The following is a 53,849-nucleotide window of genomic DNA, read 5'->3' as shown; positions in this document are numbered from 1 at the left end:
GGCGCCTGTGTGGCGCCCTCCCGGCATGAATCAGGAAGGGCTTTGTGGCATCCAATCGCGCCAACAACCTGCTCAAGTACTACGTCAGCGGCCGTCGCGCGAAGGGCTTCCACGGCCTGACCGACCTGGCTGGCGCGGTGCTGAATCGCTATGACCTGTCGGTGCAGCGGGCGTTCATTGGGCTGCAGCGGCGCGCTGGGCCGGCCACCACGCAGGAAGTCCGGGCTTCGTACAACATCCGCGCCTCGGCGCTACGCGGGAAGTACCGCGTGGAGACCGGCGAACGCGGCTACAGCACCGGCAAGCGCGGCAGGGACGATTTCCTTTCCATCTGGGCGAGCACGCGCCAGATCTCGCTGATCGAGTTCGGCGGCCGCTGGACGGGCCGGAAGTCAAAAGGCGCGACGGCCAGCATCGGCCTGGGCGAGTCTAAGACCTACGAGGGTGCCTTCATCGCCACGATCAAGGGGCGCAAGGCCATTCGGGTGCGCAGTTGGGACCGTGCGCAGCAGAAACGTCACGGCCGCGGCCCGGTGCGCATCCTGCGCGGTCCCAGCCCGTTCGAGATGCTCTCCGGCGCCGATGGCAACAGCCGCGCTCTCACCGCACGTCGTCGGCTGATGGATCGCCTGCATACCACCTACGTGACTGAACTGCGCCGCCAGTGGCGCATCAATGGAAGTTCCAATGGCTGATCGGCTTGAAGAAGCAATTCGCGTTGTCATCGAGACGCAGGGCCGCGAGGGCGTGGACGAACTGCGCGCGGCGTTCGGAGACCTGGGCGATGTATCAGTCGAGACCGCCAGCAAGGCATCCAAGCTGCTGGACTCGCTGACCGGGCTGAATGAGGCCGCATCCAAGGCGGACGCCTACGACGGCATGCTGACCGACCTTGCCGAACTGGAAAAGCAGTTCGGAGCCAACCAGCAGGCTGCGCTGGCCCTCAGCCTCAGCATCGGCGAGATGGAGAAGCCGTCGCGCGAGGTGCTGGCTGCCCAGCGCGAGCTGCGCAAAGAGGGGGAGCGCCTGCAGAAGGCGCTTACCGAGCAGTGGGACGCGGTTGCCAAGGCAGATACCGAACTGTCCTCGCTCGGCGTCAACACGGCCAACCTGGCCGACCACCAGCAGCGGCTGCGTATCGAGGCCACCCGCAGTGCGGCCGCGCTGACCGAGCAGGCCCGTGCCGCCGCCGCCGAGGCCGAGGCCGGCCGCCGCCGCAAGCAGCAGATCGAGGAAGGCGAGGCCGCCTTCCGCAAGCAGGCCACCACCAGCAAGGCCGCCGCGAAGTCGCTGGCCGAGTACCGCGAGCGCGCTGCTGATGCTGCCGCCGGCAGCGGCGATCTTGCCTCGGCCACCGAGAGCACTGTTAGCTGGTTCGGCAGACTCAAGGCAGTCGCCGCTGGTGCGATCGCGTTCGTCGGCCTGAACCGAGTGGTTGAGGGCATCAAGGCGATCGTGAAGGAGGGCAGCGACGCTGAGCAGGAACTGGCTCAGTTGGAAGCGGCCTTGCACGCCACGGGTCGCACCAGTGAGTTCACGGCGCAGAGCCTGGCCGCCATGCGCCAGCAGCTGCAGAGTGGGCTGTTCGATGATGGGCAGATCAGCGCCGCCCAGGTCCGCCTGCTGTCGTACACCAACATCGTGGGCGAGCAGTTCCCGGCGGCGATGCAGATCACCATCGACCAGGCCCAGCGGCTGGGCATGTCGCTGGAGCAGTCTGCCGAGGTCGTAGGCAAGGCGCTGCAGACGCCGTCGAAGGCAATGGAGAGTCTGAGCAAGCAGGGCTTCACGCTGGATGACAGCCAGAAGTCGCTGATTAAGAGCCTGGAAGCTACCGGGCAGGTGGCAAAGGCGCAGGCCATCATCCTCGACCTGCTGGCCGAATCCTATGGCGGTGCTGCCGCCGCCGCGAAGGTGGGCACCATCGCCGGCCTGTGGAAGACGGCCACCGATCGCTTCAAGGACTGGAAACAGGAAGTCGCCGACCAAGGCGTGCTGACCTACTTCAAGGAACAGCTCACCACCCTGCTGACCACGCTGGATCGACTGGCCGCCGATGGCAGCCTGTCCCGCTGGGCCAAGCGGACCGCCCAGGCCATCATCACCACGGCAGAGGCGGTGAAGGGCGCGACGCAGTGGGTTGTAGACCATGCTCGTGTGATTGGCCTGATGGCTGCTGCGTATGCGCAGTTCAAGATCGTGGGGGCCTTGCTCCAGCTGAACGCATGGCGCGCAGCGTTGATCGCGACCACGAACGCGCAGATTGCCAACAATGCAGCGGTCGCAAGCGGCAGTCGGGGTATCGGTCGGTTCGGCGCGTTGCTGCGGGGCATGCCGAAGGTAGTACCCATCACGGTGGCCGTGCTGGGATTGGAAGCGGCGATAGGTGGTCTGGATGTCCTCAAGACCGTGGCGCAGGATATCTGGAAGCAGCACGACCCGGCGCTGAAGCGCGCCGGTGAAGCGCAGCGGGTCTTTATCAGCCAGGTGCGCGACTCCGCGCTGCAACTTCGTCAGCAGGCGGTGTCCTTCGTTGCATACCGTGACGTGGTCATCAAGTCGGCCGAGGAAGTTGCCAAGCTCGGTGAGGCCGAGCGGCAGGCCTACGAGAAGCGGCTGTCGGGCCTGGAGCAGTACCTCACTGCGCAGGAAGGATTCCTGCTGATGCAGCAGAAGGCCGGCGTCGCAACGGCAGAGCAACTGCAGCAGCTGGGTCAGGTCACGCAGCGGCTGCTGGATGTCTCCACGGGCTTCGCCTCCCTGCGGACTGGTGTGAAGACCGCTGCTGATGCGCTCGCAAATGGAATTGGCGGTGCGGCCCAGCAGGTTGTGGCGCAGCTCAACGGAATTGATGGCAACGCCAAGCTGGCAGCGGAGTCGATCCGCAAGATGTTCTCAGGACTCAACTTCGCCGATACGGCCAGCCTCGGCTCGGTAGGCGAAGCGCTGGGCTTCATTGCCACTCAAGGTGCTGCGGCCGAACGAAACGTGCGTGATGGCCTCCTCGCGACGCTGCAGCAGCTGTCGGGTGAAGAGCTCGCCCGGTTCCAAGGTGCGACGCAAGCGGCATTCAACTCGCTGCCGCAGGCGGCAGTGAACGTAGCGGCGGTGCTGCAAACCACCCTGCTTGCCGCGATGACCAAGCTGGGCGTGGCCTCGGGCCAGCTTGGGGTCAGCTTCACCCAGGCTGGCCGTGACGCGATCGCCGCTTTCGGAGCCATCACCGAGAATGCAGCGGCGACCAGCGCCCAGATCGAGACTGCCTTCAAGGCAGCGCTGGGCAACGTAGCCACGCTGGACGAGGCGCGCACTCTCGGCAATCTACTGCAGGCGGCTGGCGAGCAGGGCCGGGTCGGCTTCGATTCGGCGGCTCGTTCCGCCGCCGCATTGCGTGCCCGGCTTCGAGAGATCGAGGCCGGGCTGAACCCACTCACCGATGAATTCCAACGTCTTGGCATCCAGTCGCAGCAGTCGTTGAACGCGGCGCGTGACTCGGCTTGGGAGGCGTTCGAGACCATCCGCAAGGGCGCTGCCAGTGGCAAAGCGTCTGTCGAGGACGTGCGCCGTGCGTTCCGAGCGTATGCCGATACCGCCAAGGCTGCTGTGGCCGACAGTGATGCATGGCGCCGGAATCAGGTGCAGTCGCAACTGGATGTGCAGGGCGCCATCTACGAGACGGGTGACGCGTTGGGCGAACTCGGCACAAAGGGCGAGTCGGCTATGGGGCGCGTGGAGCAGGGCGCGCAGAAGGTCACGGGTGCCCTGAAAGAGGTCAAGCAGGCGTCTGATGAGGCGGGTAGTGGTGTGGAGCGGGTGGCTGCCGGCGCCGCTGCGGCTGGCGACAACCTCGGCAACGCATCCACAGCCGCCCGTGGGTTCTCCCTCAACATGGGAGAAATCTCCGAAAAAACCCGAGAACTGCTGGGTCAAATGAGCGGGCCTAACAGCCTGCAGCAGTTCGCGAACATCTGGAATTCTCTCTACCGACAGCGTCAGGACTTGGCGAAATACACGGAGGAACAGAAGAAGCTGCTGGACGGCATGGACGAGATCTCCGGAAAGCGGAGGGAGCTTGCCGAGCGCTTCGACCTGGTTGGCGCTGGGGAGCTTGACGCCATCGTTCAGCTCGAAAACCAGATCGAGGCCAAACGATTGGAGAAGGAGCGTGCGGCAAAACAGGCAGCCGAAGAGCGCCGCAAGGCAGCCTTGGCCGAGGCTGAGGCGCAAGCCAGGGCCGACGCGTCGCGGATACAGGCTGGCGATACGAAAGAGCAGGTTCTCACGATTGACTGGAAGGCCCCCAGCAAAGAAGTGGTGGCTGGTGCAACTGCTGCAGAAATCCAACAGGCCGAGCGCATCGCCGGGCTGGTCGCCCCCATCGTGCTGCGGAAGATTGAGCGAAGCCGCGCGGTATCGATCCGGGGGCCGCGATGAGCCGGGTCGTCCTCGCCGGGGTCGAGCTTCCGGCAGATTTGCAATGGACGGACGAATTCACTGCTTGGCGTGTCGGGCAGCAGGTTCGCCACAGCTTGAGCGGGGCGCTGATCGTCCAGGAGTCTGCGCGACAGGCTGGCCGCCCGATCACGCTACAGACCACCCGCGATGGACAGGCATACGTCGCCCCCATCCAGCTGGACGTGCTGCGCCAGCTGCAGTCCCTGACCGAGCAGCTCCAGGTAGCGCCGATGCACCTGATCCTGCCGGCCCACAACGGCGGCGAGCGCACGTTCCAGGTGCGGTGGCTGCGCACGGATGGGTCTGCGCTGGATGCCCAACCGCTGCGCTTCGCCACTCCTGCCATTGATGCCGACTACTTCTCCATCACCCTTCGCCTTATGACGGTCTGACCAATGACGATTCTTGCAACCGATATCAAGATGCGCCAATCGCAGCGCCTTACCGATAACCCTGATGGCGGTGGACGCATGGTCCAGGCCGAGATTGTCGACGGAGCGATGAACAACCTCTTCCCCGACATCGGTGATGAAGAGCGGACCACCGGCCGCTCCACGCTCCGCAAGATGTTCGTGCATGTGGACACCCCGGGCCCTGATGTTCTAAAAGATGCGATCGCGGTGCTAATCGACCCACCGTCCGATCCGCGAGTGACGGTGACCATGTTCGCTACCGGCTCCTACAGCGACGTGCGCCTGGACGCCAAGAATCGCGTGGAGAGCTACATCACACGTGGTACCGAATCGCGGTTCATCCTGCTGGGTGACCACTTCAGCGGACAGATGACCATTCAGGTCTACACCACCAAGGACGCGCCGAGCCCGGACATCAATGACAATCTGAGCCTGCTGACGCTGGCGGCCTCGGGCCGCGAGCCGGGGGAGCAGTACGTGAGGGTGAAGACCGTGCTTTCCCGTACGACCCGGACGTTCACCGATGACCAGGGCGCGTTCGAGCGCGATGTGCTGGTGATCGAGCTGGTCAATGCGTTGCTGCTCAACTTCTACGGGCAGGAGGTAATCCGGTATACCGCAACGAAGCCGGGCACCCGCATCTACGAGACCAATGTAGTGGATGCGACGAGCTACCACAGCGTGAAGCGGCTTACGGCGGCGGGGAAGCCCGGCGACCTGTCTGTGCAGATCGATTCGCCTTACGTCCCGATTGTTCCTACCTCCACCGCAGAGACCGCCGTGAGCGATGTTCTCGCTGGCATGGGAACGCTGAGTCACGTTCCTTCGGGGCCGGCCAACAGCCTGGCGCTGAGCTTCAGTAGCACTTTCGCGGCGGGAGTTGCGGTCACTCGCTTCCTCGGGACGGGCATGGCCGTCGGCAGTGTGAAGGTGCTGGTGGGCAGTATCGAGCTGACGGATGACGGCACCGGCGGCCTGGCCTCTGCGGCGCTGACACCCTGGTCGGGCACCGTCGACTATCAGGCTGGCGCCGTATCAATTGTTCACGCCACCGGCGTTGGCAGCACCAGCGTTATTATCACCGCAACTCCTGCCGGCACCATCCCAATGCAGGGCTTTACCGATGAGATTGCGGTGACCCAGAACAACCAGGGTATGGTCTGGTTGGCCCAGTTGGAGCCGCTGCCGGCGCCGGGCACTGTCGTGGTGGATTACCGTGCGCTCGGACGGTGGTATCGCCTGACCGACAATGGCCGCGGCCAGCTCGTCGGCAAGCCTGGGCAGGGCAGTGGAACCATCAATTACATGTCCGGGTCGTTGGTGCTGACGGCCGGCGCTTTGCCCGACCTGGACAGCAGCATCATCACTGCCTGGGGCACGCCGATCATTGCCGAGGCCCGTGCCGGTGACACTAACATCAAGCCGCCTGCACTGCGGTTCCTGCTGGAGCACGCAGGTGCGATCCCCGGCACTGTACGCCTCACGGTCCGCGTAGGGGGCGCCAGTGTAAGCGTGGTCGACAACGGCGTCGGTGGCCTGCTCGTCGGGTCGGAGCTTCGCGGTTCGATCACCTACGCAACTGGCGAGTGCCTCCTGCAGCTGGAGACGCTGCCAGACGCCAACAGCGTGGTGGCGGTGAGTTACGACTGGGGTGAGCCGCTTCATGCCGCGCCGCAGCCGGTTCCTGATGGAAACGGATTGGTTTCGTTCAGCCTGCCGCAGGGTCCTGTCAAGCCAGGCTCGGTAATGCTTGACTGGGTTGTTACCGTGATGCGGGATGCCCATGACCTGGCTTCCGCGCCGCAGCCAATGCGCGTCATCGCGAAAGATGACGGTAACGGCAACTTGGTGGCTGTCTCGGTAGGTGACACGGCTGCTACCACCGCGCTAGGGGCCATCAATTACAGCACCGGCGCGGTTACGCTCCAGGCCGGCAAGTTCATGATTCGCCAGGTGTCCTACCCGCAGTACGAACTTCGCTCGGGGCGTTTGAAGGTGGTGGGTTATGGCCGCGTGGACGTGCTTGCACAGTTCTCTGCTGGCACGTTGATCTCGGTCGGATGGACGCTGGCGGGCGCCGGCTCGGAAGCGGCTGAAGAATCTCTGCAGCTTCCGCCGGTTTCCCTGCAGCTGACGCCGACCATCAGCGACAGCATCGTGCCTGGCAGCGTGAGGTTCAGCTTCCGTGGCCGCACCTACGTGGACCGCAGCGGCGGCTTGTACCACAGCGTCGACCCCATGACCGGGGCGGGTGTTTATGCCGGGACGATCGACTACACAGCTGGAGTGGTGAGCCTGACCCAGTGGTTGGCCGGCGGAACCAACAACGTGCAGATCCAGTCCTTGCTGACGCGGATTGGTGACCCCGGCGTCGCCAACAGCTTTTTCCGCGCACCGGGCTCGCCACTGCGGCCGGGCATGTTCACGCTGCGAGCCAACCGCCTGGATGGTGAGATGCTCACGGCAACGGCCGACATCAATGGGGCCATCTCCGGCGCGCAGATCCGTGGGTCTGTGGATTGGGAGAGTGGCGTAGCAAAAGTGCAGTTCGGCGAGCTGGTACCGGTAGCCGGGAATGAGGGTCAGCCCTGGTTTGATCCGGATCTTGTCGAGGGTGACCGGATCTGGCGGCCGACGCTGGTGCAAGCGGGGTCCATCCACATGGGAGCGGTGGTGTATCGCTCGATCCCGCTCTCCGAGGTCGTGATCGGCCTATCCTCCGTGCGCCTGCCGAGCGATGGGCGCGCACCGGCTTTTAAGCCAGGACAGACGGTGCTCGTTCATCACACCGCAAAGCATGTGGTGGCCTCGCCGCAGGCGAATCAGACAGTTTCCTTTGGCCGGGGGCGGGTGGCTGCAATTGAGGTGCGCGACGCGCTTGGTGCACCGGTGGATGCGGCATGGTTTGAGGCTGATCTGGATGTGGGAACGCTCAAGTTCAGTGATCCGCTGAACCTCTCCGCCTACACCCTGCCGATCACGATCAGCGAGCGTGTTGAGGATCGGCGGCTGGTGGTGCAACCGCAGATCACTGGTGAGATCGAGATCAACACTGGCCTGAGCCACGACTTCCCGGCAGGCGAGGCGATGATCAGCACCGCGCTGCGATTGGGCGAAGCCAATGGCTCGCTGGATCTACAGGCGAGGGTAGTGAACCTCTTTGATCAGGCGGCCTGGTCCAATGTCTGGGCAGATCTCCCCTCTGGGAGCGTCGCGCCTGGCACTTACAACGACACCGACTACCCGCTGGTGGTGACCAACGCCGATGCAATTACCGAGCGCTGGGCTGTAAGGTTCACTTCCGCGACACAGTTTGAACTGATTGGTGAGACAGTTGGCGTTATCGGCACGGGTAACACGACTTCGGATCTTGCGCCGCTGAACCCGCGCACGGGGCAGCCGTACTTCCGAATGCGGAAGGAGGGGTGGGGCGGTGGCTGGTCCACCAACAATGTGGTGCGCTTCAACACGGTCGGCGGCCTTGCACCCGTGTGGATGATCCGCACGACCCTTCAAGGAACGCCAGAAGGGGCCAGAGATTCCACCCGATTCCTTGTCATTGGCAACGTGGCGGGGGTGGCCCAATGACTTCTGTCGCCAGGGTTTATCGTCACAGCGATCCAGGCGCTCCTCAGCTTACCGGTCAGTCTGGGAGCATGGTGGCGCTGCTCGACGCGGTCTTGGTCAACGGATACGGCGTAGGTGCTGCAGCGAAAGCAGGGGCCGGCTGGGCAGTACAGTTCTCGGGCACCAATAAGCGCGCCTACCGTGGCAGCGTTGAGACAGGCTCCGGCGTATTTCTGCGGATTGATGATTCAGGCGCCGACCCCCGCGTGGCGAGGGTCCGGGCCTACGAGACGATGACCAGTATCGATGTGGGGACAGGCCTCGCGCCCACTGCCGCGCAATCGAATGGCGGAAGAGTCTGGGTAAAGTCAGACAGCGCATCCAGCGCGATTCGGCCTTGGGAAATTATCGCCACGGACACCGCGTTCTACTTCTTCGCTTCGCCTATTCCTGTTGCAAGCGCTGGATACGATGGGGTCGCGATCACTCCCTGCTTTGCGGGCGATATCAATTCCCATCGCGACGGGGACGCCAGTCGCTTCATGATTATGGACAACAGCTTCAATGCTTATGCGTCTGCGGCCATTGCAGGGTTTACCGCGCCTGCAGGTCGATGGAACGACTCGGGTGTCATGCCGTCGAAGGCCGTTGGCACACTGGTGCGCTCGTATACCCAGGAGGGCTCGGCGGTACCTGCCGCATTGGCGCTCTCAAGCTCGGCAGCAAGTAGTGCACGCAGTTCGCTCGGCGGGGCCGGAGTTGCGTTTCCTGATCCTGTGTCCGGTGGACTGATGTTCGAACGGGCACTCGTAGTGGAAGGGGCGGGGGTCATTCGCGGTTCACTGCCGGGCGTCTTCGTACCGTTGCACGAGAGGCCGTTCTCCGATGGTCAGATTGTTGAGGATCTGGCTGGTCTACCGGGTACGGTGCTTCGCGCAAAGGTGGCGTACGCGGCGGTCGGCGCCAACCCGGCTGTTAATCCAATAGACCTTGGTCAACTTCTTTTCGATATGAGCAACCCATGGTGATGAGAGCGCTGCGAATTGGTGTCCAGCTCAGCCCCCGCTTCGTCTATCGGGGAAAGTACTATCTCGGCGGCGATCTGCCTGTTGACCCGGCGGATCCCTTAAGCCCCGATGGTCGAACGAAGATTCTCAACCAGCCAAGGAGCGTGCGAGTTCGAATCCTGGAGCGTAGGTCGATGCGGGTCGTTGCCGATGTGCGTTCGGCGAGCGATGGAACATGGCGGGTAGATCACTTGGCAGACATTGAGTACCTGGTCATTGGTCTGGATGAGCGTGGCTTGGTGAACGCGGCTATTCAGGATCGAGTGCGCCCAGCGCCGATGACCGGACCATGACAGACGGGAGTTTTGTATCGCTGAATCTTGGGCCGCTGCCGTCAGGAGGCGGCGCCCATGTTTCGCTTAACCTTGGAGTGGACTGGTTTGTAGAACCCGAACAGCCAGTAATTCGTGGCCTGAGCCGCGCCGTTACCGTGCGTTGGCAGGCTGCCAGGTCGTTGCGCCTCCACCGAACATCTTCTTGGGGATCGTCTCCACGCGCAGCTGTGGGAGCTTCATCAAGCTGGGGAGGAACTCTTGCGAGCCACTCTTCTGTGGTTTCGGGATGGGGGGCGTCGCCGACGGTCGCTGCCTCCACGTTCAGTTCGTGGTGCGGTCTGATGAGAGACGCGCGCCGAATGATGCCGTTCACATGGGGCGCAATGGGGCGGTCTCGCCGGTCCCTCGAAGCGGCATGGAACTCCTCTCTCGGGCGGTTGGGCATCGGATTGGCACTGGGCTGGCGGCAGTTGTTCTCGGTATGGGGCGGCGTGTTGCTTCCTTGGGATACCAGCTCTTCAAGAATCGCACCTTCATTCCGTGGGGCCTGGTCACATCCGGGCCTCGCGCGCCTGCACCGCCGGCTGCCTTGGGGTAGCGCCGGGCGAGTGCAATGGGGAGTGCGCCCGGTTGTCCCGCCTGGCCCGGACCCTGAGACGCCGTTCGCACCAGGCGACCGGATTCCGCTGAACCTGGGGTGCGACTTGGTGCGGGAACCTGGCCGCGCGCCCCTCAATCTGGGCGTCACTGCTTGCTATGTGGTGCGCCCTCACCGTAGGACCTACGTCGTGATCAACACAGTCTCTCTTGTCCGCCTTCCAGATCGCACTCCGATTGAGGTGACGCGGATCTCGCTCAGTTCCAGTCGCGGCACATGGGGCTGGACATTCGATATTGAGTTAGCCGATCCGCAGCAGCTCGCGCTGCTGAAGCCCACCGCAGCGGGGCCCAGGCAGTTTGAGATCAATCTCAACGGCTACGTCTGGACAGGCATCATCGAGAGCTTCCAGAAGCAACGAGAATTCAGCGGGGGTGGCGTTCGCCTGAGCGGCCGCTCCCGGACCGCGCTGCTTGCTGCGCCTTACGCCCCAGCTCGGGTCAAGGCGACCACCGAGGAACGCAGCATGGCCCAGCTGGTAGCCGAGGAACTGGCCGACACCGGCTTCACCAGCCACTACGACACTGTCGATTGGACCGTGCCGGCTGGGGCTTGGTTCTACGACGCCAGTACGCCCCTGGATGCCATCAGCGCGCTCGCAGAGGCGAGTGGCGGCGTTGTCCAATCCGACCCCTCCGCTCTCGCCATGCGCGTGCGTGCGGCCTATCCAGCGAGCCCCTGGGATTGGCGCACAACCCCGCCAGACCATGTGCTGCAGGAGGACATCGTGCTGACGGAGAGCCTGCAGATGCGCAGCGCGCCCCTGTACGACGCTGTGGTGGTGACGGGTGAGCTGGCCGGCAAGGGCGTCACATGCAAGGTGCGCCGGTCGGGCGAGGAAGGCCGCCTCTATGCCCAGCAGGTCAGCAGCCCGCTGATCACCGTGCCGGCGGCAGGAGCGGAGCGAGGCAGGAACATCCTGTGCGATCGCGGAGAACAGGCGGCAGTCGACCTGACGGTGCCGCTGTTCGCCCAGCCCCTGAATGCTGGCGAGATCGGACTGATTTTGCCCTTAGACCTAGTTGAGGTCGTCGGTGCTGACGGGACGTGGCACGGCCAGTGCGAGTCGCTGCGCATCGAGGTCTCGGCGGACGATCGGGCCGTGGTGATCGAGCAAACGGCAACCCTGGAGAGGCACTACACCGATGCGGACTGAACTTTGGGACCAGTTTGGTGACCTGGTTGCTGGTAGCCCGAGGCTTATCGCAACCGTCACGGCGCACAACAGCGATGGCACCAGCAGCCTGACCACCTACGACGGCGTGCAGATGCGCGCGTTCGGGCAGTTGCCACTGACGCCTCCCTACAACGTATGGGTGCGTGGTGGCCGGTTGGTCGAGGCCGCGCCGAACCTTCCCCTCTACGAACTGACCGTCTGACAAAACAGGGCACTGCCCGGACGCCGGCAAGCATCCGGGCAGTGCCGCAACACAGGTGATCTCAGCACCTGGCATTGGCCGTGGCCCCGTCGCCCTCGCGAGAGCGGCGGGATTGTCGGCTTCCCCTATCGCAAATCCTGAGAAACCATGCCAAAGCCAATCATTTCCTGGCCGGGCGGCAAGCGCCGCCTCCTGAAGCACCTCTATCCGCACTTCCCGACCCACGACTGCTACGTCGAGGCATTCGCCGGCGGTGCCGCGTCATTGCTTATGCGGCCGTACCCAGCACAGATGGAGGTGCTCAACGACATCAACGGCGAGCTGGTGTCCCTGTACCGCTGCGTCCGCCACCACCTGGATGAGTTCGTGCGCATGTTCCGCTGGTCCCTGGTCTCGCGACAGATGTTCGAGTGGGCACAGATGGAGCGTCCGGAGACGCTGACCGACATCCAGCGCGCAGCGCGGTTCTACTATCTGCAGAAGCTTGCATTCGGCGGCAAGGTGCAGGGGCAATCGTTCGGTGTGGTGACGGCTGGTGGGCCGCGATTGAACCTTCTGCGCATTGAAGAGGAACTGAGCGCGGTCCATCTTCGTCTGGCGAACACCGTAATCGAGTGCCTGCCATGGCAGGAGTGCGTGCGGCGCTACGATCGCCCGGGAACACTGTTCTACCTGGACCCGCCGTACTGGGAGACTGAGGGTTATGGCGTTGAATTTCCGTTTGCTGAGTACGAGGCGATGGCCGAGCTGATGCGCACCTCGGCCGGCCGGTTCGTGGTCTCGATCAACGACCATCCTGAGATCCGCGAGGTCTTCGCCGGCTTCGACCTGGTGCCGCTGCAGCTCGACTACACCATTGGCGGCGGGCAGGGGAGAGGGAAGAAGTTCGGGGAGCTGATCATCAAGAGTTGGAATGACAGGCAGGCGTCGCTCCTTTAAGTGGGACTACGGGATCGGGTGCGAGTTGACCCATATGTCTCCATACGCAGCGATCTTCTCGACTGCAAGAGCTGGTTCAACTCGCTGAACAATTGCCGGCGACCGGGCAGCGATGTCCTTTAGTGACTGGGAAACGGTGAATGCAGAGGTGTGGTCAATGAAGATCGCTCGATCATGGAGGCTTCGCGCCGGAGCGGACCGGATCTCCATGTGGCGGTCGCCGTACTGCGCGTTCCACGCTGCCATTGCAGCTACCAGCCCGGCTGTCAGTGCTTGTTGCCTTCCTTCGCCGTCTCGTAGGAGGCGAATGCTCACTCCTTGAGGTGCGGCGACTATGAATCGGGTGATCGCTTCGTGACTAAGATATGGGTCTACCACTAGGAGATCGTTTCTTGCTTCGCCAATAACCGAGGCGAGAGTCGAGAAAGCTGAGAAGTCGTTGCCGACTGAAATGAACGCGCCGCGTTGTTCAGCAGGAAGGCGCAGTTCCAGCCGTGCGAGAAGATTGGCGAGAGCTTGTCTTAGCCGGAGAGCCGAGGTGCTCCGGAATCCGCGTCGAGCCTGGTCGACGTAGCGGCGGAAATCTGCGGCATCACGGATCGAGGCGATCGCGTCGTCGCATTCCAACGCGGCCAAGGCTTTCGCTTGCCACACCTGGTGTTCCTCCCCCTCTGGCTGACGGTCGATGTACGCAGGCATACCTTCGAGCAGCTGACCTACATGGTGGTAGAGTTCAAACGGGGTCATGACCGCTGCCTGTTCAGGATTTGGCAAATTGTTAGCTCATGGAGAGGTGCAGTTCAATGTGCTACTCAGCGCAGATCACCGCCGCCTACCAGAAGCTGGTCAGGATGACCGGCGCCACACTGTCTCTGCAGGAGTTCGCGGCACTCTACGCTCACGACCCCGGCAAGAAGCGGCCTAAGACGCCGAAGGCCATGGACGACGCCTTCCGAGCTGGGGCGAGCCAGGCAGAGCTGGCGGTGTGGGCCGAGGTCGAGCAATGGAACAGGGCCGAGGCCGCCATCCTGGAGCAGGAACTGTTCGCCAACCGCAAACGGCTTGCTGACGCTGAGCGCTCACTGCAGGTGAAGGAGACGAAGAAGGCCCGGGAGGACGTGCGGATTGCCGGCAACAAGATCGAGCGGGCCAAGGGGCGGCTGGCGGACCTGCAGCGTGTTGAGCCGAAGGACCGCGACAGCCGCATTTTCCCCGGCGTCTATGCCCCGGTGATCGTATCGGAGGGCCGGAAGCTGGTCGTTAAGCCGATGCGCTACCAGTGCCGCCTAGCCGGGAAGCCTGCCAACTACGACCAGCGCTTCCCGGGCACCTACAACGCCCGCCGTGACAGCCTGGAGAAGTTCTGGGCGCCGGCCTTCGGCCACACCCACGGCCTAATGGTGGTGGACACGTTCTACGAGAACGTGGAGGGGCCGGACGGCAAGAATCAGGTGGTGCAGTTCACCCCGCGCACCGGTGAGCCGATGCTGGTGGCCTGCCTGTGGTCGCACTGGAAGGATCCGGCCGGCAAGGAGCCGGATCTGCTGTCGTTCGCGGCCATCACCGATGACCCGGAGCCCGAGGTGGCCGCCGCCGGCCACGACCGGACCATCATCAACATCAAGCCCGAGCATGTGGACGCCTGGCTTAACCCGGACCCAGCCAACCTGGACGCCCTGTACCGGATCTTTGACGACAAGCGGCACCCGTTCTACGAGCACCGGCTGGCGGCGTAGGGAACCCCCGATCCTGCGGCGCGCGGTTGCCCGATGGCGCATGGCCGGCGCAGAGGGCATGTTGGGCCTGCCGGACCCGGGGCCGATGGCTGCTCAACCCGGGAGCGCGTGAGCGGCGCCGCGCCGGCACTCAGTCCGAACGATTCAGGCAGGTCGCTGCCGCTTCGCAGGATCTGCGACGGCCAGCCGTATCCTTCCGGCCATGCTTCCCCTACACGACTACCAAGGCTTCCGCACCGCCCAGATTCCCTCAGGCTGGGTCCAGACGGGTGAGCGCTGGGCGCTCTGGTACAACGGCCGCGAGACGGCAAGCGTCACGCCCGACGGCGGTCCCGGGGTCCAGCTATGGATGGAAGGCCAGAAGATGTGGCAGGTGAAGGAAGTGCGCGCCGCCAACGTCCGGCAGGCGAAGCGCTACGCCGAGCGCTGGTGTGCGGCCAGGCTGTACCCGGACCTGCCGCTGCGTCAGGCGGTGGCCCGGCTGACCGACAGCACCCCGATCCAGCCGGAGCCACCGCTGCCTGGCCTTCCACCAACCCGTGAGCAGCAGCAACAGGCCCGGCGCCTGGCTGAGGCAGGAGCGAAGGAGGTCGAGCGGATCAAGGCAGCACTCCAGCCGCGCAAGCCGCCGACCGAGACGAAGCCCCGACCAAGGGACGCCCGTAAGGCGTGGGTGAGGGCGGGGCTCCGGGATCTGCGCAGTTGGTAGAAGGTTCCCGAATACAAGGCTACTGCCCCTTGCAGTAGTAGGGGCTTGGCGCCACGCCTCCTGAATTGAACTCAATCTAACTCATTGACTACAATGCACAGTCGGCCAGCCTTCTAAGCCGGCGGTTACAGGTTCGATTCCTGTCGGGCGCGCCATCGGCGAGTAACGGGATCGCATCGGCCGATGTGAAGAAGTGCTTGCAAAAGCGTAAAGACTCCACCAGAATATCGGACTCGCTTCGGCGGACCGGAACTTCGGTGACAGTCTCCAGGCAAAGGTTTCAGTTCCGTCGCCAGCCGCATCGGCAGGAACAAGCGTTTCAGTGGTGGCTGTAGCTCAGTTGGTTAGAGTACCGGATTGTGATTCCGGTGGTCGGGGGTTCGAATCCCCTCAGCCACCCCACTGTTTCAACCGTGCCGGCGCAGCCGAAACGGTATTGCAATAAGAAGAATGCACGCTACAATGTGCGTCTGAGTTTCACGGGCCGTTAGCTCAGTTGGTAGAGCAGTTGACTCTTAATCAATAGGTCCAAGGTTCGAATCCTTGACGGCCCACCAAGACAGAAGCCACCTGGTACGCCAGGTGGCTTTTTTCTTATAAGTGTGACTCCTTCATTTGGATGGATCACGCGTTGCAGGCCCCGCTCGGCGCGGATCTGCAACGGCAGCGGGATCGCAGTGCTGGTTTCAACGGCGTTGAAAAAAGTGCTTGCACCCACCGAGCGGATCGGGTCATAATTCGCGCCCCGATTTCGGGCTGTTAGCTCAGTTGGTAGAGCAGTTGACTCTTAATCAATAGGTCCAAGGTTCGAATCCTTGACAGCCCACCAGACGAAAGCCACTTGGTTCGCCAAGTGGCTTTTTTCTTGTCTGCGCGCCGGGTTGAGCGTGTGGATGCCTGCACGCCCGGTCGCACGTCATCCATGAATGGCGTGGATCTACTGAAGCGATGCTGAAATCAGGGGCATACGCGTCATCAGTGTTTTCAATGCTGTGCGCTGCTTCTCACCGCGTCGCGTCCTGTATCGCACCCAATGGATCTTCCGCGCCAGTGGCGCATGCACGAAGGAAGATGTTGATGGCTGATATCAATCGATTGCACCGCACGCTGTGGGTTCCCTTCGCGTTGCTGGCACTGGCGGCCTGCACGCCGGCCAACGATCCCGCGCAGACCGTCGAACGCGATGCTGGCACCGAGAGCGCTCCGGCGCGCCCGGTGGGTGAGGCCATGCAGATGCAGCCGGCTCAGCCCGCGGAAGGGGAGGCCCTGCCCGACGCGGTGGACGTGCAGCGCAATGCGGATGGTTCGGTGGACGTGCGCAAGGCCACGCCGGAGTCGGCGGCACTGCGGCGCACCGAAGACGGGGGCGTGGAGATCCGCAAGGTGGATCCTGCGGCCGAGTCGGGGGCCGATACGGCGCCGGCCAAGGCCAGGCCGCAGCAGTGAACCCTGCCACCCCGGATCAGCTTGCGCTCCCCGGGGTGGTCCAACGCGCGCGCCGCGCGATCGCCATGTTCAGTTTTGTGCAGGCCTTCCGATTCCTGCCATCGCCTGCGACAATGAACGCCTGAGCCGGCCACGCGAAAGTGGCGGAATTGGTAGACGCCCTGGATTTAGGTTCCAGTGAGGGTGACCTCGTGCGGGTTCGAGTCCCGCCTTTCGCACCATCTGGCCGAGCACAGATTGCCTAAGTGATTGAAAAATAAGCTGGCGACGGTCAGTTGTGCTATTGGATTCCCGATTTGGCAATTGATCCCTGTCTCGGAACGTCACCTGTTCCGTTCGAGGCGGCGGGGAGGCGGAACTGCTCCAGCGCAGACATGCCCTGGAGCGATTGCTCGGCCAGTACCTTTGCGTAGACCGCTGAGGTGGTCTGGATGTCGCGGTGGCCGAGCCACTCCTGCACGAGCTTGATGTTGCCGGTCGCCAGCAGCAGCCGGGTGGCGCAGGTATGGCGGAGCGCATGTGGCACGCACTCCTTCTCGGAAGCGAGATGTGTCCCCTTGATGGCCCATTGCCACAGCCGGTCGGCGCGCGTGCGATTGAGCATGGTGAAGGGGCCGTCCGAGGTGGCCGCCAGGGCGTCCTTGCGCCGCTGTAGAACCTCGGCGACGCGGGCGGTGCAGGGTAGGGTGCGGGGACGCCCCTTCTTGAGCGTAGCGTGCCGCCAGAAGCGGACGTGGAGCCTTCCGCCCTGCTCGACTACTTCGGACCACCGGATGCCGATGGCCTGACTCATGCGGCAGCCCAGGTCAGCGAGGCACACGAACAGGTCGCGGTAGTCCGCCCCGTCGCGCACCCGTGGGTGCCCTCCGGCAGGGCCGTTCGGCAGCGTGTCCCACTCCAGCAGCCGCGCCAGGATCATTTCCTCGTCCTCGACGTTCAGGACGAACGTGCGTGCGTTGTCCCGCTCGTCTGCCAAGCTGTACTCGGGCAGCTCTCCCAAGAATCGGCCGGCCTTCCTCTCGCGTTTCAACAGGGCGAGGAGGCACTGCATCTTGCGGTTCACCGTGGCGGGAGCCGCCTTGTCGGCGAGCATGCGCTGGGCCATGTCGTTGACCCCGGCCTGCGTGATGTCGTTGATGGGCGTTTCCTCGCCCAGGTAGCTCTGGACCACCTTGCAGTTGGTACGCACGGTGTCGATGGATCGGAGCTTGCCCCAAAAGTTGCGGTCGTCCAGCGCTTCGTCCATCGCGTCCTTGAGGGTGCGCTGGCGGACCTTGGCCTTTGCCACGGCCATCTGCACCGACCGGGACTTGCCCCTAATCAGCTCCCGCAGCGCGTCCTCTGCAATCTCGGGGTCGTCGCGCAGGGCGTCGAGGACCGCCTGCTCCTTGCGCTCGGCTGCCACGCGGTCGCGGGTGCCGGTGGACAGGCGCACGCGCCGGTATCCCTCCTGCACGTCGAGCATGTAGTAGCGCTTATCGGGCGCACCCGGCTTGGGCGCGGTCCCTTTGAGGCGAAGGGCCATGTGTATCTCCAGAAAAAGAAAAGGCCCGCACTAGGCGGGCCTCGGGCAATACGGCTGCTGTTGGTCTTACGCGGCGAACTTGGCCGCCATCTTCCTGCTCACCCTCTCCGCGAGAGTGGTCAGCCAATGAAGTGCCTTGGTCGTTGGGAAGATGAGGTTGCGCTTGCGATAAGCGGGGTCAGGGCGCTGCTCCAAGAAGTCAGGGCCAGGCTCACGGTTCCGCTTGATCTGCGACAGGTCGAGCACGTTCCGGCTCACAGCCGATGGAGAGAGTCCGCCGAGCACTCGCTCCAGGTCCACCTGTTGAATCCCTGGCTCATCCACGACGGCGAGCAGGGTCAGGATACGGGTGGCCGTAATGTCCTCGTCGATCTCCTCTCGAAATGCTGACAATGCGGTGGTCAGGATGACCGTCAGTTCTTTCTGCGAGAGATTCATGGCTTCTCAATTTCCAAAGGGGGATGGTTCCCACTAGGGAGCCATCAAGTTCTATCTTGACAACGCAGCGTAAGGATTACAACCCCGAGGCCGATGTTGATGGCGTTTTTGCCGATTTTGTCGATCCAGAAACCCCTCTGCCAAGGGGCCGGGCACAGGTCGAGGTCGATTTCATATCCGAATGCGTTCACGTACAGGTCCAGGCACTTCTTCCGCCCTCGAGGGCTGTCCTGTCCCCCGGCAACGGCTCCGCTATGACGCCGCCAAGTCTCCGGCTGCGCTCCACAAAATATTCCATTAATCAACTACTTAAGGCGGGCAGGACAAGCATTACCCCAATCGTCACGAGTGCCCCAATCACCGCGACATAGAACATCGCTTGCCCGGCTCGCACCGCGGCGGATGTCATTCTCTTTCTCCAGTCTCTCATAGGCTGAGACTGCTCCTGTCGTTAGGTGGCGTGGGTGGCGGACAGCGACCACCCACCGTCTAGCGTGGTGCGGCCGATGACCAGCGGTTGGCCGTAGAAATCACGTACCAGCACTGAGATTGATCCCACATCCGACAGTGAATTGTTCATGATTCCGCGCCCTTGTCGGGCAGCTCGCGGGCGTGCGCGGCCAAGACTTCGACTTCCCCACTGATGACGAAGAACGGGCCGATCTGGTGTGCGCGGAAGGCCAGGTTGACGATGATGATTTCCATGATGGATTTCTTGTGGGTTGAAGGCACCCCGGACAGCTAAGATCAGGTGACCTCATCCGGAGCGAGAAGATGGAACTGAAGGACTTCATTGCGGGGACGCTGGTGCAGATCGTGGAAGGCGTGCACGCCGCGCAGAAGCAGGTCGTGGAGCTTGGGGGCAACGTGAACCCCTACTACCGAAAAGAAACTCCAGGCTTTGGAACCAACTACAAACCTTCTGAGGTCCAGAATGTCTCGTTCGACGTGGCGATCACGGCACAGGAAAACAGCGCGAGTAAGGAGGGGGTGGGGGTGGTTGTCGTGGGTATTGCGCTGGGCAAACGGAACGAGTCATCCGACAGCTCGACGAGCGTAAGTCGGGTTGCCTTTACTGTTCCGCTGGGACTACCGACAGGTCTGAACTCAGCGGATGCGAAACAGCGATAGTTCTCGACGCTTCTTCACCTAATGCGGACGCCGTACGGTCGTAGCCGAAGGCTTCTGTCTTTTCTCATCTATCGGCGTAGTCCCTTGGCTGCTCTCTCGCTTCTGCGGCCGCACCGCGCGATAATCGGGGGCTGCCACAGTCATTAGATAAACACAGGGGACAGCGATGCAAACTGACGCGCGGATTCAAGAACTAGACGAGTTCAAGGGCATACTTAAGTCCTATTTGCAGAGCGGTGAGGACACACATCGGTCAGCGCTCAATCGCAAAATTCCACGCATTAAGAAACTGCTTGCGGAGGCGAATTGCTATTTCTACATGACAATCACTCCACCCCCAGCAGTCGGAGGGCTGATCGCAAGGAACCAAGATCCCTTCGATCTGCTCTTCAATCCGCCCTATGGCCGTTCGCCAGCCCCGCTCATCGTCGATGCACTCGATAAGGCAATTGGCGTGTTTGAAGCGGAGCCTGATACGACCGCTGCGACCGCATCCGCAGACAAAGCGGCTGCGGCCTCAAGTTCCGTAGAACCTGTGAAACAGGGTCAGCTCTTTATCGCCATGCCGATTAATCCGAGCGACCACACCCTAGTCGACGTATTGGAGAGTATTCAGCAAGCTGCCAGCGCATGCAGGCTGACTGCCTATAGGATCGACGAACAGCAATCCAATGAGCGCATCACTGACAGAATCTTAGAGGGGATTCGAGAATCAGAATACATAGTGGCCGATCTGACCAACGCACGGCCAAACGTGTTCTACGAGGCTGGATACGCTCTCGGAAAAGGAAAGCTGCCTATCTACATTGCGCGCGACGGTACTCATCTTGAGTTTGATTTGAAGGACTACCCCGTGATCTTTTTCAAGAACCAGCGTGAATTGCGGGAAGGCTTGATTGCCAGGCTCACTGGGCTCATGCAACGAAAGAACTAGCGGAACCAGCGCTGCGCAACACCGCGGCCCAGCTCGCGGCGCGCGGTTGCGCGGATGTGGTTGCCCCAGCTCCCGTCCTGCCGCTCGCGCAGCTCGGTCGGTGCGTTCTCGCGCCAGTAATCCCAGAGCAGTTGCGAGAGCACGCAGCAGACGCCAGCGCGGAACTCGGTCGGCCAATACTGGCCGGTGCAGTAGTCCAGGTGGCCGTCCTCGCGTAGTTGCAGCCGCCCCGAGCCTTGCAGCGCCTTGCGGATGTCGTGTGCAGTGATCGACTCGCGCCAGCCAATCGCGGACAGCATTTCCAGTGCGTCGCTGCGCTGCCTCTGGGCTGTGCGCTGGTCGCTGCGGTAGCTCGATGCGTCGCCGTAGTTGCACGGGTCGAAGCCGGGTCGCTGATTGACGAACGCGGCCAGCATCGCCATCAGTTCTTCGCGGGTCAGCAGTGCAGCAGGTTTGCGTGCCATGTGAGTCTCCGGGGATTAAATAGCCGCACGAGGCAGGTTTGCTAGAAAGTTTCTAAAAGCAATCTGTCGTATGGTTTCTCGGAAATAATCAATGAATTTAACAGTTCAAATTTCTGGGTGGGTAATATGCGCGTGCCGACCAACCGGCGGCGTAACTAATTAGATAATTATGAGTAACTTTACAGACGCACTTGGCGTCATAGAGCGGGTCTTGGTATCAGAGCCTCGTAATGAGTTCGTATCTGCGCATACGGGCTTCGGGTCTATTAATGAATTGCTTGTCTCGGCTGGTGTCGAGCCTAAGTGCGACGCCGATCTGCACCGATTTATTTGCAGTGACGCAGATTCATTTATTCGGAAAGTATCACCGTTCGCATCGTGGCAAGAGTTTCTTCATGCTGCCGCATCTGATGTGATCGAGAACCAAGGCTGACGTAGGTCCGAGCGGCCCGATTGGGGGGGCTGACTTTCTAGTGCGCCCAATCGGGCTTGACGTTCAGCAGGTATGCGGCGGCCACTGCGCGGGCGGTGTCCTCGTCGGCCACGTCGGCAATCCACCACCAGCGGTCTCTACCGGCCCAGCGGTAGACGCCCCAAAACTGCGCGGCCATCGGTGCGCAAGGCTCGACGCTCCCGTCGAACTCTTGGCGGGGACCGTAGGAGACCGATCGGTCGCCCAGGGTGACCAGCTTGTCACCGGCAGGTACAGCCAGCTCGTTGTAGTTGCTCATGCGGCCACCTCCAGCCACCGCGGCTCCTTGCGGACCTTCTCCAGCGCGCCCAGCAGCTCCCGCCGCGTCCGATGCGGTCGCGTCCAGTGACAGCCGCGGCCGAAGACCACATACCACCTACCACGCCCAGGGAGGCGCACGATTGAGAATTCAGAATCCACGGGAGTTTCTCCGGGCAACAAAAAAGCCGCCTTGCGGCGGCTGATGGGTTCGGGTTAAGCGCGGAGCGCGTCGCTACACAGGGCTTCCGGGTATGACGAGTCGCGCATTGGCATGACGATCAAAGACGCGCACCTGATGCTCGGATCGGTGATGCCGCCAATACCGAACATGGCCGCCACGTCGCCGCCAGTCACCGGAATCAGTGAAGTGGCCTTGCCGCCGAATGCCTTGCGAATTACACCGGCCGCCTTCACTACGCCTTCGAGGACGGCAGGCGCAAATCCGGACAGCTTGAGTTCGTTCGGCTTGGACACCACAGCACGCCAGTCCGGGTAGGTTCCATCAACGGCAGCAAACTCAATGGCCTGGCCTCCGCGCTCCGCCTTGAACCGGCTGGCATCGCCCACGGCGCTGAAATAGACATCGCCCTTCATCTTGGCGACCAGCTCGCACGCATTGCGCGGCACGATGATCTTGCCAATGTCCCACGGCAGGCTGGTACGCACCACAAGCATGCGGTGGCCGTCTGTAGCAACGATGATCGCACCATCGGCGTGCGACTCAATCAGCACGCCATTCAAGTAGAAGCGAACGTCATTCTTGGGGGCCACATGCAGAGCGGCGGCGATCAGGGCGGAAGGAATTTTGTTCATAGCTTTCTCCGGGCAACAAAAAAGCCGCCTTGCGGCGGCTTCGAGGGATTGGGGTAGGGCGCTGTTAGAGGAACAACTTGGTCAGCGTGACGATGCCAGCCACAAAGGCCGTGGCGACCACCAGTGGATACCACCGGGTCTCCATCATCAGCTTGTCGCTCTCGCGGTTGATCTTGCGAATCTCAGCGGTGAGCTTGCGCACTTGCAAGTCCTCCAGTGGTCCATTGGTGCTCATGGTAGCTCCAAAAAAGACCCGCCGTCACACGTCGGCGGGGTGTGGAAAACCGTGTTGACGTAAGGGGATCAGATGACAACGGGGGATGGACAAGGCGCAACTTGGGTGCGGTTCTTGTTCGCCTGGCGCTCCCGCTCGTTGAGTCGGGCGCGGTGCTCGCGGATGCCGCGGCGGATGCAACCGGCCACGTAGTAGTCGCGGGCGGTCATATCAAACGGGATCATCGTCATGGGTTGCTCTCCAGTGAATCGGACCACCAAAACGCCCCATCACAACGGTAGGGACGCTTTGGCGGTCAGACTCATGCTTGTAAGGCATGGAATCTGACCGTCGCCAGCTTCCGGGAGCGCCTCCAGCTCGCCTAGGAATCCCGTACAGATGGCCCCGCTCTTTCTGGCGGTGACCCGGTATCCGTGGCGGCCTTCATCGGCCCTTACACTTCCCGGCGCGGCTAGTGTTCCCAGCTCCCCGCGTTCTGCCGTGGGCGGCGCTCCTGCCTGCCCCTTTCCTACTGTCCCGACCGCACCCTGCGACCGTTGTTCGATGGTGGGCATTATGCCCGTTTGTTCCCGGTTTGTCAATCACTCCCGGTAGTGGGATGGTTGAGCCGGACGTTACCTGCGGTGCGCTTAGGGGCCTTTGGGGCTAGTCCTCAGTGCTGGCGGGATAAGCTCTAGGTGCTGTCGATCCATCGGTCGCACGTCTGTCGCCGCCTTTTCCGCTGCCGCCGTGTTGCTGGCGACGGGTATAGATTAGATCAATCCCTGCATGGCGGTCAATACCCCGATGGCAACGATTTTTGGATGGTCGCAGGGAGCGCCTAGCGCGCGCGTGGGGAGCTTCTATAGGCGGGGCGGTAGGGATGCCCGTGGCGGGCCTTGCGTGGGCCGTGGCGGCGCATTGGCTGGCCGTGGTGGGCGGCAGGTGGGCATAGGCTGGGGCAGGGTGCGCCGAGGTGGTAGGCAGGTGTGCCGAGGTGGTGCCGAGGTGGACGCGTGGCGGTCAGGGCAAAAAGACAGATAGGGACAGACAGAGGCGCGAACGTTTGAGCGCGGATGTCCGCAGGTTGCCCAGGTATCGCATGGGAATGCCTAGGCACTGGATACCTAATCCGGTGGTTCACCTTTGGAATCAGCAGGTTAGCCGAGGTGGTGACGCCGCAGGTGACGCGAAGGGGGGGCGCATCGTGCCTTTGCGCTACAGGGGGCGACCCCCTACGGGGGGTGATCGCGCGGTTCCAAGTAGTTGGATACCCCTTCGGAAATTTGCCGCAAACGTTTCGACCCCCTCAGTCGCGCGAGGAGGGAGCCTCAGTCACACCGGAGCGCTTCCGCGTTGCCACGACAGCGAACCAGGCGAGCGACCCAAGTCCCCATAGGACGCACACAGGCACAGCCCAGGTCATCCCTCGGTTGTACGCGAGGATCGCCAGGAGCGGGTTGATGGGCGTGACGCCCGCGATGAGCAGGATCAGGAGAAGTCGGTGCATGGGAGTTCCGCCGCAGTGGCACCCAAGGAGGACAGAGGAACACCCCAAGAGTGCATAGGAGGACTGTAGTTCTACTTGGTGGTGAATACCAATGAATAGAACTCTACAGTCCCACTATAGTAATACTTAGGTCTATCTAATGATAACAGCTCTGTCAAGCCCCCTAGGAGATGACGGTCTGTGTGGTCCGGTAGACTTGGCGTTTGCCCTAGACAGCTCATCAAGACCACATGGCATCGCTCAATAGCATCCTCACCCGGTTCGCGGCTTCGATCACGCTGGCTTGTGTAATCCTTGTGGGAGTACCGGCTCTGTATCAACATGTAAAGATGCGAGATGCGGACGCCGTGGCGGAAAGAAGCCGCGGACTTATTAACGACGATAACACCGCCCCAAGCGTTGTGGAGCAGCAGGTGCGTATCCTTGATTCCGCGCTTACTGAGTCGGCGGGATGCGAGTACATGAGAGACCTGTTACTCCAGTTCCTTGTCGGAATACCCTTGATCGTATGGTTCGTCGCCTTGGCTGTAATGTGGTGGTTCAAGGAAGACGACTTGACTCTCTAGCTGAACAGTTCAGGACGCTGCAAATCATCAGCGCGATATTCCCCTTCAATAGTTATAGGGTACGGGCCGCTACGCATGGGAGGTGTCAGATGGCTTCGCGGGTAAACGGTAAGGGTTGCTTGGGGTCGCTACTGGTCTTAGAAGATGACCCCGACCTGTCAGAGATGTTGCAGGAAATCCTGGTGAATTTCGGCTATGAGGTCGAGGTTGTTGCTTCCTCCGCGCAAGCTTTAGACCAACTGGCGGCAAAAGTGTTCCACGCGGCAATCTTAGATATTCATATCGAGGATGGTGGCTCCATGTCGGTCGCTGACTGTCTCTTGTCGAATCGAATACCCTACATGTTTGCCACGGGGCTTCCCAATCCTCAACTGCCCACCATTCACCAATGGGCTACCTTTCTTCAAAAGCCGTATCGCATAAACGATCTCATGGGGGCCTTGGAACGGACGCGTCAGATGGGGATTCCAGTTTAGGCGCATCCTTGCGCCGTTAAGTCATGTCCGTTTTCTAAGGAAGCGCTTGTTGAAAGTGTCGTAGGTCTGCACCGGTGGACCGCTGTAGAGGTCCGTCGAGCAGGCCATGAGGACTGCTTCGGTCGCGTTGTGGCCTGCCTTCATGGCGGCCAGGGCAATCGCACCACCACTACCGGCGACGAGGAAGTCGCGCCGGAGGTCGAGAGGGAGACCGTCGTGGTAGAAGGCCACCGGGTTGTCCCGCAGGCCGACCACGAGGATCGTGTACTCGCCCTTGGTCAGTTCGTCGAATCCCTCCGACAGCTCGCGCACGGCTCGCTGGATGTGGGAAGTGGTGCCCGCGCCGAACACCACCAGGTCGCGCCCGGTGGTGTCGGTTGTGCGGTAGAACTTCTCCTCCTCGTACCGCAGATCACCAGCGGTGACCTGCGAGTCGATAGCAACGAGCCGGCCGTCAAAGGCCAGCGTGGTCACTGCTTGATGTGCTCCCGCCAGTAGCTCGGGGTGAACGCAGCCCACTCGATGTCGCTCACGTCATCCCACAGGCGCTCCGCGGCATTCCGCAAGTGCTCCCACAGGCCGCCGAGGACGACGTAGGGCAGCGCCAGGAACACGGCGACGAACAGCCAGCCGGTGTAGGTGCGACGGGAGGTCTCGCGCAGGCGCTCCGGGAGCCACTGCGAGGCGAGGGCAATGCGCAGCGCTACGTACCCCTTGGCGCGCTCGTAGGCGCGCACCAGGCGCTCGCTGGCGCGGTTGTAGATGGTCTTGATGGTCACTTGGAGTTCCAGAGTTTGACTTCCGCCTCGCGGCGGTCGATGAGGCCGGGCAGGTCCGTCAGCACGCCCTTGACGCGACCCTTGGTCCATCGGCGGAGCTGTGCGGGCACCGCCGCGTAGTCGCCCGCGTTGAGCACGCGGAGCAGGGTGGAGCTGGCGAAGTTGCCCTCGCCGAGGTTGAACACGAAGTCGATCAGAGCGGCTTCCTGCGGCGCGCTGAGGGGCACGCGCACGTATCGACGGACGACCGTAGCGGCCTTGGAGAGGTCAGCCTCCAGCAGCTCCACAGCGCGTTCCTCGGTGATGCGGAGGCCGGGCTTCACGTCACTGCCGGTGTGGCCGTAGCCGATGGTCCACTTGTCTGCGGGGCACAGGTAGGCCACCAGGCGCAGACCCTCCGACTTCATCGTCAGAGGGCGCGCGAGCTGGACAGCCTGGCTCACACCGGGGCGTAAGGGTTCGACTGGCCGCCCTGGGTGTGGCAGCAGGGAGCGTGGTTGCAGTCGCACGGCGTTACCGGCGCGGGTGCGCTCGGGCCGTCGTTGTCGTCGTCGTTCTTGCGGCGCAGGAACAGGTACAGCAGGGCAGCGGCGGCGAGCGCCATCAGCCACGCAGCGAGCGTGTTGGACATTGGGTCTCCTACAGGATGTCGAGGTAGTTGTCGGGTGACGGCACGCGGCCGGTCACGGACTGGATGAAGGAGGCGTACTCGCGGTCGAGCAGCTCCTCCAGGTAGCGCTGCTCCTCCTTGGACACGTCTCGGGAGAGCTGGTCGGCCCAATACTTCACGGCCATCGCCAGCGCTTCGAGGCGGTCGTCGTGGCGCAGTGCGCCGCGGTCGCGCGTGATGCGCGTCAGCTGGTAGAACAGCTGGTACTTCTGCTCGGACTTCTGATCGGCGCGGATGATCGAGGCATCGACCACCAGGCGATGCTGGTTCAGTACCGGCTCCAGCACGTCGATGATTCGGTTCTCCTTCGAGGTGCCATAGTGCTTCACCTCCTCGATGGAGCACGGGTACACGCGCGCCAGGACGCCGGAGAGCATCTTGGCGAACATGCCGTCGCCGAAGTTGGCCTCAATGAGGACTGCGGAGACCTTCTCGGCGCGCGCGATGTGCGCCAGGGTCTCCAGCGTGTCGTCGTCGTAGCCGCCCTTGGTCGCACCAGCACGGCGCGCGTAGAGCATGCCGCGAAGCATGCCGACGACCGCGTAGCCGGTTTCGTCGCCGCCTCGGCCCGAGGGGTCGATGGCGAGCACCTTGCCGGTGAACTCCTCCATTTCCGAGGCGAGGTACATGGGCCGGTACAGGCGGTCGCCGGTGAAGCCCACGGACGGGATGTCGCTGACGATGTACTCCGGGCCGCTGCTGTAGACCACGCGGATCGGAGCGACCTCGCGGTCCACGTCCATCACGATCAGGTCGGACAGCTTGAGCGGGTACTTCTCGGCGTCGGACAGCGACGCATCGAGCATGAACTGGAGCATGAAGCCGGAGCGTCCGTAGGACGCCTCGCGCTCCATCAAGTCCTCATCGGAGAAGCGGACGCTCTCGCAGTTCTTCCAGGCGAGCTTGGGGTTCGCGTCGAACGCATCGGCGATCATCGGCGCGAGGCGGTCGCCGTACACCTGGCGGTGCTTGGTGTCCTTCGGGTAGCGCGCAGGCCAGATGCGGATGACGTAGCCGCGCTCGGGCAGCTTGTTGTAGAGCGACTCCTCGGTCTGCGGAGTGCCGAGGTAGATGATCTCGCCGCCCGGCTTGAGCACCGCATCGAACTCCTTGACCAGCTCGGCGAGCTTCTCGCGCTGCACGACGGTCATGGAGTTCTTCGGGACTTCGATGTCGTCCGCGATGATGGTGTCGGCGCGGGAGCCGGTGAGCTGGCCGTTGATACCGACCGACTTCACCGAGGGCGACTGATCGGGCTGCGCGGGGCCGACATCGAACGCCAGGTTCGAGTTGCGCTGGTCGGGACGCGGGCGCAGGTGTTGCAGCTCAGGCAGGGTTTCGATCAGGCGCTTGACGAACACCGAGAACGCATCGGCGCGTTCCTTCGATGCCGATACCACCATGATCTTGTGCTGGGGGTCTTTCCAGAGGAGCCAGCAGACGTAGGCGGCCGTCACCCAGGACTTGCCGACGCCGCGGTACGCCATGATGACGCGACGGCGCGGGCCGGTTTTCAGGAACTCGCAGATGTCGTACTGGATCGGAGTGGGGCTTGGTAGCCCCAGCTCCTTCCAGACGTACCAGGCGAAGTTGCGGAAGTCCTCGAAAGGGTGACGAACGTGGAGGCTCGTCATGCCCTCCATCAGTTCAGCCGCCCATCGTCAGCGGGATCGAACGGGAACTCGGACACCTTGTCGGCCAGCTTGCCCAGCGGTGAGCCGGGCGGCGTGGCCGCAACGTCGATGCCGTTGTCCTTGAGAAACTGCCGGGCCACGTTGAGGATCGAGGCCAGGCCCTTCGCGTCCGACTCCATCGAGTCGATGGTGTCGGCGAGCTTGTCCGCGACTGCGGCGTGCAGTCGCTCCAAGGCATCCTTGGGGGCGGTCACTTGTTGACGACGCGGTTCAGTACGGTCTCCAGCGCGGACGTGCCGAGCGACGCCAGGATGCACGCGAGCGCGACCTGGGCGACGAAGGAGACGCCGGGGATGAAAATGACGATGGCACCAGCGGCAAGGCCGGTAGCGCCAGAGAGGATTGCGCGGCCGAGCGCCTGCTTCCAGGTGATCGGATCGTTCGACGTGAGCATCTTTGCGATGCCCACGATGAGGCCGACGCCCGCGAGAGCGCCGACCAGCTTCACTTCATCGTGCATTAGGTCTCTTGTAGGTGGTGGATGCGTTAGAGCGGACGACCGAAGCTGTACTCGTAGTTGCCGGTCAGGGTGATCTGCGTGACGCCATCGGTGACGACGACAGTGAACTGCCCCATGCGGGAGGTGTTCCGCCCCGAGGCGGTCACAGTGCCGCCGAGGCCGCTGCCGGAGATCGACGCGCCGCCTGTGACGGAGCGAGAGATCACCGAGTAGTTGCCGGTGCCGCCCGAACAGCTAACGGTGAACGATCTGCTGATCGTGCCGCTGGTGTTCTGCGGCCAGCTCCCCATCAGCCAGCTCGGCGACAACGACGCTTGGAACGGCGTCGCCTTGACCGCGTTGTAGAACTGCGAGGCGTAGAGCGGGCCGCTCGTGGGTACGCCGTAGTTGGCAGGAACGTCGGGCACCAATCCAGCGCCCCGGTAATACTGGTGCGCGTAGATCGGATACCCGCCGCCGAACTCGGCACGGATCATTTCCCAGGAGATCGCACCGGAGCCAGGGAGGGCCATCAGGCACCTCCCCCAAGGTCCGCGACGCGCTTACGCAGCGCCTGCACCTCAGCGATCAGGAAGGGAACAGCCTTCTCCCACTGGATCGTCTTGATGCCGTTTGCGTGCGTGGCGACCATCAACGAGTAGACCTCCTCGGCCTCCTGCGCGATGCCGCCGACCTCATGCTCCGCACTCGGGTGGAACGTGGGATTCAACTCGGCGATAGCTTCGGCGTCCCAATCGAACTCGCGCACACGGAATCGGTCGAAGAAGTCGCCCACCTTGGAGGCCGAGGCGTCCACGATGTTCTTCTTGAGACGCGCATCGGACGCATAGGCGACGATGTTGCCCGTGGCGATCCAATTGTTGCTTGCGTCGCGGTAGGCGCACCACGCGAAGGCATTGTTGGCGAGGAAGCCGTGCTGGTTGTCGTTACAGTGTATCCAGTGCGTCGTGCCGGCGTCCGTGTCGTAGCAGGCGATGGTCGGCGAGTAGCTCTCCAGTCGGAGATCGCCGCCGCTTCCGCCCGGCCCCGAAAGGCACAGACCCTTGCCGTTGTAGTTGCGAATCCAGGTGTTATCGGCCATGTACCAGCCGCCACCGTGGACCTGGTGATACCAGCCCGTACCGGACGTGTTCGAGCGCATCCAGTTGTTGCAGTAGACCTCACCGACAGCGGTGATGTTCTGTGCGCTCACATGACTGGCGAAGTTCGCACTGTTATCCCCGTTGATACGGAACAGCCACACGTTGTTCGTCGCGTCCCAAATGCCGGTGTTCGGCGTAGCCGTCGCAGCGAAGCGGATGGACCGCCCGCCAGTCGGGTTGAGCTGCACCGACAGGTCACTCGCCCCGCCAATGTTGATGAGGTTGGTGAACTGAGCGCTCGTCGAGTTCGCCTTGGCGTCCAGTGCGCCTTGGAGGCCGCTGACGTTGGCGATGGTGTGCGTGTGGCCCGCGTCGGCCTTCCCTGCCGGGTTGAAGTTCGCCGAGGTCCAGACGGTGCCGCCAGCGTTGAGGGACGCGACGCCACCCGTACCGTCCGCAAACCGGAACTCAATCGAGTTGGCTGTCGGGGGGACGTAGACGTAGCGATCCAGCGAGCCGAGATAGACCACACCAGCCGCCGCATTGCCGCCGAAGCCCTGCGCACGAATCTGACCGGCCGCGAACGTCTTGATGCCGCCGATGCTCTGATCGTCGGTGACGTTGACGACGTTGGCGATGTCGGTGGAGTTGTGCGTGTGGCCGACAGCGGACTTGCCATCCAGGGCCGATTGTAGCCCCGTGACGTTGGCGATGGTGTGCGTGTGCGAGGACGCTGCCTTGCCGTCGAGCGCGGTCTGGAGACCGGTCACGTTGGCGATGGTGTGCGTATGCGACGCCGCAGCCTTGCCGTCGAGCGCAGCCTGCACCGCAGTGCTTACCGGCTTGTCCAGATCGGCGGTGTTGTCCACCTTGTCCAGACCCACCTGAGCCTTCGTGTGCGAGTGCGTGCTGGGCGGATAGGTCGTCGGCTTGCCGGTGACTTGGGTGTTGAAGTCCACGTCGCTGCGGGTTGCCAGCGCGCCCAGGCCGCCGATGTCACCAGCAACGAGCGACACGTCGCCCTGCTTTCCGGCGACGCTGGTTACCTGATCGGTGTTGTCGATCTTCTCCCAGGTAGCGCCGTAGAGCGCCTGGTCGCCGACTCGCCAGTGGATGTCACCGACAGTGCCTTCGCCGATCACCTTGTAGAAATGCCCCTTCACCGGGTTGGTCGGGAACGCACCCGTGCTGGCATCCCACGATCCCATGTAGACCAGCGAGCCGGTGACGGCAGCCTGCGCCTGGGCGGCCCAATGCTTCGCCGAGAACTCGCCCGGCGACACCTCGGTGCCCTGCGGGGCGTTCGCGTACAGGTTCGCCTTGTCGCGGGCAGCCTCGGCAGCGGTCTTGGCCGACGATGCGGTCTGCGCCGAGGTCGAGGCAGCCGACGCCGAGCCGGACGCAGCGGAGGCATGACCGGCCGCGGTGGTCGCCAAGCCAGCAGCCTCGCCAGCCTTGGTCGACGCAGCGGACGCCTGGGCTTCCGCCCGGTTGGCCTGGGTGGTTGCCTGGGTGACCGAGGTCGCTGCGGCGGTCGCGCTGTCGGCGGCTGCGGCAGCCGATGCGGCGGCAGCGGTGGCGTCAGCTTCCGCGCGGTCGGCCGCGTCGGTCGCATAGCCCAGGATAGTCTGCGCCTGATCCCGTGACGTGGCGGCAGCAGTCGCCGCTGCCTGCGCGTCCGAACGCGCCTGACCCGCTGCGGTGGCCGACGTGCCCGCCTGGCTTGCAGAGCCAGCCGAAGCCAGCGCCGAGGTGGCCGAGGCCGTCGCCGAAGCGGCGGCGTCCACTGCGGAGCTTGCCGCCTCGGTGGCGCTGTCGGCAGCCTCGGCCGCCTTGGCAGCAGCGAAGGTCGCCGCGTCGGCGGTGGCCTGCACGTCGTCGTCGATGCTCGCAGCGGATTCCGCAGCGCGCACGGCGGATGCTTCGGCAGCGTCGGCGAAGCCGGAGGCGTCATCTGCGGACGCCTGTGCGGCGTTCGCCATGCCGGTTGCCACGGACACCAGGTCGCGCACCTGCACGACCGAGCCGGTCAGCTCGTCGGTCAGCCCGGCCACGTCCTTCTGGAGCTGCGGGAACGAGGGGAGGGTGTGGTTGTTGCCCAGGCCGTCCGTCACGACGACGGTGCCTTCCTCCTGAGTCAGCAGCGCGATCATCTGATTCTCGCGCCGGTTCCAGCGGTCTACCAGCGTCGAGAGGCGCGAGGCCAGCTCGGCGTTGGAGACGTAGCCGGGGGTAGTGCTCATGCGGTGCTTGGATTCTCTCTGAGGGTTATCGGATGCCGAAGGCGAAGCCGCCAATCGACGTGATGAGGTAGTTCGGGTAGGCCGGGGCGTCGTAGCCGTGGACCTGCGGAGGCGGACTGGATGCGCGGCAACGCACGCGGAACGCGCGGGCACCGCCTGTCCATGCCCCGGACGCCGAGAGCGTCACCGACTGCTCGTAGGTGTAGAAATTGGACGCGGTGAAGGTGTTGCCGTCGCCGCCCATCTGCTGAATCAACGCGCGGTACATCGGCGGTTCGTGTGAGGCGATGACGACCCATACGGAGTCGCGCAGCTCCTCCAAGATGACGTGCAGCCCGTAGACGCGCGTGTTCGCGGTCACGGTCACCGACACGGAAGGCGTATGACCCTCGCCAGCCAGCACCGGAGCGCCGAGCCAGAACTCGTGGATCGCCACCCAATCGCCGAGCGGGATGAAGTTGTTGCCCGCCTGGTAGCAGAGGCTCGTTGCCCCGGTCCACCACACGCCGGTCGCCGACTGGAACTGCCCCACGATGTTGGGGGCATTGACGCGGCCTCGGAAGAACGCGCCGCCGTTGCGGTCCACGTAGAACACCGCGTTGTTGGCGTTCTTCGCGCCGGAGCCGACCCACAGGGGCCAGTCGCCGAGGTTGGAGATTTCCACGCGGAACTCGGCAGCGTTGACGATGTTGCCGTTGCCGTCGAGAGTGTGGGTCTTGAACGTGCCGCCGTTGATCGTGCCCGCGTTCGCCGTGAGTGCGGCTAGGGAGTTCACCCTGATCTTGTCCGCAGTGATCGTCCCGTCCACCACCAGCGCACCTTGGATACCCACGGTGGACTGGCCGCCGACTGTACCGATCACGAACGGATACTTGATGCTCGCCAGGGTGCCGCCCGAGGTGTACTGCGGGTGGACGAAGGCGAAGCGATCCGCGGTGACGATGAAGTCGCTGCCGGTCTGCGGGTTGGCGGAGAGGGCGATACCGGCGACCACGGGGACGCCGTTGATGGTGCCCGCGTTGATCTTGACCGAGTAGTTGGCCTGCCACTGACCGTACATGCCGGAGTGCTGCCCGGCGACCACATTGAACTCCTGCCGGATGGTGGCGAAGTCGCCGTCCTTGAACGCCTGGACCTGCGTGGCCGCGATGGCCTGTGCCTGCTCGGCGGTGATCTTGGTGGTGTTGAGCTGCTGCACCAGCGCGCCGGTCGGAGAGGTGACATCCAGGTCGGCCTTGCGCCAGCCGGTGCCATCCCAAATCTGCGTCAGGTACGCGCCGGTCTGCCCGGTCTTGACCCAAAAGGTCGGAACCTTGAAGCCGCCAGCGGGCGGGGAGGGCTGTGCGTCCGAGAAGATCGTCGGCGCGGTGCTGGTCTCAAGCGTGGACACCTGGGACGCCAGGGCTTCGCGTGCGGACGCTTCGGTGTCGATGCGCTGCTCGAAGGCAGCCGAAACAGCCGACACCTGGCCGTCGATCTCGTTGGCGATCCCCTGCGGCACGTTCGCGCCGTAGCTCGCCGCCATCTGCTGCCGGAATGCCGTGTTGGCACCCTCGGCATCCGTCAGGGCTTCCGTGGTCTCGGCCAGGCCAGCGATGTTCTCGCCGTGGCGAACCACTGCCGTCTCAACGTCGGACACGCGGGCCTTGGTCGCGTCAACCTCGGCCATGACTGCGGTGCGGACCTGCGCCGCGCTGTCCTCGATCTCTGCGCCGAGGCGTTGCTCGGTGGCCGCGCGCGCCGCTTCGGTGGTGCTCTCCACCTCGTCGATGCGCTGGTTGAGCGCTGCGGAGATTGTCTTGCCGTTCTCGACCACCTGGCCTTGCAGCTCGGTGATCGCCTCGACGCGCGCAGAGTGCTCGTCGGCGATGGCGCGATTGACCTCCAGGAACCGTGCTTGGTTACTCTGCTCGCCGTAGTCCACCCGCGCGAACAGGTCGATGATCTGCTGCGCGATGACCTTGTTGCCTTCGGTCAGCAGCCCGATCTCATGGGTGGCCGTGCTGATCTTGTCGCCGTAGTCGCGCTGCACGTCGAAGAACTCGTGCGAGCGCATGATCTCCTCCAGGATCGCCTCGGCGTTCACGTCGATGAGGTCGATGCGGGTCAGCAGGTCTTGCAGTGCTGGCGAGCGGAGGAGCTGCTCGATGATTGCATTGAGGTCCGGGTTGCCACCGGGGTTACCGGGGCCGCCACCGGGGAGGCCGCTGCCGCTACCGAACTCGGCGAGTTCCTGGTGTGCGTACAGTAGTTGGCGGAACGACTTGGACAAGTCGCGCGCCGGGAGGTTTGCGCCTTCCTTGTAGTTGACCAGGAGGGCGTCAATCGGCGTGAATCGCCGGATGGTCACAGTGTAGGGTGCGTCGAGCACGCCATCCTGCGACGGAATCTCGATGGTGCTGGCGTCCACCCACGACACGGAGACAGCGCGGGCCGCGTCCGGTTCACCGACAAACGCCCGGATGTGCTCGCGGGCGATGTACGGGAACGGCACGGTGAACCGCGTAGGGCCTCCCTCGTAGGTGTAGAGCACGAAGGAAAGGCCGCGCGATAGTTCGATCATGCGTCCTCAAAAAGGTGGAGGCCCCGAAGGGCCTCCTGGTTACGGTCGATCAGTCCCGTCCTTGCGGTCGGGGAACTGCTGTAGGGCTTGATCCGCGATGTTGCGGACGCCCGTCATGTTGTTGAACCACCAAATCTTCCAGAAGTCCCGCATCTGCTTCTCGGTGATCTCCTCGTCGTCGCGGATGGCCGAGCCGATCATCCGCGTGCTGCCGTAGACCTTGTTGAACAGGTCGATGGACGGGATGCCCATCACGCCGTTCTCCAGGCCGGTCGAGCGGTTGTTGGCGAACACCGGGTCGTTGCCCAGGGCGTCCGCCCACACTGCGTCGGTGACGGCGGGGATGACGTTCGACCAGCTCGATTGCGCGACAGCGTTCTTGTAGAAGTTCGCCTGCGTCAGCTGCTTCTTCCGCTGCTCGGGATTGCCAGCGGTGTTGATGTACGTGCGAGCCGCCCAGCCCATCCCTGCTGCCGAGGTGGACAGCACGACCATCGCGTAGGTGCGCCAGTCGTCGTAGTGGTGGACCGAGTTCAGGAAGTGGCGGGTGTAGCTGTTGACCATGAAGCTGCGGAACTGCGTGACGATGCGGCCGGTGGTGGAGTGCATCAGCTCGATGCTGTCCGAGGCGTCACCTTCGAGAACCTGGTGTCGCGTCACGCGGAACAGGAAGGCCGCCATGCGCTCGCGCGTCTGGAACGGCAGCTTGTCGGGGTCGATCTGCTCGATCTGCCGCTTGCCTTTCAGGTAGCCGAACACGTCGGCCTGGGCCTTCTCGTCGAGACCCCAAGTGCGCAGACGGGCCACTTCGGCGTCCGACAGCTTCTTGGCGTTCGCCATGTCCAGCAGCCGGAGCAGCGTGGCGCGACCGGCGATGCGTTGGAGCATCGTGTTGATCGGGGCCATGCCGGATGCGACCGAGGTGACGTGCGTCGCCATGTTCATCGCGTTGTCGATCTTCTCGCCGTGCTTGACGTTGAACGTCTGCGGCACGAGCGCATCCTCGTCCAGGCGCAGGAACGGCGGGTTGCGCAGCCAGTCGGTGCCGGGTGCGAACAGCCGCTCCATCACGCGCGCCTCCTGCGAGGACAGCTTGCCGTCAGCGCCGCGCACCAGGAAGTCGCGGGCGGCACCCACGGAGTTCCAGAAGTTGCGGAGACCAGCATGCGCGATGGTCGGGCCAAGCTCGGCGAACAGCGAGAAGCCCACCTGGTTCATCACGCGAGCGAAGTTCCAGTTGCGCAGGAACCGCGCGTAGCGTGCGCCTCGGCTGGCGGGATCGAGTTCGGTGCTGCGGCCGAAGGTGGACTTGAGGCCGATGTCGATCAGGCGCTCGATGTCCTTCACGTCGTCGCCGGACTTACGGGCGTCGCTCTTGAGCTTCGACACGAAGCGGTCCAGCTGTGCTCGGTTCTTGATGCCAGCCTTAGACGACAGCGCCGACCAGCCGGTGATCTCGCGCATGTAGCGGGTCATCACCGAGTCCACGTCGTTGTCGAACAGGTCGGCCATCGAGACCTGCACGTCCTCGCCAGCTTCGTTGCGGATGGTGGTGGAGTAGGTCTCGTCGAGGTCGATGCGCTTCTTCGCGCGGTCGAGCTTGCCCGACTCGTAGGTCTTGCGCTCCAGCTTCGACAGCAGCTCTTGCGACCGCACTGGCGAGACGCCCGCCTCGGTCAGCATGTTGCCGATCTCCTCGACCGAATCGCTGTCCAGCGGACGGACCAGCAGGTCCATCCCGTCGCCCTCGAAGTTCGCCTGAGCGCGCTTGAGGTAGGAGCGTGCAACCGCACCGAGCAGCTCGTCGTCGATCTCGTCGCCTTCGTCGGCGGCGGCCTCCCATGCGCGACGCATGGCGGGCTTGATGAGCTGGTCGATCACGTCGTCCTGGTGGAGCTGCATTTCGCCGAACAGGCGCTTGAAGCCCTTGCCGCTCCAGTAGCGCGGCAGGTAGTTGCCGTTCTGCGCCACGTTGGCGAAGCCGTCGAGGTTGCTGTCCTGCGCCAGCTTGAGCGCGTCCCGCATCGCCTTGGCGACGCTTCCGGCAGCCTTGGCGGCTTCCGGTGACACGTCCGGCGCACCGCGCACGGCACGGCCGACCTCCTCGTTGAACTTGGCGCGCTCGGAGAAGTTCCACCAATGCGTGCCCGTCCGTTGCTTGTAGGCGTCCCACGCGGCGTTCACTCCGCTCCGCCATTCCGTCTCCATGACGGCCAGGTGGCGCTTGGCGAACTCGCTGGTGGACTCCTGGACCGCGACGGAGCGATCGGTGTACCCGACACCATCGCGGAACAGCAGACGGCCCGCCTCGCGCACCAGCGGCGACTTGGCGCTACCCATGCGGGCAGCAAGGTCGCGGCGGACGGTGGCGAAGTGGGGCGTGATGTGCGCGTTGACCAGCGCCTTGTCGGTGAACTCCTGCTCGAATGCGGTCTCGTTGCGCAGCGGGAGGACGCCGGGCGTCGGGTCGGTGGTGGCGGTGCCAGCAACGCGGGCGGCCGACAGCGAGTCGTCACCAGCCAGCCGCTTCACCACGTCAGGCTTGACCTCGCCATCGAACAGGGCACCCCGGCGAGCGCCGAGGGCACCACCGAACGCGAACGACAGGGCGGCGCTCTGCACGCCATCCGCGAGCGTCTGCTCGGGGTCGTAGGTGGAGGTTGCGGCCGACATCAGCGCGGAGGTGCCCGCAGCCTGTAGACCGGATCGCACCGCGTTGGCGAGTCGTCCGGCCTTGGCTGCGTACCCCAGGCCGCCCGTGGCGAGATCGAGGCCGGTTGCCACCGGGTCGGTGAAGCCGAGGGCGATCTGTCCGCCCAGGCCAAACTGCGCCAGGTCGTCGTCCGCCATCTGATTCATAAAGGCCACGGATTCCAGATAGGAGAGGTGCTCGTCGGACGTGGCCCGGCCGAACAGCTCCCACTGCTCCGGGCGCAGGCCCATCGACTCCCAGCGCTTGCGCGCGTCTGCGGGAATGCGATAGCCCTGCTGCGGCTCGTAGCCCAGCTCGGTGATGAAGCGGTCGATGAAGCCGATGCCGCCCTTTGCCTGGGCAGCGCCCCATCCGTCCCATACGGTCGTCTGATCCTTCCGGCGCTGCGCGGCCTCTCGCTGCTCCTTGCGCTCGCGCACGGCTTGCACGATGGGCTGCTGGGTTGCCGGCTTGACGATGTTCTCGTCTGCGCCGGGTAGGGATTCAAACATGCGGTCTTACTTCCTCGTCAGGTACTCCAGGAAGTCCTCGGGGACTGCCGGGGTGGTGGTGGTTTGCTTGGTGCCCGCGTTGGGGACCAGCGGCTTGGTGAGGTCGAACTTGGGCAGCTCGAAGGCGGGAGCCTCGGCGGCGCTGCCGTCGCGCTTGGCGATGGTCGCGGGGACTTCCGTCGTCGCCGACTGCGAACGCAGGTCGCGGATGTTCCGGGACTGATCTGCCCAGGTGGTGCGCTGCTCGACCCGACGACGCGCCTGGGACTCCGCAAGGTCTCCCTTCCAGCGCTGGTGCTGTGCCGCGATGGCGCGCGGGTCGAAACCGATGGCGCGGCCGGTGTCCGGGTCAGGGATCAGCCAGTTGTCGGGGCCGACGATCTGCCACTGCCCCGGATTGCGGGGATTCGGCAGGGCCGACAGCTCATCCGGGTCGCGGCCGAGCTTGCGCGCGACCGTCTGGATCAGCTCGTCTACCGCTGGCTCGGCACCCTGCGGCATGCCGATGTTCGGCACGCGACGGCCGTTGACGGTCGTGAGCTGGGCGTCGATCTGACCGACCGCCGCACGGATGGCAGCTTCGCCGGACACGCCGCCACGAGAGGCGATGCGTTCGGCTTCCTGGCGGATGCGATGCAGCTCACGCGGGTCGCGCGGCTTGCCGTCGATCTCCAGGTAGTCCTTGATGCCGGACTTCCAGGTGTCGTTGATGACCGAGCGGGCCTCCTCGACTTCGCGCTTCGGTTGCGTCAGGACGCGGGCGGCCTCCTGGTGCGACTGGCCGCTGCGCCGGGTGTCGTAGAGGTACTGGTCCAGCATTGCGGCAGCCTCGCCGCCAGCGACCGTATCGGCGTACTTGGGCGAGACCTTGCGGAGCTGTTCGTACAGCGTCGCGGCGTTCTGGAAGTTCTCCTGGAACGCCGGGTCAGCGCGCTTGAGGATGCGTTCGAGCTGGGGGATAACGATGCCCTGCCGTGCCCACTTCTGGAGCACCTGGCCGCGTGCGGCCTGCGGGGTTTCCTCCCACTCCTTACCGGCCTGCTTCTTGAGGTCGGCGTCGCTGATCTCGTAGGGATTGCCTCCGGCGACCAGCTTGCGGATGCGCTCCTCACGGGCGCGCTCCTTCGCTTCCTGCTCCCAGCGGCGAAGCGTCTGCTCCTGCTGATTGTTCCAGTAGCGCTTGAAGGACTGGAGGTCGCCGCCGCTCAGGCCGAACTTGCTGGCCCAGGTGTCGATGGTCTTGTGGGTGAGCTGGCCGCGATCCGCGAGGCCCTGGAGCGTCCACTCGGCCTCGGCCATCGCCTGCTTGCGTGCCTCGTCCTCGCGGTGTGCGATTACGCGGGCACCAGCGGCAGCCGCCGCGCGCAGCTCATCGCCGTGCTCGGTGTTCATCAAGCCGGGCTGGCCGTCGCCGCGGTCCTGCTCCAGGAACGCCAGGATCGACTGAGGATCGCGGTTGCCTGCGGCCAGCTCCTCCTTGGCGGCCTCGACGTAGAGTTCGTCCACGTCGCGCTTGTTGAGGTAGGCGTACTCCTCCTGGTCCAGCATCGCGTACAGGCCGTTCATGCCCTCGGAAGTGAGGAACGTGCCGCCCTTGATGCCGTCGCGGATGATCGCGGTCAGCGACTCCTTCTGCCGGACCAGCATTTCCCGCATCGAGTCGGCCTGCCACTGCTGGCGGACCTGCTGCGCGGCGCGCATGGCGACCGGCATCAGGGCCTTGCGGACCTGCGGGTCTTGGAACTCGGGGTTCTGCGTCAGCGCCGCCATCCGCTCCTTGATGAGCGGCTCGATGTCGGTTCCGGGTTCGGCCTTGGCGATCTCCTTGGCCGCTTCGATCTGCCAGTCGCGGACGCGGATGATGCCGTCAGCCTTGAGGTAGCCGCGACGCCATGACTCCGACTGCTGGGCAACGAAGTCCTCGGCCTGCCGGGGCGTACCCTCGGCGTCCTCCTGCATACGTTGGGTCGCCGCGGCGCTGTACTGCTCGCGGCTATTGGAGATCATCTGCGAGTTGACGGAATCCGAGACGCGCGTCAGCACCGCAGCGGCGGTGCGGGAGAGGGCACCGGCACCAGCGGAGGACGCTTGGTCAGCCTGCACCGCCAGAACGGGGCGCTCGGCGAGACGCTGCGGCACCTGCGCGCGGCGGATGATCTCTTGGGGTTTCGTGCGAGCCACGGGTTACTCGTCTCCGGGAATGGAATAGCGCTTGTAGGTTTGGATGTTGCTGTAGGCGTTCGCGCCTGACTGCATCACGCCGCCCAACGCCTCGGCATTGCCGGTGCGGATACGTGCGCGTGCTTCGGAGCCGCTTTCGACGACTCCGTTCCTGCGGTTCTTCTCGATGAGGGCCACGTCACGGCCAGCCTGGGCCATGATGTCGTTCGCCAGCAGCTCGACCGAGTTGCCGGACACTGCCGCTTCTGCTGCGGAGGCGCGCATCGCGGATCGCAGTGCGCGGGCCTCCTCCATGCGCTGTTGGGTGCGCTCGGCGGCCTGGTCGTTGATCTGCTCCTGCTGACGCTCCGCGGCTTCCTCGATGGCCTTGTTGTTCTGATTCTGGCCGTACATGGTCGCCATCGCGCTGACTGCGGCGATACCGACCTGGACTGCTACGGGGTTGCACATGGGGTCTTGGTTACTCGGACGAAGGGTGTCTTGGCGAAGCCGTAGGCGGACTCGACGCCGCTCTCGCGGAAGCCAAGCCAGCCGAGCCATCGCCGCGTGGTGACGGCGTGGACATCGACGAAGTTGAAGATGGTGCCGAAGGTGGCCGCCCACTCGTCGCTGATCCGCCGAGCTTCTCGGAGGAACGTGCGGCGGAACGTGGGAGCCACCAGGGCGTCGGTGCCCAGCAGCCAAACCGAGGCGATACCCTCGGCGTGCTGGGTGAAGCCGAAGATGCACACGGGGGAACCGTCGCGCATCGCGGCGAAACTGCGGTCGCTCGCGGTCACTGCAAATGCGAGCGCCTGGAGCGGGGTGTGACCATGCGAAGCCGCCACCTCCAGGATGTCCTCCTGCCGCATGTTCTCGGCGACGTGGAGGATGTCGCTGGCGGTGGGGCTTCGATAGGTCAGGGTCATACTCGGCTGCGGGAGACGAACATGCCGCGCCACTGTGCTGACTGGAACCAGCACTGGAACGGCAGGCGGTTGACGAGGTGCATGCGGACGCTGTTGGCGTCGCCCAGCACGGGGAACCGGCGAGAGCCGGAGTGGAACGTCGGGGCGCTGGTGCGGAACACCGAGTCGTTGAGGACGCGCGCGGTGTACGCACCGGAGTGCGACGCCACGTAGGTCTCGACGCGGCCATTGCCGTGCTGCTCGACCTCCAGCTCGAAGTACGCGCCGTCCTTGTAGGCGACCTCGATGTCACGCACCTGCGTGCGGCCCACCAGCACGGCCTGGTTCTGCCCACCGCGAACGATGGGCTTGGTCAGGGTGAGGCGGTGCTCGTAGTCCATGCCGACGACCACGCGGCCCTCGGTGTGGTTACCGGGGAGCGCGAGGCGGGTGCGGGCGTTGTCCCAGCGCGCCTTGGTGATGTCCAGGTACGCGCCGGGGTCTTGCCAGTCGTCCGTCTTGAGGACGGTGACCGTCATACCATCGGGCACGATGTAGGGCAGGTCGATCCAGGTCTCGTTGCCGAACTGCTGATAGGTGGGCTGCACCACCAGCATGCGGTCGAGCAGGAAGTTGTAGTCGCCCGTGGCATCCGCGTCGTGCTGGTTGAGCACCATACGGAACTTGAGCAGCTCGCAGCCGCCTCCTGGCGCTTTCGCGACGGCGTACAGCACGTCGTTGATGGCGTGCATATGGACGATGCGACCGACGCCGGAGATTGACCAGCGAGTCCATGCGGACTGCTGCTTCTCGTCGCCGATCCAGCGAACGAAGTAGACGTAGAGCTGCGCGTCGGTCGGATCGTCAGGAGCGAAGAACACGCAGTCGGCACCACTTGCGCTCGCCATCGCTCGCATGCGGCCAGGCATCAGCTTGGGAACATGCGCGGTCACGTCGGCGGCGTCGCCGGTCACCGACAGGTCGTCGATAAAGTATTCGCGCACGCTGGCGTATGCGCCGCTGTCCTCGGTGAAGTACAGCGACTCGCCCATCAGCTTCGGCCGGATGTACGGCGAGCTGCTGTAGCTGTTGACCGGATCGCTCTTGACGTTCTTGGCGGCCAGGTACGGCTCGGCGGTCAGGAGGAACTGGCCGCCCGCAGCGGCAAGGAACAGGGCCGACTGGAACGGAACTGCGTGGTAGAGCGTGGTGACGCCGTTCGACCCGCTGACGCTCACGTCGATGGGGTCGGCGTCGAGCACCTGGGTCACCGAAGTGCGCCAGAGGTTGAACGGATCGGAGACCTCGGACATCAGCACGTTCTCCCCGGCCAGGAAGCCTAGGCGGTCCCGGTGCTTGAACACCTCGCGGATGCGCTGGCCGTCGATGGACGGGAACGGGTTGCTTTGCTCGTCACCCGCGAGGCGCGCGGTCCACTCCGGTCCACCGAAGGAGAACCAAAAGCCGTCCGCATGCACGGGATCGGGGATGCGCTTGAGGATGTGCGGCATCGTCTTGGCATCGAAGCGGTGCTTGATGCCCGGCCGGGCGACCTCCAGGTAGACCGAGGAGGACTGCTTCTGGACGTAGTAGTCGTCGAACTGCGATTCGGACGAGCCGATGATGTTGTAGATCGCGCCGGTCGGCACAACGGCCGAGCCTTTGTCACCAGGCTTCGGCAGGTCGGACATCGTTTGCGCCGATCCGTACAGAGAACCGGGCGACAGCTCATCGCTCTGCTTCACGTCTACCAGCCGGTTGACGATGAAGGTGGTGTCGGAGAACGTCGCCAGCGCGAAGCATGACCACGCACGCTGTCCCTGGGTGTCCAGGTAGTTGAGCGCGTCGCCCGTGGCGTTGACGGTGTATTCCTTGCCGGTCTCGTGGTCGAACACGCGGATGCTGCGGTGACCCACGGCGACGATGTAGCGCTCGTTCTCATCGCGGACGATGGAGTGGAAGGCACAGTCGTGATCGAGGGTGACGCCAAGGCCAGCAACGAACTCGGCGGGCGGGCGCTTGCCAGCGCCCATTGCGGCATGCAGCCAGGCGTTGATCGCCTTGGTGAGCTGGTTCGGCGAGCGGACGGTATCGTCCTGCTGCGACTCGCCTCCCAGGAACGAGGGATAGTCCCCCGTGATTAGCGGCATCAGCGGTCCCAAATATCAGACACGTCCGTCGAGCCACTGAGGAAGTTGTGGCCGCGGGCGTAGGTGAAGTCGGCGTGCTCCTGCGCGAAGATGAGGTATGCCTCCTCCTCGTGCTTCTCGGTGAACACGTAGAGCTGGTCGCTACCCAGCACGCTCGTCTGGAACAGACGCGCAGCGCGCACGGCGATGTAGCGGCGGGCGGACTCGGGCAGCTCCTCGTAGGCGAGGAACCAGGTCACGAAGTCGGCGGTGGGTGCCGACGAGAACGTGTCGGCGAGGGTGAGCGGGTTGATGAGGCGCGTACCTCGGATCACCAGCGGCTCGCTTCCGCGTGCGGGGACGAGCTTGAGGATCGACTGCGGCGGCAGCACCTTGCCTTCCGCGTTGAGCGGGAAGGTGAACGACTCGCTGGTGTTGAACCACCAGCCAGCGGTCTGGACCTCGCGGCTCACCGCGCGGAGGGTGTCGCGCGCCTGCGAGGCGTACAGGTTGCCGAGCGCTTCGAGGTCGCTGATCGGCGCTTCGCCGATAGCACCGAGCAGCACATTGACGGCTTCGAGTTCCGTGGTCGGAGTGAGTTCGAGGTTCATGGATTCGGGGCAAAAAAACGGGGGACACCCATGTGGATGTCCCCCGTAGATGGAGAGAGATTGAAGCGCCGCGGGATTTGCCCAACGGCGCTGTATTGCTTACGGGGCCTTCGACAGCTCGATGGCACCGCGCGGAGCCAGGATGCCGTGACCCAGCGCGTACTTCGCCAGCATCAGGGTGCCCTGCTTCTCGCCCTGGTACACGTCCTCCAGGGACAGGTCCAGCAGCTTGAGGGTGCCGACCGCCGAGCGGTGGAAGATCACGCCCACGGTGTCCGCGAAGTTGCCGCGGTACTTGGCCGGGATCGAGGCCAGGGACGACTCATCGACACGCGGCATCGCGTTGATCTTCACCAGCGGGATGCGGGCGACCGAGGAAATGACCGCCTGGCCGTAGGAGCCGTTCGATTCCGCGTTGATGTCGCGGTCGATCAAGTCCTTGTTCTCGGTCAGCAGATACCACTGAGCCGGGGCCAGTGCGCCAGTGAACTCCTGCGGGTTGTCCGGCAGCAGCTTCTCGTCGAACAGCATGCGGGCGTTGCGGAACGCATCGGCCAGCACGGTCGGCTCGGAGGCCATCGTGGCGGCCTTGATGATGGCACCACCCGGCTGGCCTTCGACCTTGCCTTCGGTGGTACGAGCGGCCAGGATCGCGCAGCGCAGCTCGTTCTGCATGCGCTTGAGCGCCAGCTCCGCACCCTGCTGACGGGTGTACTCGGAACGCACGTCGTAGTGGTTCATCGCTTCGTCGATGTTGGCGATGAAGGCGTGCGAGATCAGCATCGGATCGAGGGTGATGATGGTCTCGTTGTGCTCGACCACCAGGCCCTTGATCTCGGTGCCCGGCACATGGTACTCGGAGCCGATGGTGCCGACGTTCGGGAACGAGGCGGACTTGCCGCTCTCGATGTTGCGCACCGACACGCGGCCGTCCAGCTTGTAGTTCTCGACGAAGCTGGTGATGGTTTCAGCAGTGTAGTTCTGCTTGAACAGCGCCCAGGCGTCGCCGTTGGCCTGGGCTTGACCCAGGCGGGAGGGGATTGCGTCCGACATTTAGTCCTTGCTTGAGGTTGAGTGGATTACTTGAACAGCGGCGACACGGCCAGGCGGGCGGAGACTTCCGCGCGGTAAGCCGGATCACGGTGGTAGCGCACATCGCGCATCGCTTCGACGACCTGCGCCTGCGACTGGAACGGCTTGGGGCCAGCATCGGCGTTCGATGCGGTCTTGCCATTCAGAAGGCGGCCGTTGCCGCCACGGAGGGCGACGAGGCCCTGGACTGCCAGCGCTGCGCGGCCGGCGTCGCCGGACTGCACCGCTTCGTTGAACGCCCGCTTCTGCTCGGCGCTCAGGTTGGTCTTGGCCCACTGGACCAGGCCGTCGTAACCGGCCTTGCCACCTGCGGGCGAGTAGACGGCGTTCTCGTAGGTCTGCACGCGAGCGCGCAGGCCATCGACGTACACGTCCACCAGCTCCTTCGGATAGCCCGCGTCCTGGAGCTTCTTGTAACTCTCCTCGGACAGCGAGCCGTTCGAGTTGAACTCGGTGGCGAAGTCGTCCAGGTTCAGGCCAGCTCGCGCCAAGGCGTCACGCGCGTCATCCGCGGTGGCGTCGTCGATGGTCGCGGGGCCGCCCTTGCCACCCTTGTCGTCGGCTGGCGTGCTCAGTTGTGCGTAGGCGGCTTCCAGCTCCTCCACGGTCTTGTACTTGCCGCCGAACAGGCGCTCGCCATCGGTGCCACCCTGCGCGCCCTGTGCGGGCTGCTGGGTGTCCTGGGAGTTCTGCGGCGGCTGCTGACCTGGGGTCGGCTGGCCGTTGATGCCGTCAAGGCTGACGGTCACTTCGGACTTGCCCGGCTGCGACATTACTTGTCCTCGGGCTTGTAGTTGACGATGACCAGGCCGTTCGTCTTGCGGGTGATCTCGGCCTTGCCCTTACGCTCGACGCTCGGAGCCTTCGGGGCTTCCTTGGTCGGCTTGGCGGGCTTCTCGGTGGTTTCGTTCGACATTGCGTCCTTCTCGGGGTTACGGGGTTTGGGTCATCGCTGAGGCGATATTCGGAGCGGCACGGACCATCGCCTCCTGCGCCGAGGCGTCCTGCTGCTCGGCAGCAAGCTCGTCGTCGGAGCGGATCAGGCCCTTGGTGGAAATGTCGGAAGCGGCGGCCAGTCGGGAGATCGCCTCGCCACTGTTGAGGCGGCGTGCCTTCTCCTCTGCGCCGACAAGTGCATCCACTGCCTGACCGAACTCGATCAGCTTGTTCAGGTCGTGACCGCGGCCGAGGGCAGCGATGCCAACGGTGATGCGCGGCTTGATGAGTTCCTGCGGCAGCTCGGGCAGGCGACCCTGCTTCTGGAGCTTGTGTAGGCGGCGGCGGATCAGCGGCAGCAAGAGCTGCTCGCCCGACATCGCCATGAATCCGCTGAGGGCGTCGTCGAGTTCCTGGGTGAGCACCCGGATTTCGTAGGCGGTCACACGCTCGCCGGGGCGCTGCACGGCGGACTTCACGCCGAAGATCAGCTCCAGCGAGTTCGCCAGCCCTTCGGCCTCCTGACGCACGAAGTTCAGGTCGTAGGCTTTCTGGAGCTGGAGCGTGGTCACGTCGCTGGCCTCGCCACGCAGCACCGCGCCGGATTCGGCCTCGGTGAGCTGGCGCTCGCGGATCGTCGAGGTCGGCTTGAGGAACATGATGATCTTCGCCAGCGCGGCGGCACCCTTACGGATCGCCTTGCGCAGCGCCTCCAGCGACTCGAACGCTCCCACGTAGTCGTAGACCAGGCCCTCGCCGTAGTCGTCCACGAGGGACGGCGGGGCGCACAGGGGAATCCACGGGCAGGCGTCGATGGGGTAGGTGCCCACGGTCTCGGGCACTTCGACGCCCTCGACCTCCTGGACCACTTCCCAGTCCTTGCCATCTTCCGAGCGACGTACCCAGGTGTAGAGGTTCACGTCGTCGTTCTTGGTCTTTTCGTCGCGTTCCTGGGCGAGCTTCTGCATCACCGCCGCGCGGATCGAGTCCGGCAGCATGGCCGGGGCGATCTTGTCGAGCGTGATGATCTCCAGCACGTTGCCCAGGCCGTCGCGGTCGGTCACGTAGGAGGTCAGCGGGTACAGCTTGGGCTTGCCCTCGTCGGGGTCGTAGAGCAGGAAGTTGCCGAGGACGATGGCGTGCTTGGCCGCCTCGCTGAGGACCGGGCGGACGCCGCTGGTCTCCAGGTCGTTGACGATGACCCGCTCCACGTCCACCAGCGCGGCCTCCAGTTCGGAGGTCTCCACGCCAGCCTGCTCGGCGATGTTCTCGGCGACGGCCTGGTCAGGCGCGAGCTTGAACACCGAGGCGTTCGGCGGGAGCCAGGCCAGCACGATCTTCGAGGCCAGGGCGTTGACGCACTTCGGGCCGGTGTCGATGTAGGCGGAACCGGGGGTACGCGATTTCGCGCCCTCGTCCACCCACAGGCGGGGCAGGGTGACCTTGGCGCAGCGCTTGGCGCGCGTCTCGGCTTCTTTGCGGTTGGACTTGAGATCGCCGTAGCGCTTCGCGGCCGTCTGCTTCTCGGCCGAGGTCTGCTTGGCGTCAGCCATTCGGAATGGTCAGTCCTTGGTACTGCGTTGCGTTGTTCAGGTCCAGTCGGACCTTGGACTTACGCCGCTGATCGGCCGCGTGGCCGGTCGGCTGGGTGTCCTGGCGGGTCAGCAGGATCGGGTCTTTCTCCTGCTGGTCCGGCATGTTGGGCTTGCTGCACATGATTAGCGGGCGCGGTGCTCCATCTGCTCGACCTTCCGCAGCGCCTTGAGCCGGAGGATCAGGCGGCGCTCGCCCTGCCGGAGCAGGAACTCCTCCTTCGGCTGGGCGGGGTCGTAGATCACTTCGGGGTGCAGTTCGTCCAGGAGGTCGATCAGGTCGTAGGAGTGCAGAGGGATTTGCATAGAACTCCTGGGTTATGAATAGGTGGGGAAACTGTCGTTTCCCCCGATGATGACCACTAAACCCTTAGAGTCGGGCCAGCGATTCCGCGACCATCCGCAGGCGGTGGATCGGGCCGTTGTTGTCGATCACGGTGTCGATCAGGTCGCCGTGGACGCCTGCCTCGGAGGCATGCGCCGAGACCGGGGCCGCGCTGTCGCGGAGCACCTGGACCACCTGGCCGCCCCACTCGCGGATGAACTGCGCCTCGTTGTCGAAGCGAACGTCCGACACCACGACGCCAGCAGCGCCGTCGCGACGGGCCTGACGGATCTTCTGCGCGACCACCTTGACCCACAGGTCGCGGTCGATCATTTCGCGGCCCCACTCGGTGCCCACGGTCTGCATCAGGCGGCGCGGGGTCTGCCCGTTGAGCCAGTCGAGCGGCTCCTCCTTGAGCGGGCCGTCCTCCATCGCGGACACCGGCAGGCCGGTGATGTCCGCCACGAAGGCGCGGATCGGGGCCGCGAAGGACAGCTTCACGAAGCCGTGGTCGCTGACCAGGAACTCGGCCAGGGTGTCTTTGCCGCTACGGGCGCGGCCGGTAATTCCGATGATCTTCATGGGGACTCCAGAAAAGGAAAGGCCCGCACGAAGCGGGCCAGTTACCAACAGGGATGTTAATGCCGCATACTCAGCGGTCAGAAAAGGAGCCGCTTATGGACGGGATCGAGTACGCCGAATACGAACAAGTAACGCACACGCAACAGAACTACGCAGACAGGATTTACGGCTTCGTAGCCGCTGAGGCGAGTTACGAGCATTCCCCTCCCGCTAAGGCTCAGCAAGACCACGACAATCTCGTCAATAGGGTGCAGTCGCTGGTAAATCTCAAGGTGGTCGGCGGGGAGACCGCTGACGGCAAACCGACAGTCACAGTGTTTTTGCATGACAAGGTTGTGCGTCCGGTTGCAGCGGATCACGTCCGGGACGAATTAATTGCTGATTGGGAGAACGCTAGGGCCAGGCGGGGCTAATCGTCACGCGAGCGAGCGTGCGACCAGCCAAGCAACGCCGACAGCGCCGACAGCAGCGGGCCACAGCTTGATACTGGCGGCGTCGCGGTACATGGCACGTTCGAGGGTGTTGAGGCTGCGCCACCACAGCCAGGCAGCGCCGTAGGCGACGAAGGCGAACAGCACGGCCAGCACGGCGACGATGGTGATGAACAGGATCAGGGTTTCCACAGCTTCACTTCCTTGGTCTTGGGGTTGTAGTCGCCGTAGCGCAGGATTCGCGCGAGGCGTGCTTGGCGGATCGCATCGTGCTTCGACAGCGGCTCGGTGCCGCCGCGGGGGATGCGGGTGGTGTAGGTGGTGACGACGGTGTTCCACAGCGCGCCGAGGTGCTCCTCGACGGACGCATCGCGGTACGCCTCGTGGATTGGCATGAGCAGCTCGTCCGCGCCCTTGTGGCCGATGCCGGGGAAGCCGGGGTAGTTGTCCACCTGGTCGCCCGTGAGCACCTGCTTCATCCAGAACAGGTCAGCGTCGTGAGCCGAGATCGGCCGGACGCCCACGTCGGGACGGTTGGGGTTGTAGAGACGGATGCCGGGGATCGTCTGCATGTCCTTGTCGATGGACACGACGATGCGGCTACCTGGCGCGCGCTTCGGATTCGGGTGCGAGGCCAGCAGGCCCAGCACGTCGTCACCTTCCAGGTTCTCGATCTCCACGATCTTGTCGCCGAACTCGTCGTATACGAACTCGTCGAGCACGTACCACAGGGCAGGCTTATCCTTGCTGGCGCGGTTGAGCTTGTAGGTCGGGTCGATGTCCTTGCGGAAGTTGTGCTTCTTGCAGGACAGGGCCAGCAGGTAATCACGCGCGCCGAACTTCTCGACGATCTCGTCGATGTAGTCCTCCAGCTTCGCCTTCGCGCGCTCGGGCTGGATCGCTTCGACCTTGTTGCCGTCGCCGTTCCAGTCGATGTTCGCGGTGTTCGAGAACGCGAGCTGGTAGCGCAGCACGTCGGCGTCGATCAGCAGCAGGGGGCCGCGCTTGTTCATGCGTCCACCCACTGCCATCCCAGGAACGCCAGCGCGAACCAGCGGTGCAGCCAGTTCGGACGCTCCCTGACCTGCACGAAGAAGTTGCCGCCGATGACCCAGGAACCGGCCGCATGCGGTGGCCGATAGGTCACGTAGGAAGTCATGGCCGCTTCTCCGGGTGGCGCTCATACCACGCCTGTAGCTCGGCGGCGTAGCGCTTCATTCCGGCCTGGTACTCCGGGCCGTCGCCGAGCGGGTACTCGTACTCGTCGCAGACGTAATCGCTGGTGGGGATGTACGAGAATCCGCCATTGCTGTTGGGGATCAGCATCAGGCCACTCTCGGTGTGTCCTTTCAGGCACGAGCCGTAATCGGCGCGTGGCGGCCAAGGCTTCATGTCGCACGCAGCGAGGCCAGCGCACAGCGCCAGGATCAGAAGTGCGCGCTTCATGCCATGCTCTCGTGTACGGCGACCCAGCACTTCTCGCCAACGCGGCGGATGAAGTAGATCGCGGTGTTCCACTCCACGGGGCGCAGCATGCGCTCCGTGCAGCACGGGCACTTGGCGTTGTAGGCGTGAACCTCGGGCTGGTGTTCGAGCACAGCCACGCGGTAGGTAGTACACGGAGCGATCAAGCGGACATCGCCGTCAGCGGGGCCGCCAATGAAATGCACGCGAAGCTGATTCTCGTTCATCGGTTCGATTCCTTGAGGACTTCCAGGGCGCTCGCCTTGTCGGCGTTGCAGCGCAGGAGGCCGTCCTCGGCGTTGCCGCCGAAGCGGTAGAGGTCGTAGGTGGTGGTGGTCGGGTCAGCCATCACGGCGTCGAGTGAGGAGTGCGTGCCCTCAATGACGGTCGGCTGGAGGAACTGCTCCGGCACGACTTTCGAGGTGTGCGCGGCGCAGCTCGTCAGGAATGCGGCGAGACAGGTAATCGCCAGTTTCCGGGTCAGCATTTGCTGCAATCTCCACAGAGCGGTTGGTGGTGGCGCGGGCGTTCCGCAGCGCTGCATCGAAGGCAGAGCGGCGCACGGCTTCGCGGTTGAGGGTCTCGACGGTCTGCTTGAGGTCGGCCAGTTCCTTTGCCGACTCCTCCAGCTCCGTCACGCGCTGGGCCATTGCGGTGTATTTCCAGGCTGCGAAGCCGCCAGCCGCGAGCGCGGCAACGACCAGCAGCGCCGCGAGGACGCGCAGGATGTTGGTTGGGTTCATCGGTTCTCTTGGACGTAACAGGCGACTCGCAGAAGCTCCGAGGGAGTCGCGTCGGACTTGATCTGATTCGCGCGTGCGGAGATCACGCGCACGTTGCCCCGGACGTAGCCGAGGTCAGGTTCGATGCGGTCGAGCGTGGGTGAGTTGGGGCCTTGGGCCTTGCGCCCGACAGCGCGGTACAGCGGGATGCCCAGCGCCGGGCAGAAGTCGGGGACCACGATGTCGTCCGACGTGAGGTCGAACGGCAGTCCCTTCCTTGCTGCCCGGCGTTTCGCTTGGCGCACCAGGGCGAGTGCAATGTCCCGCTTGCCGCGGGTCAGTGCGTCTCGGCCCAATTCCTTCCGATCTTGAACTCGCCATCGAGCGGACAGCGGAAGCCGAAGTAATCGCCAGCCTTGCGGATGGCAGCCTGGGCGGTCTTACCCACGAACTCGGCCTTGTCCTCGTCCACTTCGATCTGCCACTCGTCATGGACGTTGGCGAGGAACTCGTAGTGGACGCCCGGCACCAACCCTGCGGCTTGCAGGTCGGCGTCGAGGATCACCAGGGCTTTCTTCATCACCAGCGCACCGGCCGACTGGAGCAGGGTATTGAGCGCGGCGTGGTCGCTGCGGATGTGCAGCTTCCGGCCGTCGAGACCGATCAGGTATCCCTTCTCGGCCGCGCGCTTCTTGACCCCGCGTACCAGCTTCTCCAGCGCAGGCAGCCCCGCCAGGAACTTCGAGCGGAGCTTCGCCCCGGCCTGGCGACCCTTGCCCACGATGGAGCCGAGCTTCGCGTCGCCCGCCCCATAGAGGAAGGCGTAGATGAAGGTCTTGGCGTTGTCGCGGGTGGGCAGTCCTGCCGCCGATTGGTTGACGGAGTGGATGTCGCCTTCGAGGATGACCTTGGCGTACTCGCCGCCGTCGTGCTTTGCCATGAAGTGCGCCAGGCAGCGCAGCTCCAATCCCGAGGCGTCCGCGCCGACCTGGAGCTTCCCTGTTGGGACGCAGAACAACGAGCGGCACTCGAATCCGTAGCCGCCTTCCTGGCCCTTGAGGATTCCCTTCTCCTTCGAGTGCTGGACCTTCGGCACCTGAGCGATGTTCGGCTTCGAGTGCGTCATGCGGCCGGTCACCGCTGCGTTCTGATTCACGCTGCCGTGGATGCGGCCGTCCTTCTTGATGGCCTTGAGCCACGCCTCGTCGCCTTCGGCGAGCTGGCCGAGGCGCTTGTTGACGATGAAGTGCTCCAGCAGGAGCGGGATGATCGGGAACTTGAGCGCGCCCAGGACTTCTTCGTCGATCTTCGGCTGGCCCTTCTCGGTGAACTCCTGGGGCTGCCAGCCGTACATTGCAGTCAAGCGGTCAGCAATGTGCTGGCGGCTTGCCGGGTTGAACACCACGTCCTTGTAGGTCGTGACCTCCACGCCCTTGACGTAACCGCGGCGCTTGTCGTCGCGCTTCGGTACGAACTTGCGCTTCACCACCTTCCACGGCGGAATGACCTTGCGCAGCTCGGCCTCCAGCGCAGTGCGCCGGGACACGAGGATGCACTCCAGCTCACGCGCCTTCTCCTGATCGAACAGGTAGCCATAGCGCTGCTGACGCGAGAGGATCGGCGCGACGGCCTGCTCCAGCTCGATGGCCTCGGTGGGGAGGCCCTTGCTCATCAACAACGCGAACAGCGCTTGCGTGACCGCAACGTCCTGGTCGCAGTAGTCGTCCATTTCCTGAGACCACTGTGCCCAGGGGTCGAGGCCGCGTGCGGCCATCTGCGCCGCGTAGTCGCCTTTCCAGCGGCCGAGGCGGTAGCCCCACGCTTCGAGGGAGTGGCGACCGATCAGCTTGCCCGGCAACACCGGGTTCGCTCCCTGCTTCTTGCGGGCCTTGAAGTCGCGGTCCTTGAGGTCCGGGTAGACCAGCGTGGACATCAGCAGCGTGTCGAAGTACGCCTGGACCTTGAAGTCCGGGAACACCTTGGCGATAGCCGGAATGTCGAATCCGGCGATGTTGTGGCCGACAACGCGCTTGGCCTTCTTGAGCCTCTCGACGGCCTGACGGACTGTCATTTCGCCCGTGCCGTGATCGTTGGCGGACAGGATGGGACCGCGCGGTGCGCCGGTCTCATCTACCTCTTGGAGGGAAATGCAGTGGATCGTGTCAAGTTCGTCGAGGAGGCCATTGGTCTCGCAGTCGAATACGAGGATCAACGGCGGTCCTCCTTACGGGTAGCCGTGGTTGGTTACGGGGATTGCGCGGACGCGGCGGCGGGCGCGGAGGATGTACTCCGGCTCGGGGGCCTTCGGCGGCGTGTGGACGCCCTGCGGCGCGTGGCCGCGGAAGTCGTCGTCCTCGAACAGTTCGTCCTGCTCGGGCTGGTCGGGATGCAGCGTGTAGCCGTAGTCCTCGACGTAGTGCGTGATGCGGCGGATGGTTCGCTCGGTGCCGTTGTTGTTCAGAACGAACAGCAGCTTCTCGGTGCAGTCGCGCACCACTTCGGCGAGGTCGTAGTAGCACACCACCACCTCGTCGTACTTTTTCAGGAACACGGCGGCCATTGCGCAGCAGCGCAGGTCGAAGCGGCGCACATGCTCATCCACAGTGCCGAACTCGAAGCCGATCAGGCTGACAAGGCGACCGCAGGGCGAGCGGAAGTTGCGGATGCCGGTCGGGGCATCCTCACTGGTCCACCCAGGCATGTCGTCGAGCACGTTGGAGACGTAGTAGTAATCGGCGCTGCACTTGAAGAAGC

Annotated in this window: 58 protein-coding genes and 4 tRNA genes (1 of these 62 only partly in view); 19 read left to right on the top strand and 43 right to left on the bottom strand. The window is 64.1% G+C overall.

Going from position 1 to position 53,849, the window contains the following annotated elements:
• The first annotated feature begins 44 nt into the window (after positions 1-44).
• The 8 genes from AC5P7R_RS02945 to AC5P7R_RS02910 all read left to right on the top strand — a co-directional run bounded on the left by AC5P7R_RS02945 (position 45) and on the right by AC5P7R_RS02910 (position 12,753).
• Positions 45-695: a hypothetical protein gene (locus AC5P7R_RS02945; RefSeq protein ID WP_495213737.1), complete on the top strand. Its 651-nt coding sequence runs from the start codon at positions 45-47 to the stop codon at positions 693-695.
• Positions 688-4,434, top strand: a complete 3,747-nt coding sequence (locus tag AC5P7R_RS02940; RefSeq protein WP_495213736.1) for a Laminin subunit alpha-2 — start codon at positions 688-690, stop codon at positions 4,432-4,434. Before AC5P7R_RS02945 ends, AC5P7R_RS02940 begins: the two co-directional genes overlap by 8 nt.
• Positions 4,431-4,847 carry a hypothetical protein gene (locus AC5P7R_RS02935; protein ID WP_262092889.1) on the top strand — a complete coding sequence of 139 codons (417 nt, stop codon included), beginning with the start codon at positions 4,431-4,433 and terminating at the stop codon, positions 4,845-4,847. The genes AC5P7R_RS02940 and AC5P7R_RS02935 overlap by 4 nt, the downstream gene beginning before the upstream one ends.
• 3 nt (positions 4,848-4,850) lie before the next feature.
• On the top strand, positions 4,851-8,456 hold the full coding sequence (locus AC5P7R_RS02930; RefSeq protein ID WP_495213735.1) for a hypothetical protein: 3,606 nt from the start codon (positions 4,851-4,853) through the stop codon (positions 8,454-8,456).
• A 68-nt stretch (positions 8,457-8,524) separates the two neighbouring features.
• A complete protein-coding gene (locus tag AC5P7R_RS02925; RefSeq protein ID WP_495213734.1) occupies positions 8,525-9,463 on the top strand; it encodes a hypothetical protein in 939 nt (312 codons plus the stop codon).
• Between the two features lie 1,102 nt (positions 9,464-10,565).
• Positions 10,566-11,591, top strand: coding sequence for a hypothetical protein (locus AC5P7R_RS02920; protein ID WP_495213733.1), 1,026 nt, complete (start codon positions 10,566-10,568; stop codon positions 11,589-11,591).
• Positions 11,581-11,814 (top strand): hypothetical protein, encoded by a 234-nt coding sequence (locus AC5P7R_RS02915; RefSeq protein WP_111007490.1) that lies wholly within the window; start codon positions 11,581-11,583, stop codon positions 11,812-11,814. Before AC5P7R_RS02920 ends, AC5P7R_RS02915 begins: the two co-directional genes overlap by 11 nt.
• Before the next feature lie 147 nt (positions 11,815-11,961).
• Positions 11,962-12,753: a DNA adenine methylase gene (locus AC5P7R_RS02910; protein WP_478442878.1), complete on the top strand. Its 792-nt coding sequence runs from the start codon at positions 11,962-11,964 to the stop codon at positions 12,751-12,753.
• A gap of 6 nt (positions 12,754-12,759) precedes the next feature.
• Here the strand turns inward: AC5P7R_RS02910 and AC5P7R_RS02905 are convergent, their stop codons facing one another.
• Entirely contained in the window at positions 12,760-13,500 is a 741-nt protein-coding gene (locus AC5P7R_RS02905) for a hypothetical protein (RefSeq protein ID WP_495213732.1), read from the bottom strand.
• Positions 13,501-13,556: 56 nt separating this feature from the next.
• Here AC5P7R_RS02905 and AC5P7R_RS02900 point away from each other — a divergent pair, with 56 nt between their 5' ends.
• The 7 genes from AC5P7R_RS02900 (at position 13,557) to AC5P7R_RS02870 (ending at position 16,865) form a co-directional block, all read left to right on the top strand.
• The gene (locus tag AC5P7R_RS02900; protein WP_495213731.1) at positions 13,557-14,489 is read left to right on the top strand and encodes an SOS response-associated peptidase family protein; all 933 of its coding nucleotides are present in this window, start codon (positions 13,557-13,559) and stop codon (positions 14,487-14,489) included.
• A gap of 202 nt (positions 14,490-14,691) precedes the next feature.
• Positions 14,692-15,198: a hypothetical protein gene (locus tag AC5P7R_RS02895; protein WP_111007486.1), complete on the top strand. Its 507-nt coding sequence runs from the start codon at positions 14,692-14,694 to the stop codon at positions 15,196-15,198.
• Positions 15,199-15,523: 325 nt separating this feature from the next.
• Positions 15,524-15,600 (top strand) — tRNA-His (locus AC5P7R_RS02890).
• Between the two features lie 79 nt (positions 15,601-15,679).
• Positions 15,680-15,755: transfer RNA gene (locus AC5P7R_RS02885), tRNA-Lys, on the top strand.
• Positions 15,756-15,951: 196 nt separating this feature from the next.
• Positions 15,952-16,027: transfer RNA gene (locus AC5P7R_RS02880), tRNA-Lys, on the top strand.
• A 248-nt stretch (positions 16,028-16,275) separates the two neighbouring features.
• A complete protein-coding gene (locus tag AC5P7R_RS02875; RefSeq protein WP_111099067.1) occupies positions 16,276-16,644 on the top strand; it encodes a hypothetical protein in 369 nt (122 codons plus the stop codon).
• Positions 16,645-16,778: 134 nt separating this feature from the next.
• Positions 16,779-16,865: transfer RNA gene (locus AC5P7R_RS02870), tRNA-Leu, on the top strand.
• 59 nt (positions 16,866-16,924) lie between these two features.
• Here the strand turns inward: AC5P7R_RS02870 and AC5P7R_RS02865 are convergent.
• The 4 genes from AC5P7R_RS02865 to AC5P7R_RS02850 all read right to left on the bottom strand — a co-directional run bounded on the left by AC5P7R_RS02865 (position 16,925) and on the right by AC5P7R_RS02850 (position 19,312).
• Complete coding sequence (locus tag AC5P7R_RS02865) at positions 16,925-18,169, bottom strand: tyrosine-type recombinase/integrase (protein WP_004154551.1); 1,245 nt, start codon at positions 18,167-18,169, stop codon at positions 16,925-16,927.
• Positions 18,170-18,235: 66 nt separating this feature from the next.
• A complete protein-coding gene (locus tag AC5P7R_RS02860) occupies positions 18,236-18,607 on the bottom strand; it encodes a winged helix DNA-binding protein (protein ID WP_109337022.1) in 372 nt (123 codons plus the stop codon).
• Positions 18,608-19,058: 451 nt separating this feature from the next.
• The gene (locus AC5P7R_RS02855) at positions 19,059-19,187 is read right to left on the bottom strand and encodes a hypothetical protein (protein ID WP_004154552.1); all 129 of its coding nucleotides are present in this window, start codon (positions 19,185-19,187) and stop codon (positions 19,059-19,061) included.
• On the bottom strand, positions 19,184-19,312 hold the full coding sequence (locus tag AC5P7R_RS02850) for a hypothetical protein (protein ID WP_258014520.1): 129 nt from the start codon (positions 19,310-19,312) through the stop codon (positions 19,184-19,186). The genes AC5P7R_RS02855 and AC5P7R_RS02850 overlap by 4 nt, the downstream gene beginning before the upstream one ends.
• A 69-nt stretch (positions 19,313-19,381) precedes the next feature.
• Here AC5P7R_RS02850 and AC5P7R_RS02845 point away from each other — a divergent pair, with 69 nt between their 5' ends.
• Positions 19,382-19,738, top strand: coding sequence for a hypothetical protein (locus tag AC5P7R_RS02845; RefSeq protein ID WP_004154554.1), 357 nt, complete (start codon positions 19,382-19,384; stop codon positions 19,736-19,738).
• Positions 19,739-19,904: 166 nt separating this feature from the next.
• Entirely contained in the window at positions 19,905-20,672 is a 768-nt protein-coding gene (locus tag AC5P7R_RS02840) for a TIR domain-containing protein (RefSeq protein ID WP_155029017.1), read from the top strand.
• On the opposite strand, the gene AC5P7R_RS02835 is transcribed toward AC5P7R_RS02840, so the two are convergent.
• The 5 genes from AC5P7R_RS02835 to AC5P7R_RS02815 form a co-directional block, all read right to left on the bottom strand.
• Positions 20,669-21,136: a hypothetical protein gene (locus tag AC5P7R_RS02835; RefSeq protein WP_004154555.1), complete on the bottom strand. Its 468-nt coding sequence runs from the start codon at positions 21,134-21,136 to the stop codon at positions 20,669-20,671. The genes AC5P7R_RS02840 and AC5P7R_RS02835 overlap by 4 nt on opposite strands.
• Positions 21,137-21,606: 470 nt before the next feature.
• Positions 21,607-21,867, bottom strand: a complete 261-nt coding sequence (locus AC5P7R_RS02830; protein ID WP_004154556.1) for a hypothetical protein — start codon at positions 21,865-21,867, stop codon at positions 21,607-21,609.
• 215 nt (positions 21,868-22,082) lie between these two features.
• Positions 22,083-22,682, bottom strand: coding sequence for a DNA polymerase III subunit beta family protein (locus AC5P7R_RS02825; protein ID WP_150359510.1), 600 nt, complete (start codon positions 22,680-22,682; stop codon positions 22,083-22,085).
• A gap of 64 nt (positions 22,683-22,746) precedes the next feature.
• Positions 22,747-22,917, bottom strand: coding sequence for a hypothetical protein (locus AC5P7R_RS02820; RefSeq protein ID WP_004154558.1), 171 nt, complete (start codon positions 22,915-22,917; stop codon positions 22,747-22,749).
• A gap of 68 nt (positions 22,918-22,985) precedes the next feature.
• Entirely contained in the window at positions 22,986-23,147 is a 162-nt protein-coding gene (locus AC5P7R_RS02815) for a hypothetical protein (protein ID WP_155029018.1), read from the bottom strand.
• Positions 23,148-25,061: 1,914 nt separating this feature from the next.
• On the opposite strand from AC5P7R_RS02815, the gene AC5P7R_RS02810 reads away from it, so the two are divergent.
• Positions 25,062-25,448, top strand: coding sequence for a response regulator (locus AC5P7R_RS02810; protein ID WP_049397870.1), 387 nt, complete (start codon positions 25,062-25,064; stop codon positions 25,446-25,448).
• 21 nt (positions 25,449-25,469) lie between these two features.
• Here the strand turns inward: AC5P7R_RS02810 and AC5P7R_RS02805 are convergent, their stop codons facing one another.
• From AC5P7R_RS02805 to AC5P7R_RS02695, 23 genes are all read right to left on the bottom strand, one after another.
• Complete coding sequence (locus AC5P7R_RS02805; protein WP_004154560.1) at positions 25,470-25,922, bottom strand: hypothetical protein; 453 nt, start codon at positions 25,920-25,922, stop codon at positions 25,470-25,472.
• Positions 25,919-26,227 (bottom strand): hypothetical protein, encoded by a 309-nt coding sequence (locus tag AC5P7R_RS02800; protein ID WP_049397869.1) that lies wholly within the window; start codon positions 26,225-26,227, stop codon positions 25,919-25,921. Before AC5P7R_RS02800 ends, AC5P7R_RS02805 begins: the two co-directional genes overlap by 4 nt.
• Positions 26,224-26,634 (bottom strand): lysozyme, encoded by a 411-nt coding sequence (locus AC5P7R_RS02795; RefSeq protein ID WP_219627573.1) that lies wholly within the window; start codon positions 26,632-26,634, stop codon positions 26,224-26,226. Before AC5P7R_RS02795 ends, AC5P7R_RS02800 begins: the two co-directional genes overlap by 4 nt.
• A 32-nt stretch (positions 26,635-26,666) precedes the next feature.
• On the bottom strand, positions 26,667-26,858 hold the full coding sequence (locus AC5P7R_RS02790; RefSeq protein ID WP_049434054.1) for an LPXTG cell wall anchor domain-containing protein: 192 nt from the start codon (positions 26,856-26,858) through the stop codon (positions 26,667-26,669).
• An 8-nt stretch (positions 26,859-26,866) separates the two neighbouring features.
• A complete protein-coding gene (gene terL, locus AC5P7R_RS02785) occupies positions 26,867-28,531 on the bottom strand; it encodes a phage terminase large subunit (RefSeq protein WP_223846474.1) in 1,665 nt (554 codons plus the stop codon).
• Between the two features lie 8 nt (positions 28,532-28,539).
• Positions 28,540-28,785: a DNA packaging protein gene (locus AC5P7R_RS02780; protein ID WP_155029019.1), complete on the bottom strand. Its 246-nt coding sequence runs from the start codon at positions 28,783-28,785 to the stop codon at positions 28,540-28,542.
• Entirely contained in the window at positions 28,782-29,051 is a 270-nt protein-coding gene (locus tag AC5P7R_RS02775; protein ID WP_005412393.1) for a phage holin family protein, read from the bottom strand. The genes AC5P7R_RS02780 and AC5P7R_RS02775 overlap by 4 nt, the downstream gene beginning before the upstream one ends.
• 26 nt (positions 29,052-29,077) lie before the next feature.
• Positions 29,078-29,563, bottom strand: coding sequence for a hypothetical protein (locus AC5P7R_RS02770; RefSeq protein ID WP_155029020.1), 486 nt, complete (start codon positions 29,561-29,563; stop codon positions 29,078-29,080).
• Complete coding sequence (locus AC5P7R_RS02765; protein ID WP_049434056.1) at positions 29,563-32,376, bottom strand: tail fiber domain-containing protein; 2,814 nt, start codon at positions 32,374-32,376, stop codon at positions 29,563-29,565. The genes AC5P7R_RS02770 and AC5P7R_RS02765 overlap by 1 nt, the downstream gene beginning before the upstream one ends.
• Positions 32,377-32,401: 25 nt before the next feature.
• A complete protein-coding gene (locus tag AC5P7R_RS02760) occupies positions 32,402-34,939 on the bottom strand; it encodes a phage tail fiber domain-containing protein (protein ID WP_155029021.1) in 2,538 nt (845 codons plus the stop codon).
• Between the two features lie 39 nt (positions 34,940-34,978).
• Positions 34,979-38,080, bottom strand: coding sequence for a hypothetical protein (locus tag AC5P7R_RS02755; RefSeq protein ID WP_478436230.1), 3,102 nt, complete (start codon positions 38,078-38,080; stop codon positions 34,979-34,981).
• A gap of 69 nt (positions 38,081-38,149) precedes the next feature.
• A complete protein-coding gene (locus AC5P7R_RS02750; protein ID WP_495213730.1) occupies positions 38,150-40,324 on the bottom strand; it encodes a hypothetical protein in 2,175 nt (724 codons plus the stop codon).
• Between the two features lie 3 nt (positions 40,325-40,327).
• The gene (locus AC5P7R_RS02745) at positions 40,328-40,726 is read right to left on the bottom strand and encodes a virion core protein, T7 gp14 family (protein WP_049397861.1); all 399 of its coding nucleotides are present in this window, start codon (positions 40,724-40,726) and stop codon (positions 40,328-40,330) included.
• Positions 40,727-40,758: 32 nt separating this feature from the next.
• Positions 40,759-41,232 carry a hypothetical protein gene (locus AC5P7R_RS02740; protein WP_155029024.1) on the bottom strand — a complete coding sequence of 158 codons (474 nt, stop codon included), beginning with the start codon at positions 41,230-41,232 and terminating at the stop codon, positions 40,759-40,761.
• Positions 41,229-43,373, bottom strand: a complete 2,145-nt coding sequence (locus tag AC5P7R_RS02735) for a phage nozzle protein (protein ID WP_180863423.1) — start codon at positions 43,371-43,373, stop codon at positions 41,229-41,231. Before AC5P7R_RS02735 ends, AC5P7R_RS02740 begins: the two co-directional genes overlap by 4 nt.
• Complete coding sequence (locus AC5P7R_RS02730) at positions 43,361-43,951, bottom strand: phage tail tubular protein A (RefSeq protein WP_155029026.1); 591 nt, start codon at positions 43,949-43,951, stop codon at positions 43,361-43,363. Before AC5P7R_RS02730 ends, AC5P7R_RS02735 begins: the two co-directional genes overlap by 13 nt.
• Positions 43,952-44,050: 99 nt before the next feature.
• Positions 44,051-45,004, bottom strand: a complete 954-nt coding sequence (locus AC5P7R_RS02725; protein WP_004154574.1) for a major capsid protein — start codon at positions 45,002-45,004, stop codon at positions 44,051-44,053.
• A gap of 26 nt (positions 45,005-45,030) precedes the next feature.
• Positions 45,031-45,816: a capsid assembly protein gene (locus AC5P7R_RS02720; protein ID WP_004154576.1), complete on the bottom strand. Its 786-nt coding sequence runs from the start codon at positions 45,814-45,816 to the stop codon at positions 45,031-45,033.
• Entirely contained in the window at positions 45,816-45,959 is a 144-nt protein-coding gene (locus AC5P7R_RS02715) for a hypothetical protein (RefSeq protein ID WP_004154577.1), read from the bottom strand. The genes AC5P7R_RS02720 and AC5P7R_RS02715 overlap by 1 nt, the downstream gene beginning before the upstream one ends.
• Before the next feature lie 16 nt (positions 45,960-45,975).
• Positions 45,976-47,532 (bottom strand): portal protein, encoded by a 1,557-nt coding sequence (locus tag AC5P7R_RS02710; RefSeq protein ID WP_004154578.1) that lies wholly within the window; start codon positions 47,530-47,532, stop codon positions 45,976-45,978.
• Positions 47,525-47,677 carry a hypothetical protein gene (locus AC5P7R_RS02705; RefSeq protein WP_005412406.1) on the bottom strand — a complete coding sequence of 51 codons (153 nt, stop codon included), beginning with the start codon at positions 47,675-47,677 and terminating at the stop codon, positions 47,525-47,527. The genes AC5P7R_RS02710 and AC5P7R_RS02705 overlap by 8 nt, the downstream gene beginning before the upstream one ends.
• A 20-nt stretch (positions 47,678-47,697) precedes the next feature.
• On the bottom strand, positions 47,698-47,877 hold the full coding sequence (locus AC5P7R_RS02700; RefSeq protein WP_004154580.1) for a hypothetical protein: 180 nt from the start codon (positions 47,875-47,877) through the stop codon (positions 47,698-47,700).
• 64 nt (positions 47,878-47,941) lie between these two features.
• Entirely contained in the window at positions 47,942-48,478 is a 537-nt protein-coding gene (locus AC5P7R_RS02695) for a deoxynucleotide monophosphate kinase family protein (protein WP_004154581.1), read from the bottom strand.
• Positions 48,479-48,573: 95 nt separating this feature from the next.
• Between AC5P7R_RS02695 and AC5P7R_RS02690 the strand changes: the two genes are divergently transcribed.
• Complete coding sequence (locus AC5P7R_RS02690) at positions 48,574-48,891, top strand: hypothetical protein (RefSeq protein WP_049458784.1); 318 nt, start codon at positions 48,574-48,576, stop codon at positions 48,889-48,891.
• 3 nt (positions 48,892-48,894) lie between these two features.
• Here AC5P7R_RS02690 and AC5P7R_RS02685 read toward each other — a convergent pair whose 3' ends face one another.
• The 10 genes in view from AC5P7R_RS02685 to AC5P7R_RS02640 are tightly spaced (at most 28 nt apart) and all read right to left on the bottom strand, a layout consistent with a single transcriptional unit that may run on beyond the window.
• The gene (locus tag AC5P7R_RS02685; RefSeq protein WP_049397854.1) at positions 48,895-49,101 is read right to left on the bottom strand and encodes a hypothetical protein; all 207 of its coding nucleotides are present in this window, start codon (positions 49,099-49,101) and stop codon (positions 48,895-48,897) included.
• Complete coding sequence (locus AC5P7R_RS02680; RefSeq protein ID WP_004154583.1) at positions 49,089-49,922, bottom strand: hypothetical protein; 834 nt, start codon at positions 49,920-49,922, stop codon at positions 49,089-49,091. The genes AC5P7R_RS02685 and AC5P7R_RS02680 overlap by 13 nt, the downstream gene beginning before the upstream one ends.
• A complete protein-coding gene (locus AC5P7R_RS02675; RefSeq protein ID WP_004154584.1) occupies positions 49,919-50,068 on the bottom strand; it encodes a hypothetical protein in 150 nt (49 codons plus the stop codon). The genes AC5P7R_RS02680 and AC5P7R_RS02675 overlap by 4 nt, the downstream gene beginning before the upstream one ends.
• Positions 50,065-50,355, bottom strand: a complete 291-nt coding sequence (locus tag AC5P7R_RS02670) for a hypothetical protein (protein ID WP_049434075.1) — start codon at positions 50,353-50,355, stop codon at positions 50,065-50,067. Before AC5P7R_RS02670 ends, AC5P7R_RS02675 begins: the two co-directional genes overlap by 4 nt.
• Complete coding sequence (locus AC5P7R_RS02665) at positions 50,352-50,600, bottom strand: hypothetical protein (RefSeq protein ID WP_004154585.1); 249 nt, start codon at positions 50,598-50,600, stop codon at positions 50,352-50,354. The genes AC5P7R_RS02670 and AC5P7R_RS02665 overlap by 4 nt, the downstream gene beginning before the upstream one ends.
• The gene (locus AC5P7R_RS02660) at positions 50,597-50,722 is read right to left on the bottom strand and encodes a hypothetical protein (protein WP_258013034.1); all 126 of its coding nucleotides are present in this window, start codon (positions 50,720-50,722) and stop codon (positions 50,597-50,599) included. Before AC5P7R_RS02660 ends, AC5P7R_RS02665 begins: the two co-directional genes overlap by 4 nt.
• Before the next feature lie 28 nt (positions 50,723-50,750).
• Entirely contained in the window at positions 50,751-51,116 is a 366-nt protein-coding gene (locus tag AC5P7R_RS02655; protein WP_004154586.1) for a hypothetical protein, read from the bottom strand.
• Positions 51,113-51,451, bottom strand: coding sequence for a hypothetical protein (locus AC5P7R_RS02650; protein ID WP_050483582.1), 339 nt, complete (start codon positions 51,449-51,451; stop codon positions 51,113-51,115). The genes AC5P7R_RS02655 and AC5P7R_RS02650 overlap by 4 nt, the downstream gene beginning before the upstream one ends.
• On the bottom strand, positions 51,433-53,307 hold the full coding sequence (locus tag AC5P7R_RS02645; RefSeq protein ID WP_004154587.1) for a DNA polymerase: 1,875 nt from the start codon (positions 53,305-53,307) through the stop codon (positions 51,433-51,435). Before AC5P7R_RS02645 ends, AC5P7R_RS02650 begins: the two co-directional genes overlap by 19 nt.
• A gap of 12 nt (positions 53,308-53,319) precedes the next feature.
• Positions 53,320-53,849: the 3' portion of a Gabija anti-defense Gad2 family protein gene (locus AC5P7R_RS02640; protein WP_155029028.1), read on the bottom strand. The gene runs 127 nt beyond the window's last position; the window shows 530 of its 657 coding nt (coding positions 128-657); its start codon lies beyond the right edge, outside the window — the gene reads right to left on this strand; its stop codon occupies positions 53,320-53,322.

Source organism: Stenotrophomonas sp. YJH_SMC_27, assembly GCF_059369815.1.
This window is presented reverse-complemented; position numbering and strand designations above follow the sequence as displayed.

What these genes read in the sequence shown, in the direction of transcription:
- AC5P7R_RS02940 (WP_495213736.1), top strand. Translation starts at nt 688, where the DNA reads ATGGCTGATCGGCTTGAAGAAGCAATTCGCGTTGTCATCGAGACGCAG.
- AC5P7R_RS02915 (WP_111007490.1), top strand. Translation starts at nt 11,581, where the DNA reads ATGCGGACTGAACTTTGGGACCAGTTTGGTGACCTGGTTGCTGGTAGC.
- AC5P7R_RS02840 (WP_155029017.1), top strand. Translation starts at nt 19,905, where the DNA reads ATGCAAACTGACGCGCGGATTCAAGAACTAGACGAGTTCAAGGGCATA.
- AC5P7R_RS02815 (WP_155029018.1), bottom strand. Translation starts at nt 23,147, where the DNA reads ATGACGATGATCCCGTTTGATATGACCGCCCGCGACTACTACGTGGCC.
- AC5P7R_RS02715 (WP_004154577.1), bottom strand. Translation starts at nt 45,959, where the DNA reads ATGTCGAACGAAACCACCGAGAAGCCCGCCAAGCCGACCAAGGAAGCC.
- AC5P7R_RS02895 (WP_111007486.1), top strand. Translation starts at nt 14,692, where the DNA reads ATGCTTCCCCTACACGACTACCAAGGCTTCCGCACCGCCCAGATTCCC.
- AC5P7R_RS02820 (WP_004154558.1), bottom strand. Translation starts at nt 22,917, where the DNA reads ATGAGCACCAATGGACCACTGGAGGACTTGCAAGTGCGCAAGCTCACC.
- AC5P7R_RS02925 (WP_495213734.1), top strand. Translation starts at nt 8,525, where the DNA reads ATGGTGGCGCTGCTCGACGCGGTCTTGGTCAACGGATACGGCGTAGGT.
- AC5P7R_RS02765 (WP_049434056.1), bottom strand. Translation starts at nt 32,376, where the DNA reads ATGAGCACTACCCCCGGCTACGTCTCCAACGCCGAGCTGGCCTCGCGC.
- AC5P7R_RS02680 (WP_004154583.1), bottom strand. Translation starts at nt 49,922, where the DNA reads ATGAACAAGCGCGGCCCCCTGCTGCTGATCGACGCCGACGTGCTGCGC.
- AC5P7R_RS02830 (WP_004154556.1), bottom strand. Translation starts at nt 21,867, where the DNA reads ATGAGCAACTACAACGAGCTGGCTGTACCTGCCGGTGACAAGCTGGTC.
- AC5P7R_RS02665 (WP_004154585.1), bottom strand. Translation starts at nt 50,600, where the DNA reads ATGAACGAGAATCAGCTTCGCGTGCATTTCATTGGCGGCCCCGCTGAC.
- AC5P7R_RS02875 (WP_111099067.1), top strand. Translation starts at nt 16,276, where the DNA reads ATGGCTGATATCAATCGATTGCACCGCACGCTGTGGGTTCCCTTCGCG.
- AC5P7R_RS02825 (WP_150359510.1), bottom strand. Translation starts at nt 22,682, where the DNA reads ATGAACAAAATTCCTTCCGCCCTGATCGCCGCCGCTCTGCATGTGGCC.
- AC5P7R_RS02865 (WP_004154551.1), bottom strand. Translation starts at nt 18,169, where the DNA reads ATGGCCCTTCGCCTCAAAGGGACCGCGCCCAAGCCGGGTGCGCCCGAT.
- AC5P7R_RS02900 (WP_495213731.1), top strand. Translation starts at nt 13,557, where the DNA reads ATGTGCTACTCAGCGCAGATCACCGCCGCCTACCAGAAGCTGGTCAGG.
- AC5P7R_RS02860 (WP_109337022.1), bottom strand. Translation starts at nt 18,607, where the DNA reads ATGAATCTCTCGCAGAAAGAACTGACGGTCATCCTGACCACCGCATTG.
- AC5P7R_RS02710 (WP_004154578.1), bottom strand. Translation starts at nt 47,532, where the DNA reads ATGGCTGACGCCAAGCAGACCTCGGCCGAGAAGCAGACGGCCGCGAAG.
- AC5P7R_RS02660 (WP_258013034.1), bottom strand. Translation starts at nt 50,722, where the DNA reads ATGGCTGACCCGACCACCACCACCTACGACCTCTACCGCTTCGGCGGC.
- AC5P7R_RS02850 (WP_258014520.1), bottom strand. Translation starts at nt 19,312, where the DNA reads ATGGAAATCATCATCGTCAACCTGGCCTTCCGCGCACACCAGATCGGC.
- AC5P7R_RS02775 (WP_005412393.1), bottom strand. Translation starts at nt 29,051, where the DNA reads ATGCACGATGAAGTGAAGCTGGTCGGCGCTCTCGCGGGCGTCGGCCTC.
- AC5P7R_RS02655 (WP_004154586.1), bottom strand. Translation starts at nt 51,116, where the DNA reads ATGAACCCAACCAACATCCTGCGCGTCCTCGCGGCGCTGCTGGTCGTT.
- AC5P7R_RS02745 (WP_049397861.1), bottom strand. Translation starts at nt 40,726, where the DNA reads ATGGCGACCATGTACGGCCAGAATCAGAACAACAAGGCCATCGAGGAA.
- AC5P7R_RS02930 (WP_495213735.1), top strand. Translation starts at nt 4,851, where the DNA reads ATGACGATTCTTGCAACCGATATCAAGATGCGCCAATCGCAGCGCCTT.
- AC5P7R_RS02910 (WP_478442878.1), top strand. Translation starts at nt 11,962, where the DNA reads ATGCCAAAGCCAATCATTTCCTGGCCGGGCGGCAAGCGCCGCCTCCTG.
- AC5P7R_RS02725 (WP_004154574.1), bottom strand. Translation starts at nt 45,004, where the DNA reads ATGTCGGACGCAATCCCCTCCCGCCTGGGTCAAGCCCAGGCCAACGGC.
- AC5P7R_RS02695 (WP_004154581.1), bottom strand. Translation starts at nt 48,478, where the DNA reads ATGAAGATCATCGGAATTACCGGCCGCGCCCGTAGCGGCAAAGACACC.
- AC5P7R_RS02670 (WP_049434075.1), bottom strand. Translation starts at nt 50,355, where the DNA reads ATGAAGCGCGCACTTCTGATCCTGGCGCTGTGCGCTGGCCTCGCTGCG.
- AC5P7R_RS02835 (WP_004154555.1), bottom strand. Translation starts at nt 21,136, where the DNA reads ATGGCACGCAAACCTGCTGCACTGCTGACCCGCGAAGAACTGATGGCG.
- terL (WP_223846474.1), bottom strand. Translation starts at nt 28,531, where the DNA reads ATGACGAGCCTCCACGTTCGTCACCCTTTCGAGGACTTCCGCAACTTC.
- AC5P7R_RS02690 (WP_049458784.1), top strand. Translation starts at nt 48,574, where the DNA reads ATGGACGGGATCGAGTACGCCGAATACGAACAAGTAACGCACACGCAA.
- AC5P7R_RS02720 (WP_004154576.1), bottom strand. Translation starts at nt 45,816, where the DNA reads ATGTCGCAGCCGGGCAAGTCCGAAGTGACCGTCAGCCTTGACGGCATC.
- AC5P7R_RS02905 (WP_495213732.1), bottom strand. Translation starts at nt 13,500, where the DNA reads ATGACCCCGTTTGAACTCTACCACCATGTAGGTCAGCTGCTCGAAGGT.
- AC5P7R_RS02855 (WP_004154552.1), bottom strand. Translation starts at nt 19,187, where the DNA reads ATGAACAATTCACTGTCGGATGTGGGATCAATCTCAGTGCTGGTACGT.
- AC5P7R_RS02730 (WP_155029026.1), bottom strand. Translation starts at nt 43,951, where the DNA reads ATGAACCTCGAACTCACTCCGACCACGGAACTCGAAGCCGTCAATGTG.
- AC5P7R_RS02935 (WP_262092889.1), top strand. Translation starts at nt 4,431, where the DNA reads ATGAGCCGGGTCGTCCTCGCCGGGGTCGAGCTTCCGGCAGATTTGCAA.
- AC5P7R_RS02845 (WP_004154554.1), top strand. Translation starts at nt 19,382, where the DNA reads ATGGAACTGAAGGACTTCATTGCGGGGACGCTGGTGCAGATCGTGGAA.
- AC5P7R_RS02740 (WP_155029024.1), bottom strand. Translation starts at nt 41,232, where the DNA reads ATGACCCTGACCTATCGAAGCCCCACCGCCAGCGACATCCTCCACGTC.
- AC5P7R_RS02675 (WP_004154584.1), bottom strand. Translation starts at nt 50,068, where the DNA reads ATGACTTCCTACGTGACCTATCGGCCACCGCATGCGGCCGGTTCCTGG.
- AC5P7R_RS02795 (WP_219627573.1), bottom strand. Translation starts at nt 26,634, where the DNA reads ATGAAGTCGGAGGGTCTGCGCCTGGTGGCCTACCTGTGCCCCGCAGAC.
- AC5P7R_RS02760 (WP_155029021.1), bottom strand. Translation starts at nt 34,939, where the DNA reads ATGATCGAACTATCGCGCGGCCTTTCCTTCGTGCTCTACACCTACGAG.
- AC5P7R_RS02705 (WP_005412406.1), bottom strand. Translation starts at nt 47,677, where the DNA reads ATGCCGGACCAGCAGGAGAAAGACCCGATCCTGCTGACCCGCCAGGAC.
- AC5P7R_RS02810 (WP_049397870.1), top strand. Translation starts at nt 25,062, where the DNA reads ATGGCTTCGCGGGTAAACGGTAAGGGTTGCTTGGGGTCGCTACTGGTC.
- AC5P7R_RS02700 (WP_004154580.1), bottom strand. Translation starts at nt 47,877, where the DNA reads ATGCAAATCCCTCTGCACTCCTACGACCTGATCGACCTCCTGGACGAA.
- AC5P7R_RS02790 (WP_049434054.1), bottom strand. Translation starts at nt 26,858, where the DNA reads ATGTCCAACACGCTCGCTGCGTGGCTGATGGCGCTCGCCGCCGCTGCC.
- AC5P7R_RS02770 (WP_155029020.1), bottom strand. Translation starts at nt 29,563, where the DNA reads ATGGCCCTCCCTGGCTCCGGTGCGATCTCCTGGGAAATGATCCGTGCC.